Source organism: Luteococcus sediminum, assembly GCF_054783495.1.
In genome coordinates, this window is sequence record NZ_BAAGQL010000011.1 from 1 (window position 1) to 43,757 (window position 43,757).

Sequence of the window (43,757 nt, forward strand, 5' to 3'; positions counted from 1 at the left end):
GATCAGTTTGTCGGTAGCCCAGCAGGGCACCAGTCAGAGGCAGGGTCACGACTCCCCAAGGCTCTTACCATCATGTATGTCGGAGTCCGCCTCGAAATCGAGCTGGTCGGCCTCGGCGGTGGCGATGTACTCCCGGAACCCGATGGTCTGGTCCCGCAGGGCGGTGCCGGTGGCGCTGAGCGCCGGTCCCTTGCTCCGGTGGATGCCGATGGCGAGCCCGATCCCCAACCCGATGAGCCCGAAGAACCAGACGGTTATCGGCTATTCGCACTTGGCCGTGGTGCCTTGGCTGGTCAAGCGGTGTTGCCGCGCCCGGTGGGCGCTGCGGAGCAGGATACGGGTTTGGTAGTGATCACTGTTGCGGTAGCCGCGCCCGGTCCGCTTGATGTGCTTGATGGCGGTATTCGCTGCTTCGGTGCGGGCGTTCGTCACGCCGGTGGCGATGGTCACCTCGATGGCGGGCCACCAGGCGGTGATGGTCGCTCCGAACCGGTCGGTCTCGTCGGTGTCGGCTGCGACCACCCAGGCGTCGAAGCGGGTCTTCGCGGCGCGGGCTTCCTCGATGGTGTGGCTGGCCAGGATCAGCCTGAGGGCTTCCTTGACGCCCCAGGCGGCGCCCAGTTCGCCGGTCGGGTCGTCGGCGGCGAGCACCTGTTCCAGGCGTGCCCGTCCGCGTGGGCTGAGCGTGTCGTAGCCACGTAGCAGCAGCATCCGGTGCGCCCAGGCCGGGTCGACCTTCCGGCCACGCCGCTGGTGCACCTCGTGGGCGAGGCGTTGCCGTACCCGGGTCACGCACTGGTTTCCCAGCTGGACCAGGTGGAAAGGGTCGACCGCGATCTTCGCGTTCGGCAGGCAGCCGGTGATGGCCTTCTTGAACGCGGCCGAGGGGTCGATCGCCACCACTGTGACGCGGTCCCGCCAGACCTGGCTACGGGCGGTCAACCAGCCTTCGACAGCGGCGCTGTCACGGCCATCGACGACGCCGAGGACCTGACCGAAGCGGGTGTTCACGCTCGTGGTCATCCACGGCTCGACCCGGGACCAGCCGCCAGTGTCGGGGTCCCGGTACCAGCGCACTGTTCGGTAGCGATGCTCATCGACCCCGAGCTGGGTGACATGCAGAGCATCGGTATCGGGCAGCGTGTCGATCGCGCTGTTCACCGTCTTCTGAGCAGTCCACCAGGCGACCCCGAAGCTGGCGGCCACAGCGGCGACGGGCCGGCCGTGATCGATCACGGCCTCCAGCAGGCCCCGCCGTAGCCGACTCGTGCACCGAGCCCGCACCGGCAACTCTGCTGTGGCTTGGGTGCACGTCCGCCGCGAGCACGCCCCCTCCGCACACACCAGCCGCGGCTTCACGACGATGACCTCGATGCTGCCAGCGTGCGGGATGTCCTTCACGCGTTGCCGACACCAGGCATGGACCCGGGCCGACATCACCCCGCAGTCAGGGCAGCCATCGGCCACAGTGTCGGCATGCACGATCACGCGCCGACCGCCCGAGGGCAGGTCGACCGCGTCGATCACGTGGTAGTCGGGCAGGTTGAAGATCACGCTCGCAGCGTTACGCCGCGAGCACGTAGGCTCGATCACAGCTCGTGGTCCTTGTCCGGGAGAATGCTTCGCAACACCCATCCCAGCGCAAGGCCACGAGCCCTTGCATCAACGACCCACCACGCTCAACTACGAGTAGCCGAAAAAGCGGCACTTGATCAATCCTGGTTGATCTTCCCGCTGATAGTCTCGCTGTGTTCGTCGTCGTCGGTGCGGGATCACGTGCCTCGGGCGAGACCCGCAGCCTCCACACCGTCGTCTGTACCGCCAGAGCGTCATAGGAGATCTCATGACCATCACGACCGAGCAGGCCCGAAATCTCATTCTCGAGCACTGCCGAGAGAACGACCTGCCCATGACGGAGGTTGACCTGGACCGGCCCCTGGTCGACTTGGACCTCGACTCCTTGGACCGGCTGGAGATAATCCAAATGCTCGAGCGAGAGTTTCAGGTCAAGGCCGACAAGCAGGAGGTCATGGCCCTAGAGACTTTGAATGGGTTCGTCTCCTACTTCGCGGCTCTGACCCGCTAGACCATGCCTGCCGGAATCGTCGCGATTGCAGCGGATCTCACCGGGGCCCCAGTCAGCAGCGCCGACTTTGGCGCCATCGATCTCACCCGCGAGTGGATCGAGAGACGGTCCGGGATCTCGTCTCGCCACTGGTGGCCAGAAGACGTCGAACTGCATGTTCCGGCAGGCAGGGTGTGCAATCAGGTAATGGCGGGCGCCAGCCCTGGTCGCTGCACTCTCATCGTCGTCAGTACCAGCAGTTCCCAGCGGGTACCCCCGCTGGCTGCTCTCGTCGCCTCGGCAGCCGGGCTGCCCACCGACACCTTGGTCTTCGATATGAATAGCGCGTGCTCAGGTTTCGTTGCCGCACTCGTGACCGCGGCTTCCCTGGTGGACGCAGGCCAGTCCGACTCATGCATCGTCTGCACGGTCGAGGCGATGTCGCGGGTCACCAATCGCGCCGACCGGAAGTCAGCTTTCCTGTTCGGCGATGGCGCAGCAGCAGTGCTCATCGAGTCCCGCGAACACTTCTCGCCTGTCATCTCGCGCAGCGGCACCGATGGCTCATGCGCTGACCTGATGAGAGATCGTGGCAGCGGGATCGAACTCGACGGCATGGAGGTCTTCGATCACGCCGTCACTCGCATGCAGGAGCTCGCCCAAGCGGCCGCTCAGGACACTCCGCGGCCCACAGCGATCATCCCGCATCAGGCGAATGGTCGCATTCTCACGGCTACTCAACGGGGCGCTGGGGTCAACATCCCTTTCATCGACCGGATCGCGATGATGGGAAACACGTCCTCGGCGTCCATTCCGCTCGCCATGTACCTAGCGCTCTGCGATGGGGAGATTCCCCCGCAGGGCAGACTCGCCGCGTTGTCTTACGGCGCCGGTGAGACGTGGGGATCGGCGAGTACAAACTACGAGGTCCACCTCGCGGAGGCCGCGACGGTGGATCAGAGTGGTGCTGCGGCCGACAGGGCAGTGCCGCGATGACCCCCACTGACGCCTGGGTCCTGAGGTCAGGTTTCCTCACTGGCCCTCTGGCTCATCCCGCCGATGCTCTAGTGAGAACCCAGTACGAGCTTCCGCCGCTCAGGAGCGGCGAGGTCGTGGCCACGCCGCTCCTGGGGGCGTGGGAAGCGAATATCGACCACGCGGTCACGCGATCACCGATCGATGTCTGTTCCACCCGTGAGGAGGACGAGATCGTGCTGGGAAATCTGGGAGTGGTGCGCGTCGACGAACTTGGCCCGGGCTGTGAACGCAGCAACCTGGCTCCCGGGGATGTCTGCATGCTGATGCCATTCGGGGTCACCGACCGGCATGGTTTCGCAGAACTGGTGCACGCCTACGACTGTCCGGGAACGCTGGGTCTCCTGGCCCGAGAAACACACCTCCCCGCCGAACTGCTGCTGCCCATCCCGCCCGGAACACGGCACACCCTGGAGCAGTGGGCCACCTACGGCAGGTTGTTCACCGCCCTGGACCTGTGGCGGAGGGCCCAGACCATCTTGCAGCTGCAGGCCCCAGACCACGACCCGTCCCAGGAACTGATCTTTGCGTGGGGCGGCGGCGTTGCCCTGATCTTCCTGCAGATCGCCCAGCAGCACGGCTATCGCACAGCCATGACTGCCAGCTCCGACGTACGGCTTGAGCTGATCACATCACTGGGGATAACCCCGGTAGACCGTCGTGCCTTCCCCCATCTGAACGTGCCCCGTCGCACCTCGTCTCAACCGGGCGCGCACGCGCGCCACCAGGAGTCCCGCCGCGCCTTCCTCGCTGCTGTCGCCGAACTGAGCGATGGCAGCGGCGCGGCGATCGTCCTGGACAATATTGGAGAGGCGCTCTATCCCGTGACCCTCGGGGCTCTGGCCCGCGAAGGTGTGCTGGCCACGTGCGGGTGGAAAGCGGGGATGCGAGTGTCCCACCTGCGTGGGAGTGAGTGCATCCAACGCCATGTGCACCTGCACACGCATGTGTGGCACCGGCATTCCTCCGCAGCGATGCGAGACTGGTTTGAGGCTGGCAACTTGGTGCCCCCTAGCCATGCCATCTCCGTCGTCAATTTTGACGAAATCGGCAGAATGGCCCGGACATCCGTGGAGCAGGGGCTTCCCGACTACTTCACCCTCTATCGCAACGAGCTAGCGTGAGCGGGGCGCTGCTCGCGGCCGTCCTGCCTGCCTCGGTCGCCTCGTCAGAGATCCGGGGCACGTTCGTCGGCGAAACGGCACTCTTCCCCAGTGAGGCCCGTCTGGTCCATCGCGCAGTCTCCCGCCGGCGGCGCGAGTTCGCGGCCGTACGTGCCTGTGCCCGCACCTGTTTGGCTCGGCTCGGGGAGCCCGCTGTCCCAGTCCTCCACGACAGCCACGGCGCTCCTGTCTGGCCAGCCGGCGTCGTCGGCAGCATGACTCACTGCGTGGGCTTCGCTGGGGCTGCTCTCGCTTCTACCAGTACGACGCGATGCCTCGGTATCGATGCTGAACCCAACGAACCGCTCGCCAGTGGCCTGCTGGAGATGATCGCCTCAGCTCCAGAGATCCAGCAGCTGCCACCGCTTACCCAAGTGTGCGCGGACAAGCTCCTTTTCAGCGCGAAAGAGGCTGCATACAAGGCCCTCTACTTCTTGTCCCCCGCCCCCATCGACTTTCTCGCTCTCCAGGTCACGGTCCGACCCGACGGCGTCCTGGACGCCCGTCACATAGAGGGATCGTCGATGACGGCACCGCGATTGATGCAGCTGAGTGGTCGGTGGTACGCCGACGATGCCCTGATCGTGACGGCCTTCCATGCTGCGGCTCCTCGCTATGGGTCACCCGGTTCCAGGAAGGGAAAGACGTGTCTGTGATGATGTCCACACCTGTTGAGAGACTCACCGATGGGGATCGTCAGGCGCTCCTGCGCTCGATGCTGCTCAGCCGCGCACTCGACGACGAGGCAATAGCCCTGGCAGCGATGTCGAGGCTGGATCTGTGGCTGTCGTGCCGCGGGCAAGAGCCGATCCAGGTAGCTGCTGCACTCGCATTCGAAAAGGCCACGATCGTTCCCAGCTTTCGTGAGCACGCTCTCGCGTTCACCCGCGGGATCTGTCCAACGGACGTGTGCGGCGTGTGGGCCGGGCGGAACTTCAGCGGCTGGGACGCGGTCAAGCACCGCTTCTTTCCCTACACACTGGTCCTGGCTGCGCAGTGTCACCACGGCGTCGGATACGCACTGGGCCGACGGCTCCTCGGCGATCCGACGACCGTGGTGATCTGTCTGGGCGATGGTGCCACGAGCGAGGGGGAGGCTTCCGAGGCGCTGAACCTTGCCGCGGTTGAGCATGCGCCCGTGATCTTCCTGGTGATGAACAACGGGTGGGCTCTGTCCAAACCCACACACGAGCAGATGGCAGCCTCTATGGAGGACCGCGCGCGAGGCTTCGGAATCGCGTCCGCAAGCGTCGACGGTCTGGACCCCGAAGCAAGTCTGCTAGCTGCGCGCCGCGCATTCGCCCACGTTCAGTCGGGCCGAGGACCCTACTTGTTAGAAGCCCACGTCGTCCGCGTCCACGGGCACGCCTCCAGCGACGACCAGCACCGATACCGCAGCATCGAGCAGATAGCGGCGGCGGCAGACAAAGATCCCGTCCCGGCTTACCGGGACCGGCTCCTGGGCGAGTGTGTGGTCGACGCCGCCTGGCTCGACGAGGTGGCCGGGGAAGCGGCGCTGCTGCGTGCCCAGATGGTTGAGGAGTTCTCGCGATGACAGCGATCACACCCACCAATGGGGCGACGCTCGCGTCCGGAATCAACGCCGCCCTGGCATCGCTGATGGATGCGGATCCGCAGGTGGTCCTGCTCGGACAGGACATCGGCGAGCTGGGAGGGGTGTTTCGTGTCACCTCTGGGTTGACGCAGCGCTTCGGGGCCGCCCGGGTGCGCAACTCCATCTTGTCGGAGGCCGCCATTGTGGGACAGGCCATCGGCATGTCCCTGGCCGGGATGCGACCTATCTGTGAGATCCAGTTCGACGGATTCACCTATCCGGCGGCGAGCCAAATCATCACACAGGCCACTCGGATGGCGCAGCGGTGGGAGGGTCGAGCCGACGCCAATGTCGTCATCCGCATTCCGAGCGGCGCGGGGACCAGGGCCGTCGAACATCATTCCGAGTGCAATGAGGCGCTTTTCGCGCGAGTCGCCGGCCTGGCTGTGGCTTGCCCCTCGACCGGCCAGGATTATGAGGAGGTTCTGCGCCACGCGGTAGCCACGGGTGGCCCCACCGTCATCTACGAGCCAATCCGGCTTTACCACAGGACGCGCGTGGAGGCGCGCGAGGATAACCCCCGCTCCTCGGCCACTGCTGCCCGCGTCGTCCGGACGGGCTCTGACCTCACCGTTGCCTGCTACGGAGCCATCACCAATGACGTGTTGCGTGCCGCCTGCGAGGTTGCTGACAGGGTTTCTGTCGAAGTGGTGGACCTGCGGTGGCTCTCGCCACTGGACATGGCGACGGTTGCGGAATCGATCCGCAAGACCGGAGCGCTGCTCGTGGTCCATGAGAGCAGCATGGAATACGGCATCGGTGCCGAGGTCGCGGCCAGTGCCGCCGAGATGTGCTTCCCCGACCTTCGCGGGGCACCGCATCGGCTGGCCCCGCCCTCCGTCGCATACCCACCAGCGGACAAGGCCGACGACTACCTGCTGTCGGTTCGAAGCATCATTGACGCAATTGAGGAGATGACACGATGAGCAACGCTGTCGACGTCCTGATTCCACACTTTGGGCAAGGCCTGGACGAGGCCCTGCTGACCGCCGTCTTCGTTGACGCGGGCGCACATGTGGAGCGAGGAGATGCACTCGCCGAGGCGGAGACCGCAAAGTCCACGGTGGAGATCGTGGCGGAGCAGGCGGGCGTGGTGACCGAGTTTCTCCTTCAGAAGGGGGCCATCGTCGAGGCTGGCGAGGTGCTTTGCCACCTCCGGCCTGACGCGGCCTGACGGCGGCGGGGCCTGACGAGGGCTAGATGGTGTGAAAATTCCCCGTCACCCGAACCATCTAGGGCCGGTAGTCCGCCAGCTTCCAGGGACCTACGACATTTGCGTCGATGGCTTCCAGCCCAGCGCCCTCGCGAAGGACAATTGCTGCGTTCGTTCCGACGGCGCCGAAACTGGTGACCAGTGCTGTCAGCCCTTTGACTGAGGGCAGATGCTCAACCCTGGCGGGGAACCTCACTCCGCAGCGGTCCACATCGATCATGTCGTTGGGATGGGTAAATCCCGCCAAGGGTGCCACCTCGCGATGACGCATGCTGAGCAGCGCCTTGACCACCCCTACCAATCCGGCGGCACTTTCAGCATGGCCAAGATTGGACTTTGCCGAGCCGAGCCACACGGGCTGGTCACGGTCGGCCAGGGCCATCGTGTAAGTCTCGACCTCCACCGCGTCGCCGATCTGGGTGCCTGTCCCATGTCCTTCGATCAGAGACAGTTCTTTCGATGAGACGGCAGCGTCGGCGAGGGCTGCGCGGATCAGGTTCGCTTCGACAAGGATGTTGGGAGCTCCCAGTCCAGTGGCACGGCCGTTGTTGTTCACGGCTGCCCCCAGGATCGTGCCCATCACACCTTCTGTCGACTCCCCCTCCCGTCGCAGAACCAGGGCGACGCATGCATCGCCCCGCACGAATCCGTCTGCGCTGGCCGAGTAGGAGGCCGTGTTCCCCTGTTCTGACAGAGTGCCAGCGATCCGGTGCTCAATGTGAGCCCTGGGTGACAGCACGATGTTAACCGCGGCCACCACCGCCACGTCGATCTCATGGCGTGTCAGGGCCAACCTCGCCGTATGGAGGGCCACGAGCGACGAGGCGCAGGCCGCATCCACGCAGTAGGCCGGTCCGCTGATCCCGAGCGAGTATGCGAGTCGTGCCATGGCGATGGAGCTGCCGTTGCCGCTGGCCCAGGCGAAGTCGATGTCTCCAGGGCACCACTGTTGGTAGTCGTCCTCAAGACCCGCCACGAAGAGGCCAGCTGCTTCACTGTTCTGCCCGTCCTGAGGCAACCCGGCACGAGCCATCGCCTCCCGGCAGACCATGAGGAGCTGCCGATGGCGTGGGTCCATCCCGACCGCCTGCTCCGGCGTGCACTCGAAGGCGGTCGGGTCGAAGGCGAACACGTCGTGCAGATAGGCGCCCCGATCGGGAAGTTCGTTCCACACGCTGGCGAAGGGCCCCATCCGCTCCTCGGGAAGTGGCCCGAACGCATCCCGGCCCGCTGCGAAGAACTCCCACAGAGCTCTCCCCGAGGTCAGCGGAAGACCGCTGTCGTCGTGGCCAGGCAGGCGCCACGAGAGGCCGACGATGTCAGCAGTAGCTGGCGCCTCGAGCACACGGATCCGCTCCTTGAGCGCCTGGATCACCTTCAGCGTCCGCTGCATGGCGACCGCTGCCGGATCAGCCGCGGTTTCCGCCCCGCTCATGCGTTGACCGCCTCGACGGTCTCAGCCTCATGGGCTGCGGTCACTCGCGCGACCAACTCCTCGGCCAGCTTCTTGGTGGTCGAGTAGGTCCAGAGCAGGGTGGCAGGCAAGGGCATGCCGAAGGCGCTCTCGAGCCGGTTGCGCAATTCGATGCCCATCAGCGAGTCCAGTCCGAGAGATTTGAAGGGAATGTCATCGCCAGCCTGAGCGGGGTCAAGTTGTAGAACCTGCCCCACCAGACGCCTGACCTCTTCAGCTGCCGCAGCCACGCGCTCGTCCTCGCCGAGGGCAAGCAGTTTCTCCGCGACGCGCCCACCGGAGCCTCCGCTATGGCCGCCGAAGTCCGCGAGAGAGGACATCGTGTGCAGCTGTGCGCGCTGCGGGTAGGAGATGAAGAATTGCTCCCGGTCCAGCGGGGCAAAGGCGACCTCTGACTCCCCCTTTTCGAGGAAGGAGAACAGCGCCTCCCATCCTTCCGTTGGCTCGAAGCTCAGCATGCCGAAGGATGACAGACGCGCACCACGAATGGCATCGGCTGCGGCCAGACCGATCTTGTCAAAGGCGCCCCAGGCGACGCTCAGGGCCGCAAAACCTCTGCTGCGGCGACGTCGTGCGAGGGCGTCCAGATAGGTGTTGGCCGCCGCATAGGCACCCTGCCCAGGGTTGCCCAGCATGCCGGCTGCGGAGGAGAAGAGGACGAACATCTCCAGCGGCTCATCCTGGCTGACTCGGTCCAGTACCTCCGCGCCGAGAACCTTCGGATCGAGCACACGCGCGATCTGCTGAGGGGTGACGTTCTGAATGGTTGCGTCCTCTAGGATGCCGGCCGTGTGCACAATGCCACGCACAGGCGGAAGCCCCTGCCATGCGCGGCGCACCGCTGCCTCGTCGGTGATGTCCGCCTGCCGAAGGTAGACAGTTGCCCCCGCGGCGGTGATCTCATCGATGCGCGACTGCTCGTCCGGAGTCGGCCCTCTCCTTGCCAGAAGGGCGATGTGTCCTGCCCCCCGCTGGGCCATCTCGCGGCCGAGCGAGAGCGCCAGGGCTCCCAGTCCGCCGGAGATGACGTAGCAGCCATCAGCCCGCAGTCGGCCCTCGTGCAGGGGGTTGGGCTCCAGGACGTTCACCGTTGCCGGATCAGAGATGACGAACTTGCCCACGTGAGATCCGGCAGACATTTCGCGGAGAGCCCGGGGCGTCTCGGCGTAGGAGCGCAGAACCAGCGCGGGAGGACGGATCCGGCCCGCCTGAACCTGCTCCCAGGACTCGGCCAAAACCTTGGCGAAGGTCACGGGGCGCTCGTACATGAGGCGGGCTACATCGACGGAGGCTAGGCCAACACCGCGGCGCAGGAGGCCCATGCTGATGGAACGGTCGGAGTAGATGTCCTTCTTGCCGACCTCCACAAAGCGTCCGCCGTCAGCCAGAAGTGCCATGCCCTCATCGATGGCGCGACCAGTCAGCGAATTGAGGATCACGTCAACTCCGCGACCGCCGGTCAGCTCGCGAACCGGCTCGACCCACTCCAGGTTGCGGGACTGGAAGACGTACCCCACCCCTCGACTGCGCAGGTACTCTCGCTTCTCGGGGGTGCTCGCTGTGGCGATGACGGTGGCGCCACGGGAAAAGGCGATCTCAATCGCCGCCAGCCCAAGTCCTCCTGCGGCGGAGTGGATCAACACTGTCTCTCCCTCTGACAGCTGCCCCACGCGTACCAGTGACTCCCAGGCCGTGACCATGACCATGGGTAGCGACGCCGCCTCCTCGAAGCTCATTCCCTCCGGGATCTGGTGCACATGCTCAACCGGCACGATGAGATGGGAAGAGAACGCTCCTTCACCCGCGCAGGTGATCACTCGCCTGCCCACGAGGGACGGCGTAACCTCCGCTCCGACGCGGGCCACGACACCGGCTGCATCCAGCCCCAGAGCCAGAACCTTCCTGTCCTCGCCGGGGTAGCGGCCCATGGCCTTGAGAACGTCAGCGAAGTTGAGCGCGGAAGCCTGCATCTCCACCTCCACCTCGTGGGGTGCCAGCGCCCGACGGCGCATGGTGCGGAACTTCAGTCCGTCCCACCTACCGACGCGGTCGGTCACGAGTTGGAACGGCTCACGCCGGGTCGCCCAGTCCTGCCAGCCGGGGTGCTCGGCCTGGTCCACCAGGTGGGCGTCGCAGATCACCGCGGCCTGACGCTCGTCGTCGACCCAGCGGACCTCGTCCTCTGGACCACCGTGCATGATCTCTGCCACGACCTGACTGATTCCGTCTGCACCGGCCGCGACGTCAACGATCCGAACGGAGAGCTCCGAGTACTCGTTGCGGATCACTCGGGAGAATCCCCAGAACAGCGCGGCGCCAGCGTCAGGCTCCGCATCCGCCTGCGCGTCTGCCGTGATGACCACCAGGTGCGGAGCAGGCGCCTGTGTGGAAGCGGCGCGGACAACCTCGGCAAGTCGAGTCAGAGCGTCGCGCTGACTCTCGACTCCGGCCTCGCGATCTGGCGCGATGAACACGACGATCGACGCTGCCGACGCATCGACGACGCTGGTTCCCTGCGCTGACAAAGCATCGCGAAGCGCGGCTGCGCGAGCCGCCGAAGCGGGGGTGTCCACGACGGCGACCTCGTCCTCCACCGTGGTCTCGGGCAGGGGCGTTGCTTCCCACGATATGCGGAAAGCCTTGTCGAGCGTCGTGGAACTGCCGCCGTCGAGCACCTGCATCCGCAGCCCGCGGACCTGGCTGATTACCTGGCGGTTCTCGTCGTAGATGTCGATGTCGATGAGATCACCCTCGACGCGGGCGTAGGAGAACACCGTTGTGATGGGGTGGAGCCCGATCTCAGGCGAGAGGTACAGGGCATCGATGGCTACAGGAACCACAGGTCCGTCGTGAGTGACAGCCGGGAGTGCCGCCTGCAGCGTCGAGTCCATGAGGGCAGGGTGGAGCCGGTGAGCGAAGGCTTGCAGCGGAGTATCTGGCGGTACGGTGCAAAGTGCCAGCGACTCCGAGCCCACGTGCCACAGCTTCTGGATGGCACGGAAGGTCGGCCCGTACTCGATGCCGCGATCTGCGGCGCGCTGGTACACCTCGGCTGGCTCCATCGGAGCGAGCTCGGTCATCCACTCCGGGAAGTCAATGAGCTCCTCCGGTCCCTCGTTGGAGAGACGGCAGCGGCTCACGGTTCCCCAGGCTCCGCTCAGTGCGTCGTATTCGGAGAGCTCAAATGCGGCGCAACCGGCATCCTCCTCGCGCCACGCCACCTCGGCGACGATCGGTTCCTCACCGAAGGTGAGGTCAGACAGGAACTCGATCTGTCGAAGCATGGTGTGGCGCTGCTCCATGCGCTCGATGCTGCCCCGCAACGCGATGTCGATGATTCCTGTGCCTGGCATGACGACCGTGCCCGTCACCTGGTGATCTCGGACCCAAGGCATGGCGGCCTCAGTCAGCTGGGGTCGGCCCACCCAGGTCCCTTGCTCTGTGCGCGATGGCAGCATGGGAGCGTCAGTCGTGTTAACCCGGCCGGAACCGTGCAACCAGCGATGCTCTCGGCGCCACGGATAGACGGGGAGTGACGTGGCACCGAGGTCCTGCACGAGTCCCAGCGCCGGCAGACCACGCGTCCACGCCTGGCAGTGGGCGGCGAGCACGTCGCGCAGCTGGCCCGCCTCGCGCTCCATGCTGGTCAGGATGACGGCGCTCTGCTCCTGAGTCTCCGTTACCTCCTCGAGCGGCTGGCGTAGCAGCGGATGAGACGAGACCTCGATCACATGGGTCACGCCGTTGCGCATCTGCGCTGCCATGGTTTCGCCGAAACGGACCGGGCTGCGCAGGTTCGCGGTCCAGTAGGCACCGTCGAGTTCCGGGCCAGAGACCGGCGTAGCCGTCACGGTCGAAACCATCGGGATCTGAGCCGGTCGCGGCGAGATGTCGGCCAGCGCTGCAGTGATGTCGTCGACGACCGCATCCACCTGTGGGCTGTGGGAGGCGTAGTTCACCTTGACCAGCTTGCAGTAAATCCCGTCGATATCGAGCAGCTCCTTGAGCACTAGGACCGAGTCCTTCTCGCCAGAGACGACGCAGCTCGTGGGACTATTGATGACTGCAACGGAGATGCTCGACTCGAAGCCGACTAGCTGCTTCTGGGTCTCTTCGGCGCTAGCACCCACGAACAGCATGTGGCCCTTGCCGGTCAGACACTTGAGAATCTTGGCGCGGCGTGCGACCACCTTTGCACCGTCCTCGACGGTGAGGATGCCGGCAGCGGTCGCCGCTGCGATCTCACCCTGGCTGTGGCCGACGACAACGTCTGGGCAGATGCCCGCCTGTCGCCACAGCCGGAAGATGCCCAGCGCCATCGCCCACAAGATCGGCTGCACGACCTCTGGCGCCTCCCAGTCCAGCTCGATCTGGCCTCTTAGCGCCTCCCGCAGGTCCCAGTCAACTTCGGGCAGGAGGGCAGCAGCACACTCGTCCATCGTCTGGGCAAAGACGGCGCTTTCGCTCATGAGGTCGACGCCCATTCCACGCCACTGGGAGCCCTGCCCAGGGAATACGAAGCAGGTGCGACCTACCTCGGCTGCGCGACCCGTCATGACGTCAGCGATGTCATCCTGGGCCTCGGCGAATGCTGTCAGCTTGTCCGCTGCGTCGGATGCCGACGTGGCGATCACCGTCGTTCTGTCGAGTAAGGCGTCACGGTGCCAGGCCAGGGTCGAGGCGATCCTGGCGAGATCGTCAGGACGGCTCGCGACAGTCTCAGCCAGGTCCCTCGCGCGGGTCCGCAGCGCCTCGTCGCAGTGGGCGGAGATAGGAAGAACTATTGGGCCAGTCGAGGTCGGCGCAGCACTGATGACGCGCGCCCTGTCCGCAGAACGCACCACGACGTGGGCGTTGGTACCACCCCAGCCAAAACTGTTGATTCCCAGGTAGGCCGGTTCGTTCGTGGGCAGCTCGAAGGGCTCCTGCAGGACGCGCACGTTCAGGGCGGCGAAGTCGATTGCAGGATTGAGCTCCGCTGTCGTGAGTGTCGGTGGCACCTGACCGCGCTCCAGGGAAGCTAGGCACTTCACCAACCCCGCAATACCGGAACCAGCCTCAAGATGACCGATGTTGCCCTTGAGCGAACCCACCGGGAGCGGGGAGCTTTCAGAGCGCCGGGTCGCCACTTCAGCACCCAGAGCCTTCAGCTCCGCCGGATCGCCCACCTTTGTACCGGTTCCGTGGCCCTCGACGTAGCAGAGGCGATCAAGGAGCTCCGGGTGCGCGGAGTAGATGGTGCGGTACAGGGCAGCCTGGCCCTCTGGGCTGGGGGCGGCGATGGAGTCGCCGCCACCGTCATTGTTCACTCCTGTTGCGACGATGAGGCCGTGGCAGGGCTCGCCGGGTGCGACCTCATCGGCCCGCTTGAGCAGCACCACCCCACCGCCCTCACCGCGTACGAAGCCGTTGGCCAGGGCGCTGTACGGGCGGCAGACACCGTCTGCGGACAAGGCGCCGAAGTGGCCAAGGTTGCGGAACCCCCAGGGATCGAGGATCAGATTGATGCCGCCCACGATCGCCGCCTCGATCTCCCTTGCGGCGAGCGCCTGGCAGGCGAGGTGCAGCGCGACCAGGCCCGAGGAGCACCCCGTCTGCACCGTGAGGCTGGGGCCCCGTAGACCCATGAAGTAGGAGATTCGCTCGGCCATCATGTCCAGGGCGAGGCCTGGAGCCGTGTGCTGGTTGACGGGGGCCCCAACATCCCACCCGATGTGCTCGTAGTCGATCCCACCCGCGCCGAAGTACACCCCGACGCGGCTGTCCCGCAGGGACTTCGCCACGATGCCAGCATCCTCGAGCGCCTGCCACGCCAGTTCCAGAGCGAGCCGCTGCTGGGGGTCGACGTTGTCAGCTTCACGCGGAGACATCCGGAAGAAGGTCGCGTCGAAGCCTGTCACGTCGGGCAGGAAACTCCCCACACCAAGAACATCGAGGTCAGGGTCCAGAGGCTGGGTGGTATCCCAACGATCTCCCGGCACTGGCGTGGTGGTGCATTCGCGGCGCATCAAGAGCTCCCACAGTTCCTGCGGGCTTTGGACGCCGGCGTAGCGGCATGACATGCCGACGACAGCGATCGACGGGTCGGGGCGTGAATTCATGACGATCTCCAAGGCTTGTGACAATCGGGTGACGATGGAAGGTGGCTACCCAGCGACGAGGCTGCGGCGTCGGAAGATCAGCAGTGCTGCCGCGGCCATCAGCAGACTGAGAACGGCCATGACGGCGGCAGCACGGGTATCCCACGCTGCGAGCGGGACGTGGCCCATCCACTCCAGCGGTGAGAAGTGGCGCGCGGCCGAGCCCAGTCGCAGCATGTCGGCACGCAGGGTGACGATCGCGGCCCAGGCGACCAGCAGCCAGGTGGGCAGGACCAGACGGGGGCGCAGCGCACCAAGCAGCATCGCGAGACACGTGAGGAAGACGACTGGGGCGACATATGCCCCCGCGTCGCTCAGAGACTGAGCAAGGCGAGACCAGTCACGGTAGGACAGCGACAAGCCAGCGCCGGTGAGGGCGGCACACACCAGCAACACAGCCAGGGACCAGGCGAGCGACACACCCAAACCGGTGAGGCTCCAGCTGGTACGGCCGACTGGCTCGGCCAAGACTCGACCGACACGCCCCGATCGTTCCTCCTCTGCCATGGTCGAGGCAGCGAGGACGCCGGCGGCCGAGGCGAACAGGACATCGAGCTGAATGATGAGCACAAGTCGGGCGTCAAGTTGTCCCTGGCCGGACATCTGCTTTGCGAACAGGCCGAAGACGAATGCCACGACGCCGCCTCCCACGGCTACGGCTAGGGCGGTGCGGTAGGTGAGCCGGACCAGCAGCGCCACGGGGTTACTCAGCAGCGGCGAGGCGGCCGCTGGACCCTCGAGTGGCGCGATGATGCCACCACCGAGGTCTCGCCGGGTAGCGAGGAAGAGAGTCACGCCCGTGAGCACCAGCAGCAGGGCGAGGTAGGAGAGGAGAGGCCACCAGACCGGGCTGGAAGAGAAGGGACGGGCCTCCGCGAGCCACGAGGCCGGGTTGCTCCATACCTGGGAGTAGTTCTTCAGGTCGATCCAGGCGCGCAGCAGGAAGAAGGCCAGCACGATGGCGAAACCAGTCAACAGAGCCTCGCGGCTGTGGCGGAAGATCTGACTGCTTGTGGTGCCGGCCGCGGCCGCGGCCATCATCGCGCAGGCGAGAAGGATCGCGTAGCGAGCCGATCCAACCTTGTCATAGTCCAGCACGGCCAAGGCGATGAAGCACGCCAGCGCTGTTGTCACTGCCACGGAGAGGGAGGCCAGCAAGCCAGCCGCAACGGGGGCCACTCGCCCGACAGTGCCGGAGGTGATGACGTCGAAGTAGTTCTTGTCTTCCATGCCGCGGGTGAACCGGACACCGGTCCAGACCATGACCATAGGAAAGAGCGTGAGCGTCAGGATCGCCATCTGCTGGGCGAGGATCCCGCCGCCGGTGCCGATATCGTAGCCACGTCCCTGGAAGATGACGGTGGCGGGTGAGCTATTGACGATCACCTCGTAGCTCTTGCGGGTGCGATCATCGGGGTAGAGCCGGTTGACCGACAGTGCCGTCGCAGTGAGCAGCGTGGTAAGTGTGACGACGGCTCCCAGGATGCTCACCAGCGAGGTGCGCCAGATCAGGCGCAGGATGCGCCAGGTGCCCTTCATGCCCGACCCTTTCCGCTGGACATGCTCGTGGGCATCTCACCGTCGTCCTCGTAGGCGGAGAGGAAGATGTCGTTCAGGCTGGGAGGCTCGACGGTCAGCGTCCGTACCCCAGCTGGGGTGAGCGTGGCCATGGCGCCTCCCAGGTCATCCTGGCCGATGTGGAAACGCACGTGGTGCCCGTCGTCCTGCTGACTCTCGTCCAGCCCCGAGAGGCTGCGGAGCTCCTTCAAGCCCTCCGGCTGGCGCTCCGTAATGGCGGCGACCATGGTGCTCGTCGAGGAGCGCAGGTCTGCGAGCGAGCCGGTGGCGACGCAGACCCCGCGGCGGATGATGGTGACGCGGTCGCACAGCCTCTCGACCTCAGAGAGGATGTGGCTGGACAAAAGCACCGTGCTTCCTTGATTCCTGGCCTCCAGGATGCACTGCTGGAAAACGTCCTCCATAAGCGGGTCCAGACCGGAGGTGGGCTCGTCCAGCAGCAGCAGGTCGGCATTCTTGCTCAGCGCCGCGACCAGGGCCACCTTCTGGCGGTTGCCCTTGGAGTAGGTCCGGGTCCGCTTCGTGGGGTCCAGGTCGAACTTCTCGATGAGCTCGTTACGGCGCTTCTGATCAGCTCCCCCCTGCAGGCGGATCAGTATGTCAATGCACTCTCCGCCCGAGAGGCTGTCCCAAAGCGCTACATCTCCTGGGACGTAAGCGAGCCTGCGATGGATCTCCACCGCCTGCCGCCAGCAGTCCTGACCGAAGATGGAGGCCCGTCCGTCGCTCAGACGCAGTTGACCAAGAAGCGCCCGGATGGTAGTGGACTTGCCCGCTCCATTCGGTCCCAGGAAGCCGTGCACCTCGCCTTGGCGCACCGACAGGTCAAACCCGTCGAGGGCTCTCGTCTTACCAAAGGTCTTGACCAGGCCCTTGGCGTCGATCACCAAGTCCTCTGTCTTGCTGGCCGGCACGCGGCTGGTTGGTGAAGTCATGATTCTCCTTCTTGGTGGGCCTCAAGGACTCTTAAGAGCGTCCGCGGACGAGGCAATTGCGCCTGGTGTCTCCGGGTGTACCGAGGGCGGTTTCCATCCGGAGCGGATGAGCAGAAGTGAAGAGATGATGCCGACCACCAGCAGTCCGGCTGCCCAGTACTGGGCGTGGACATAACCTGCTAGAACCGCCTCGTGGCTGGTGGCGGGGACACCAGGGTGGCGCGCCAGGTAGGCGCGGGTAGCGGTGACGCTGACGCCGTTGAGCACCACAGAACCCAGGGCAGCGCCGATCATCTGCACGACGCCGAGCATTGCCGAGGCGACTCCGGCGTAGGCCGGGTCCACCCCACCCGTTGCCTGCGCTGTGCAAGTCGTGAAGGCCATGCCGAGCCCGAGGCCTAGCAGTGCCGCAGCGCTCAGGAGCAGAAGGTTGTCCGCGGACGTGCCCTGGAGACGAGTCATGACGAGGACGGCGACAGTCGCCAACCCGTAGCCGCCAGCAATGGTTGGACCTGCGGGGGCCTTCTCGAAGCGACCGGCGATCTGTGTGGCTCCGATGGCTAGGAAAAAGACGAGCGGGAGGAAGCCCACGCCCGCGCGAATGGGCCCGAGATGCCTCAGCTCCTGCAGATAATAGGTGAGCAGGAGCATCAGGCCGAACATCCCCATCACCCCGCTCAGATTGGCGATATAGGCGCCCACCCGGTGGCGGGCCGCAAACAGCTCCGGCGGCAGAAGAGGAACAGCAGCTCGCCTCTCCACCCAGACCAGGGCGGCCAGTACCAGGAGACCGGCAGCGAGCGCGAGCACGACGGTATCAGTGAGTCCGCGGGTCTGCACCTGTGAAGCCAGCACGACGATCGCCGTGAGCAGGCCCGCAGACAGGACTGCGCCAGGCAGGTCGAAGTGCTTCTCTCCGTGGCGCGGGATCTGCGGGACGACGTTCAGCGCCCCGGTGAGCGCGATGGCAACGGCGGCCACCGTCAGGTAAAAGACCCAGCGCCAGCCAAGGTACTGGGTGATGGTTCCGCCGAGCACGAAGCCGAGCAGCATGCCGCTGGACCCGACCGCGCTGTAGATGCCGAGCGCTCGTGCACGCGCCCGAGGCTCGACAAACAGGATGTTGACGATTGAGAGCGCAGCCGGAGAGAGAATGGCTCCCGAGACGCCCTGCGCCACGCGAGCGGCGATCAGAGCATCCGAGGACCTCGCGGTGGCCGCTAGCAAGGACGCGAGCCCAAAAGCGACAAGTCCGAGAATGAACGCGCGGCGCTGCCCCATCAAGTCGCACAGCCGTCCACCGACCAGCACGAGCGCCCCATAGGTCATGGAGTACCCGGCCATCACCCACTGGCGTTGATTGTCGGCCATGCCCAGCTCAACCTGAACCGTGGGGAGAGCGATGCTCACCAACATGATGTCGAGGGATATGACAAGCTGAGCGATAGCGATGAAGGCGAGAACGTTCCTTGTGGGTAGACCGTCAGGAGCGGGGGCTACTGGGGACACGCTGGTGTGGGAGGAATCGGTCATCGTCGGCTCACTGCATCCCGCCGTCGACGGTGAGCACTTCGCCCGTCATGAATGACGCCTGGTCCGAGAGCAGGAAAGCGATGACGTCGGCAATCTCGCCGGGGGTGCCGAGGCGCCGGAGCGCGGTTCGCTCTCGCACCTGGTCGAGCAGGTGCTGAGGCAGACCCTCCACGAGGTCTGTCGCGATGAAACCCGGTGCGACGACGTTCGCACGGATCCCGTAGCGGCCCGTTTCCTGAGCCAGGCTCTTCGTGTACCCGATGATGCCGGCCTTCGCAGCGGCGTAGTTGGCCTGGCCGGCGTTCCCGCGCAGACCAGCAAGCGACGACATCGTGACGATGCTGCCGCGACGTCGTCGCATCATCGTGTCCAGCGCTGCTTGGCAGACATGGTGGACACCTCCTAGGTCCACGCGCAGCACACGGTCCCAGTCCTCGGCCTTCATCAGCGCGACCGGCTTGTCTCGCAGCGTGGCTGCCGACGCCACGACGGCAGTCACGGGACCTAGCGCGTCCTCCACGGTCTCGACCAGTTCCCGCACCGCGTCACGATCGGCCACATCGGCGGTGAACCCGCAGGACTTCCGACCTAAAGCATGAATCTCCCTGTCCAGGCCAGCGGCCGCCTCATCGTCTCGGGCGTAGCAGTAGCCGATGTCATACCCATCGCGCGCCAGGCGAATCGCGACGGCACGGCCGATGCCGCGCGTCGCTCCCGTGATCAGCGCAGTGTCCGGTTTCATGGTCAGTTTCTCGTTTCAACGATCCGACGACGCTGGCCCAGCTCGATGGCGGCGGTGCGCACCATCACGGTGAATATCTCGCTCATGTGCTGACTCAGGTAGAAGTGGTCGCCCGCCCTCACGTCGGTCCGGAGGGGGCGTGTGGTGAAGCGCGCCCACCCCTGCAGGGTCTCCACAGGAACGAGGGGGTCCGCATCTCCACCGAAGGCAACCAGGGGTAGGTCGAGAGGGCTTTCATCCGTCGGCGCGTAGTTCTCCAGCGCCCTGCCGTCAGCCCTCATCGTCGTGATGATGTGCTCTCGCATCTCGGGGTTGCTGAGGAGTTCCAGCGGCGTGGCGCCCAGTCGGGCCAGACGTTCCAGAATGCCCCGGTCCGTGAGCTGGAAGCCGCCGTCGCCTCCGTTGTTCCTGGGGGGCTGAGACCCCGAGACGAACAGGGCCAGCGGTGAGCGAACGCCCCGGCTCTGCAGGGCATGAGCGAGCTCAAAGGCGACGATCGCGCCCATGCTGTGACCGAAGAGTGCGTAGTCTCCCTCGATCTCGTCGACCATCCGGTCAGCCAGGCCCGTCACCAGCGTCCCCATGTCGTCCGTGACAGGCTCCGCCATACGAATGCCGTGGCCCGGGTACTCGACGCAGGATGTCTGCACTCCCGGCATCTGCAGCCAGGCGCGATATGCGCTGGCCGTCCCGCCCGCGTACGGGAGGGCGAAGATGCGAATCCGATCACCAGCGCGCGGTCGCGACGAGAACATCCAGCTCTTACTCACGCTTCTCCTCGATTCTGACGGGGGTCAGGATCAGACGGCCGCGGGAGGCGGTCTGCCAGCAGCGTTGGCACCTCTGACAAGGGTAGATCCGGTCTGGCCAGCACGGCGTGAAGCAGCACTGGCCAAGCCGCCACCATGTCGGCGAAGGCATGCTCGTTGAACCGGTTCGGCGCGTGCATCCACAGTCCTCGCAGCTCGCCGTCCCGTTCGTGCAGCACCAGGTACAGGTCGAGATTGGCCGGACTGATCGAGCCGTGCATCTCGGGAATGAGCTGCTCGGCGGCTCCAACTGGCCGCCACGGCGTTCCGACCCAGCCGCCCAGGTTCAGACGCACAGATCCGAAATCCACCACGTTGAACATGGTGCGCATCGGGTCCCACCGGCCGTCACTCGTAGCCGCGAGCTGGCGCAGGGGGGCCTGCTGATGCTCTCGGGCGTCCAGCAGGCTGAGCCGAACCTGAGCCATCACGTCGCCGAAGGTGGCCCGCTCGGCTATTCGGGTGCGGATCGAGACCTCGTTGACCAGATATCCGACCATGGTGTGCGTCTCCGGCTCGTCTCGCCCAGCTAGTGGCACAGTGACCAGCACGTCGTCGGTTGCGGTCGCCACCGCTTGGAGCACCTGGAAAACGGTGAGGAGATAGACGAATGTGCTCACCGACGCGGCCGCGGCCGCTGCCTTGAGCTGCTCATTCTCCTCCGGGCACAAGGAGAAGCCGGTGATCGTGGCCACAGCGGGACGCGGTTCACGTCCTAGCGGCCGCAACGTGGGCGCCGGCGGCAGGTCACTGAAGAGCGAACGCCAGTAATCGGCGTGGACCCGGCCAGGGCCGAGCTCGTTCTCACGCTGCTGCCATGCGGCCAGGTCGGCCAGCTGAAGACTCGCGAAGTCGCGCCGGGCAGGAGTGCCGTCGCGCTCCGCCACGTAATAGTCGGCGAGGTCTTCCACATACTGCGCAAATCCCCAGGGATCAACGCTGGCGTGGTGGAAGGCCTGCGACAGGACCCACCGCCGATCCCCCGTGCGCAGTAGGACGGTGTACATGGGGCTGCCCTTAGCGACCGGCATGGGCGTGCTCTCCAACCGGGCGACAACCTCCTCCACTGCGGCCTCAACGAGCTCTTCGGTCCCCCCACGCAGGTCGTGGACCTCTAGGGGCCAGGGGCTGGCTGGCTCCACCCGCTGAAACCATTCGTCGCCTTCGTGGATCAAGCAGGTCCGGAACACCTCGTGCTTCTCGCGCACATTGTCGAGCGCCCGCTGGAGCGCGTCGACGTCGAGTTCTCGGTCCGCCGAGGCTCCCTCCGGTTCGAGGACGACGGTGGCGACCACGTTGTGGTGGACCGCGTCCGCCCCAACGGGTTCAGTGATTTTGTTCAGCTGCTGGTGGGTGACTGGCATGCGGTCGCTGCGGACGCTCGGGCGGATTGTGGCGACCTGCCGGGAAGGCAGGGGCTCCTGAGCCACGTCAACGCCAGCACGGGCTATTGTCTCAAGGCACCGGACCAGTTCGTGCTCGAAGGCCTCAACCTCCGGCGTCGTCCACGAGCTGTGGTCCCACATGACCTGCACCTGGAGCCGAGAACCCGCGTCGGTCTGCAACGAGACCACGTTCACCTGCAGTGGACGGGTGAGGAGCAGCGATCGAGCGGCCGTCCCCTCACCCATGAGCTCCCTCTGGAGTCGGGTGACGGGCTGCCACGCAAGATCCTCAAGCCCCGCGGTCTGCTGCCCAAGGTAGTTGAATACCAGGTATGCCTCAGGCAGGTCCCCCAGCGGCGAGCCCTCGGCAAGATAGCGGAGTGCGCCGTAGCCCAGCCCGTCGTGGGGATAACGGCGCTGCGAGATGACGGCTCGCCGCAGCAGAGTGCGCATCTCGTCGTCGGTGGCCGGGCTGGCTCCCAGATCGACGCTAACCGGATACACGCTGGTCAACCAACCGACCGTCCGGCTGGCGTCCACGTGCCCCAAGTGACGGCCATGCGACTCGACCTCAACTAGCAGCGGCCCGGTGCTCTGGATCCCGAGGTTGTCCCGGGCGGCTAGGGCGACGGCGCTGAGCAGGACCTCATGAGCGCTGGCGCCAAGCCCTGGGCAGATCTCCTCCAGCAGCCGTCGCGACGTTTCCACGTCAAGAAGCAAGGTGCTTTCGCCGACCGATGTGCCCGTTGCGAACACACTTGGCGCGCGCAGGGGAGTCGCGCCGCGGGTGAGCGTCTGCCAGTCCTCGATCTCGGCCTTGCGCTGGGGGCTGCCCGCGTCTTCACTGACTGTCTCCGACCACGAGCGGGCCGAAGTCGGCACGGGCGGAAGTGAGATCGGCTGCCCGGTAGCCACCTGCTCGAGTGAGGTGCGCAGGTCTTCGAGGATCACTTGCCACGACATGCCGTCCACCACGACGTGATGGATCACGAGCAGCAGCATGGGCAGCGCGCCGTCGCGCTCAAACAGTCGTGTTTCCAGGTTGTGCCCGCGCCAGGGATCCAGCCTCTCTACGGAAGCGGTGACGGCGTGGAGCAGGTCTTCGGACAGATCGGCCACGCTGGTGCTGGCGACTTCGACGGGTGGCGGGAGGATCTTTCCTTCTGGGACGTGAAGGGTCCATGTCTGCGGATCAAGGGTGGCAGCCAGGATCCTGTGATGATTCACCAGACCATCGAGTGCAGCAGCGACCTGCGTCGCTGTCGTTCCCTGCGGCAGTGTCACCAGGACGCGGTGGCTGTATCCGGAGATCTCTCCTCCGCGGCGCCGCAGACGTCGCAGCATGGGGCTCGGTGCACAGTCGCCCGCTCCGTCATCGTGAACGGACGTCACGGCGGCGGCACGGCTCCCGACAGAGGCTGCGATTGCCGAAACGGACTCGTGCACGAAAATGTCGCGGGTGGTGAGAGTGATGCCTGACTTGCGCGCAGCAGAAACCACCTGGATGGCTCGCAGCGAGTCCCCACCGAGCTCGAAGAAGCTGTCAGTGGCGTTCACCACCGGGCGATCCAGTACGTCGGTGAAGGCGGCGGCGATCGTCGTCTCCAGTCCGGGGGCCGGGGGGCGTCCGAGGCCTGCCATCGTGTCCGGGGAGCTTGGCGAGGGTAGCGCCCGCCTGTCCACCTTGCCGTTGGCGGTCATGGGCAGAGCGCCCAGCACCGTGACGGTGCTCGGGACGCAGTGCCTGGGGAGCCGCTGTCCCACCCAACGCCGGACCTCATCACCGTCGACCGTTCCAGCACTCGTGACGATGTACGCGTCCAGCTGCGTCACCCCGGCCCCGTCGCTGCCAGCCACGACAACAGCGTTCGTGACTGCGGGATGCGACAGGAGGGCGGCCTCTACCTCGACCAGTTCCACCCGGTAACCGTGGATCTTGACCTGGCCGTCTTCACGTCCCAGGAAACGCAGCTCGCCCGACTCCGTCCAGCAGACCTTGTCTCCGGTGCGGTAGACGCGCGAAGCGTCCGACACAAAAGGATCATCGAGGAAACGGCTGAGGGTGAGCTCAGGCTCGTTCACGTAGCCGACTGACACCTGCCCCCCGGCCACCCACAGCTCACCTGCTACGCCGGGTGGGGCCAACTCACCTTGTCTCACGACATAGCAGCGCGAACCAGGCACAGGGCGACCCAAGGGGAGGAATGCACCGTCTCGGTAGTCGCGGAGGTCGCAGGTGACCACGCCAATCGTTGTCTCCGTAGGACCGTAATGGTTGTGCACCGCCGTGTCGCCGGCAGCAGCCAGCAACTCGGCCACCTGTGACCGCGGTGCCGCCTCTCCTCCGAGCACCAGCGAGCGACGCGGCATCAGTGCGTCGGCACCGACCACACGCATCAGCGCGCCCAGGTGAGTGGGGACAATCTTGACGTAGTCGATCTCCCTTAAGCGGATCAGCTCCGAGACGGCGTCCGCGTCGACGGCTGTGTCCTTGTCCACCAGGTGCAGCTCGCCCCCTGTCCCCAAGCTCGAAAAGAGGATGGTGCCCACAAAGTCGGTCACTGGTGGCTGCAGAACAAGGTACCGAGCCTGCGGAGAACCCATACCGAGGGTCGAAGGGACGGACGACACGTAGGTCTTAATGTTGGCATGCGTCACCTCCACGCCCTTGGGTTTGCCGGTCGAGCCAGAGGTGTAGAGCACATATCCCACGCCGTCAGGTGCCGCACCTGGCAGCTCGGTGCCCGTGTTTGCAGCGTCGGCAAGCGTCGAAAGAGTGATCCACTGACAGTCTCCACCGACATCAGGGCGGGCCTGCTCGTCCGAGACCACCATGGCGGCGCGGCAGTCCTCCAGGAGCATGTTGACGCGTACTGAGGGCCATGACGGGTCCATGAACAGATAGGCAGCGCCCGCTTTCCAGGTGGCCAGCATGCTCACCAGCAGCTCAGCGCTCAGCGGCAGTGACAGCGCCACGACGTCGCCCGGTCGGACTCCAGCTGTGACTAGTTGCCGTGCCGTCTTCGTGGCGCGGCTGTCCAGCTCGCCGTAGGTTGTCTGCCGGTCCTTCTCGACGATGGCCACCCAGGACGGGTGCTCGACCGCCACGCGGGCGATGTCCTCCGAGAGCGTGGCCTCACCCACCAGCTCGAGCCGCTCTCCTGTGGCGAGTCCGAGAACCTCCTCTCGCTCGTGCACGTCGCAGAGTGGCACGTCGGAGAGCCGCAGCGACGGGTCAGCGACGAACGCACGCAGGATGCGGATGTAGTGGTACGCCAGTCGCCGCGCTGACGCGTCATTGAAGAGATCGCGTGCATGCAGAAGTTGACCTGTAACCTGCCCCTGGTCCTCGCGAAGATCCAGCTGCAGGTCGTACTTGATCAACGTCTCGGCCGATACCACGGGCTCGATGCGTACCTCGTGGGACTCCCAACGGGGCAGCGGCACGTTCTGGTAGGTGATCATGGCTCGGAACAGAGCCGGTGCGCCTGAGTGCTGAGCGGGAGCCACCCGCGTGATTACGTCTTCGATGGGGACGTCCTGGTGGGCAAAGGCGTCGAAGCACACGCGGCGGAAGGTGGCAAGGTGATCTGTAAACGTGGCGTCCCGGTCCACCCGGCACCGAAGTGCGACTGAGTTCATCAGACAGCCGATCAGCTGCTCCAGTTCGGAGTTGCCACGTCCCATCACGGGAGTGCCCACGCACACATCGCACTCACCAGAGACCCTGGCGAGGAGCGCGTGGAAGGCTGCCCCATAGACCATGAATGGGGTCATGTGCCGAGCCCGGGCCAGCTTGCGCACCCCGTCCACCAGCGATGCGTCGAGGCTCAGCGTGTTGGATCCGGCTCGGTGGCTCGGTCGGGCTGGACGAGGTGCGTCTGTGATGAGAGGCAGTTCGGATGGCACTCCCGCCAGGTTCTGCTCCCACCATGCTAGGTCGGCTTCCCGGTGGGGGTCAGGGACGGAAAGGTGGGCGGCGAGATCGGGGAACTGCAGGGTCAGGTCAGGGAGCGTGCAGACATGGCCTTGTCGCAGGCTGTCGTAGGCGGTGAGGATCTCCCGCATCAGCACGCTGACGGACCACAGATCGCCCACCACATGGTGCAGAGCGAGGAGGATGGCCCGCTCATCGTGGGCGAAGGTCAAAATCTCGATGCGAAGGAGCGAGCCGGACTGCAGGTTGAAGGGCTCAGCGGCCAAAGCGGCGAGCCGTTCGCTGGCAGTTCGCTCACGCTCCATGACAGGCAGTCCCGGCACCGACATGCGACGAAGTGAAGGGGGCAGGTCGGGCTTCACGATCTGGACAGGTTCGCCGTCCACGAGCGAGAAGACCGTGCGCAAGGACTCGTGCCGCCGCACGACGTGCTCACAGGCCATCTCGAACGCCTGAGGGTCGAAGGCGCCCCGGACGCGGAGGCCGCCGGTGATTACAAATGGGTTGGTGCCCTCGGAGAGCTGGTCGGCCAACCACATCTGTCGCTGTGCCGAGGTCAAGGGGACGGGGACTGCCGGATTCTCCCGACGGCGGATACCGACAGAGGTCGGGCCCTGGAGCCCTTCGGCTGCTAGGCGCTTGCTGAGCAGCGCCCGCCGCTGAGCGGAGAGATTGACCGACGTCGGGGCTCCCATCAGTCCTCCGCACCACCCAGCTGGGCCGCGATCTCCTCGTCGGACATCGCGCTGAGCTCGACAACCAGCTCTGCGGTGCGCTCTACCAGAGATGGGTCGGGCGCGGTATCCAAGACAGCCGCCGCGAGACCTTCGACGGTGGGCTCGGTAAACAGCCGGTGCAGGGGCACGTCAATGTCGAAGGTCTCACGCATCCTCACCATGACTCTCGTACTGAGCAGCGAGTGGCCGCCCAGATCGAAGAAGTTGTCGGTCACTCCGACGCGCTCGATACCGAGCACGTCGCACCAGATCCCCGCGATCACAGCCTCGAGGGGCGTCCGGGGTGGGACGAACTCGGTCTGGGCGATGTGGCCGGGCGGTGGCAGGGCGCCCCGGTCGATCTTGCCATTGGGCGTCATCGGGAATGGGTCCTGTATCACGAATGCGCTGGGCACCATGTACGCCGGCAGTGTCTCCCACAGGCCGCCGCGGATGTCCGGGAGAGCCATCGCGAGTCGACGACGCGCCACGGCGTTCACCAGCCTGGCGGGGCGCGGGCCGTCGGGCAGAGTCGGGAAGCCGCACAGCGGTTCGCCATCGACTCCGCGGCGACGGGCGACGAGCGAGAAGTTGCCGTCTGCACCGTGTGCTCGCATCTCCAGATGAGCAGCGAACCCCGCATCCTCCACGGCCCGGACAATCTCGCTCGGATCCGGGACCGACATCTCACTTACCTCGCGCAGCACCTCAGCGAGGGTGGCACCTCCGGCCTTCTCAGCTGCCGCCAGCGTGGCGCTCACCTGAGCTACACGACGGTTCGGGATATCGAGGACCACCACGCAGTCATCGGTGCCTGCGAGCCACTCCCGAACGCTGTTGAGCCCGCCAGCGGCTGCCTCCCAGGCGTACGTCTTGGCAGCTACAGGCGTCACCTCGCCACAGTGAATTGTCACGTCGTACCGGTATCGAGTCATATCCGTCTGGTCGGCCGAGCGCTTCGCCAGGACATGCACGGCAGCCACGTCGTCCCGCTCGTCCGCCAATTGCGTGAATAGGTGCGGGTCGATGACGAGCTCGGAGTCTTCGGTCACGGCCCGGTCCGTGATCTGGACCAGGGCACTGGCCGCGACGGAGGGCTCGGTTCGCCGCAGCGCGGCGTCGGCGTGGAAGGTGGATAGCAAGGGCAGACTTCTGACGTCTCCCATGAACAGGACCCCGCCGGGAAGCAGGCGTGCCAGAGCAGCGTCGATGACGGCCCGCAGGTAGCGCTCGTCCGGGAAGTACTGGGCAACAGAGTTGATGACGACCAGGTCAAACTGCTGCGGCGGGAGTTGGTCAACTTGGTGCGCCGCCAGTCGCTCTACCCGGACCGAATCGACGACCCCCAGCGCCTCCGCTCGAGCCTGCAGGCTCGCCACGGCCGTGGCCGATGTGTCGATCGCCCAGTAACGCTCGACCTGCGGTGCGACCCGGCTCAGGATCAGGCCCGTGCCACCGCCAATCTCGAGGACCCGGGACGGATGCAGTTCCATGATCGTTGATGCGGTCTCGTCCGCCCAGCGAGCCATGACCTGTCGCTCGATGGCCTCCCCAGTGAGAGCGCTGCGCCAGCCGGTTAGGTTGTCATCAACAACGCTGTCGGACTCCGAGGCCTGCAGGTAGGTGGTGTCCCAAACCTCACGCCAGCGCTCGACCTCGTGGGTCCACTCCTGCGTGCCGTTGGAGCTCGTCTCGTCAGTAGGTGAGAGGTAGGCCACCAGACGATCGCCGGAAGAATCGTCGTCGCGCACGATCACGACCGCGCGTCCCACCTCCCGGTGAGACTCCAACACCCTCTCGATCTCGCCCAGCTCGATGCGATGGCCGTGGATCTTGACCTGGTGGTCCGTGCGACCAAGGAACTCCAGGCGACCGTCGTGACGACGGCGGACCAGGTCGCCGGTGCGGTAGAGGCGGCCACCGTCGAGGAACGGGTCGGCCACGAATCGCTCAGCGGTGAGTTCGGGACGGTCGACATAACCGTTCGCGACCCCGTCTCCGCCGATCCACAGCTCCCCTGGTACTCCGACAGGGAGGCGACGCAACTCCTGGTCCAGCACACGCAGCGAGGTGTTGGCTATGGGCTCGCCAAGGTGGATGAGGTCGCGACCAACATGCGCCACGGACGACCAGATCGTCGTCTCGGTAGGGCCATACATGTTCCACAGGTCCACACCCAAGTCGAGCAGGCTCGTGGCGAGTGTGACCGAGAGCGCCTCGCCGCCTACCAGGGCCTTGAACGGCCGCTCAGGCGCCCAGCCGGCCTCGAGCAGCATCTGCCAGCTCAGTGGCGTGGCCTGCATGGCCGTCACCTGGTGCTCGTTAATGAGCTGACGCAGGCTGGTGCCGTCGATGGCCTCGTTGCGGGTGGCGAGAATGATGCGGGCGCCCGAGACCAGCGGCAAGAAGACTTCCAGGCCCGCGATGTCGAAGGAGATGGTGGTGACGGCCAATAGCACGTCGTCATCGCTCAGGCCAGGACGCTCCTGCATCGAGCGTAGGAAGTTGTCCAGCGCACGATGTGGGATCTCTACCCCCTTGGGCTGGCCGGTCGAGCCTGAGGTGTAGATGACGTACACGGCGTCGGAAGGGGCCACGGTCACGACCGGGGCCGGCGCCGTAGTCACCTCCTGGGCGAGGTCCTCCCACAGCAGCAGGCCCTTGAACGCGTGCAGGCCGAGCTGCTCGGTGACAACTCTCTCCGAGATGACGACCGCCGGTGCCGCATCCTGCAGCATGAAGGTGATGCGCGCGGCCGGGAACTCCGGGTCCATCGGAACATACGCGGCTCCTACCTGCATCACCGCGAGCAGCGCGGCGATGAGAGCCGGACCCCGCTGCATGCACACGGCGACGCGATCGCCCCGGCGAACTCCTCGCGCAGCAAGCACAGTGGCCGCTCGCGCGGACTGCTCGGCGAGCTCCCCGTAGGTGAGCTTCTCAGCGCCGCACACGATGGCGGGCCGGTCGGGATTCTGGGCGGCCACCGAGGCGATGCGCTCATGCGTCAGCAGGCCATCTGGCCACGAACGCTCCGGCCCGATCTCCCATGCGCGCAGGGCAGTCTCAGCCGTGTGGTCGGCCAGCGGAACCGCATCGACTAGTGCGGTGGGGTCGGCCACTGCGTGGGCGACGAATGTGGCGAGATGGTCGCCTAGAAGGGCGATCGTCTCATGGTCGAACAGATCCGCGTTGTACTCGAAGCGGCCGGAGAGAGCCTCCTCGTCGAAGACCTGGAGTTCGATGTCGAAGCGCGCGGCACGGCTAGCCACTTCCACATCGTGGAAGGCGGCTCCGGCGGCCTCGAGCTTTGGCATGGGAATGTTCTGGTAGATGAAGGACACCTGGAAGACGGGAGTGCGGGAGGCGTCTCGAACCGGGGCCAGGTCTTCGACCAGCCGCTCGAACGGTAGGTCCTGGTGACCGAACGCGCCCAGGGCGGACTGACGGGCCTGAACCAGGGCATCGGCGTAGGTCGTCGTCTCGTCGAACTGGAACCGCATGGCCAGCATGTTGACAAAGTAGCCGATCGTCCCGGCAATCTCAGGACGGTCCCGGTTGGCGGCCGGCACACCCACCACAACATCATCAGCGCCGCTGTAGCGGTGCATGAGAGTGGCGAAGGCTGCCAACAGAGCCATAAAAGGCGTGACTCCGTAGGTCTTGGCCATCGCGCGCAAGGCAGACATCTGGGCCTCGTCCAGAGCGAACGGGACCGAGCCACCGCGATTGGTCTGGACCGCGGTGCGAGGACGATCGGTGGGGAGCTCTAGCGCGGCTGGGATGCCCGCAAGCGCAGTGCTCCAGTACTCCAGGTCGCCCTCGAATGCACCCTCGGCCATCTTCGTGGCCTGCCACTGGGAGTAATCGACGTACTGAAGCCTTGGCGGGGTCAGAACCGGATTGTCGCCCAGTCGCAGGCAACGGTATGTCTCCAGCAACTCCTGCACCATCAAGGCCGTCGACCACAGGTCGGCAACGATGTGATGCACCGTGATGAGCAGAACGTGCTCCTGTGCGGTCAGACGCAAGCAGCGCATGCGCAGGAGAGGACCGCGGGACAGGTCAAAGGGACGCGCGAACTCCTGCGAGGCCACCGCGATGAGCGCATCGTCGTCGAGTAGCTCCGGAGCGTCAACCAGTTCGACCTCAGGTGTCAGACCCTCGTGGACGACCTGCAGGGGCACCCCGTCGCTGGCCTCGAAAGTGGTGCGCAAGGCCTCGTGACGCGTGACGATGCCTTCCACCGCCATGCGCCAGCACTCCGGGTCGAAGTCGCCGGTCACGCGGAGAGCTCGAGACAGGTTGTAGGAGGTATCTCCTCCCTTGAGCTGATCGAGGAACCAGATCCGCTGCTGCTGGATCGAGGTGGGGAAGAGTCGCCTCGGCCGCTGCCGTAGTCGCTGCGCCAGCAGGGCTCGCTTCTCCTCGACCGTCAGGCTGGAGGGATCGCTGCTCATGTTCTGATCTCCTTAGACGTTGCCGTCAGCGGCCAGAAGCGAGAGGTAGGCGTCTAGCTCTCCCTCGTCCATCTGCTCGATCGCCTCAAGATCGACCTCCTCCGTGCGGGAGACGGCCTTGATCTCCTCGCGCTGGGGCGCCGCACCGTCGCCGGAGGGATGGAGCAGCTCGGCCATGCGCGCAACAGTCGGGGACTCGTAAAAATTAGCGATGTCCATCTCCATTGCGAGGCGCTGCTTGATGCGCGTGACGATCTGCACGGCAGCCAGCGAGTGCCCCCCTAGTTCAAAGAAGTCGTCATTCACGCCCACATCCTCAATGCCAAGCAGATCCGCCCAGATGGCCGCCACTGACGCCTCCAAGGGGGTGCGAGGCGCGGCGAACTCCGTCGCCAGTGGTGGGCGCGGATGCTTCGTTGTGGGGCCGGAGATCTGCTCCTGCAGCATCGATGGTGTCAGTCGGGAGGCCAACTCTCGACGGTCCTCGAAGTCGTCGTCTACGACCAGGACGTGGGGCGGGAGTACTCGCAGCGAGAGCAGCCTCTCAAAGGCTTCCAGCATGTCCTGCTCGGTGTGGCCAACCATGAGCATGTCGAGCTGAGAGTCGGTGGGGCGCACGTCTTCGGCGGAGACCACTCGCTCCAGCTCACCGGCAATGTGCTCCTGCAGCGCCGCGATGTCCCTGACGACCCGGACGGTGTAACCCTCGATCTCCACCAGGACACGACCATGAGGATCGAGAATCTCCAGGTCCGTTGACAGGGTTTCGGCTCCGTCCTGGGTCACGGCCCCCTTTGGACGGGTGTGGACAACGACCTCGCTGGTGAGCGGATGGCGGTAGCGCAGTGTGCGGTAGCTCAACGGCAGGTAGTTGGGGTCCTTGGCATCCATCCGGAACACGCCCACGGCGATGTCCAGGAGCGCTGGGTGCAGGGGGAAGAGTGTGACGTCGTCACGAAACTCGTCGTCGAGGGCGAGCGTGGCGAAGGTGTGCCCCTCGGCGAGTTCAAGCCGACGGAGCACGTGCCAGCGCGGCCCGATCGCAAACTTCAAGGGCCCTTCTGTCCACTGCTCGGCCTGGGCGCGATCGAAGACCGACTGCTCGTCATGGAAGTCCTCGCGAACGGGATGGGCCCGTCGAAGTGCGTCGAGGTCCTGCGGAGCGACCTCGGAAGGGGCCTCCCAGGTCACCCTTCCAGTCGCATTGTCCTGCCAGGTGTGGTCGGCTGGGTTCTGGCTGCGAACGGTAAAGAACTCACCTTCGGGCGCAGTCTCGATGACAACACTCAGGGTGCGCTCCTGCCCGTCGGGCACGAACGCCGGGGATAGGAAGAGGATGTCCGACAAGACCATGGTGCGTCCTTGGGCACGGCCTGCCAGAGCGCCGCGGACCAGCTCGATATACGCGGTGCCCGGCACAAGACCGCTGCCCAGGAGCCTGTGATCGTCCACGAACCAGCTCTGGGCTGTCGAGATGGTGCAGGTAAAGGTTTCCCGCTCGGGGGCGGCGGAGACGCGCCTGAGCATGGGGTGCCCGATATCTCCGCCGACGGAGTGGTCAGTGTGGGCTGCCATGCCCACTCCCTCCCACCTGCTCCAGCCGATTGAGGTGGCGCTGAGGCCCTCGCTGCGCAGCGAGGAAGCACGCGCATCGAGGTAGGCATTGGCAGCGGCATAGTCGCTCTGGCCAAATCCGCCGAGGATTGAGTTGACCGACGAGCAGAGCAGGAATGGGCCGACGTCGTGGCCGTGAAGAGCCTGCGCCAGAGCCTCCGTCCCCTCGACCTTCGGGCCGAGGATGGCGGTGACGTCGTCGAGATTCTTCGAAGCCAGCAGCCCGGCGCCAGGCAGTCCTGCGGCGTGCACCACCATGTCGAGACGGTGACCGCGGCTCGCGAGTTCCGCCACGACCTTTCGCACGGTGTCGGCATCGGTGATGTCGACGGTACGAACCTCGATGCGCGCTCCTAGTTCCTCGAGCTCCCTCACCAGTTCGATCTTGCGGCGCACCAGGTCCTCGCTTGCGCGCGTGGCCAGGGTCGCGTCGTGGTCATCGCGAGGTGGCATCTCCGAGCGCTGTAGCAGCACGATTGTGCTTCCTTGGGTGCGTTCGGCGATCCTGCGTGCGATCGCACTGCCGACCCCGCCCAGGCCGCCGGTGACGACATAGAGGCCACCGTCTACCAGACGGGACTCCCCCGCAACGTCGGGAAGGGTCTCGAAGCTCCGGATCCACGCATGGGCGCCTCGGATCGCTACGTCCTGGTCCACGCCCATTGCGAGAGTCTCATGCAGCACGTCCGCCACGGCCTCCGGCAGGTCCGCGAGGGTGCTGTCCAGATCGACCACCCGCGTGGAGAGACCTTCGATCTCCTGGCTCAAGACCGCGCACAGTGCCGCCGGCAGGGCTGCGTCGGCATGGACCTCCTCAGTGCCCAGAACCTCGTGAGCGCCGCGCACGATGACGGTGAGCGCGGTGCCCTCGCTTGGGGGCACCAGCGCGAGGTGCTGGCCGAGGGCCAGCAGGTGCTGGTAGGCCTCCCGGCCGTCGCGGGTGCCGGTTGCGGCAACGATGTGCAGCGCTGCTGAGGATGGCTCGCTCGGCTCGACCGTGGCGAGCACCTCGGCCCACGCAGTGTCCTGAGTGGGGATCACTGTCGAGATCGGGTCCTCTGCAGGAAGCAGGGACCGCAGCGTATCGGCCTGGCGCTCGTCCGAGACGAGAAGGAGCCATGTTCGGTGTGCCGCCTCTGACCCGGATGATGCCAGCCGGTGCCAGGTCGGAACGAGCAGCGACGGGCCTGTGGGGCGTCGCCTCTCAGGTTGCTTGGCGGCGGCGACGGGATCAATCCAGTGACGTTCCCGCTGGAAGGGATACGCCGGGAGAGCGACGTGCTCTGTCGCGTTGGGAACAAGAAGGTTCTCGTCGTCGACGACGCCAGCCGCCCACAGCGTCCCCAGGGCGGTCGCCATCTGGACACGGTCCGTGCCGACGCGCCGTGGCTGCGGGAGGGTGGACACGGCCACACGGGACGGGGTCCAAGACGCGTGGTAGCTGATCAGCGTCGAGAGTGAACGACCAGGTCCGACCTCCACGAACACCGTAGCTGGGTCTGCGAGGAGCGCATCCACAGCATCCGAGAAGCGCACCGTCCGTCGGAGGTGCTGACCCCAGTAGACAGGATCCGTTGCCTGCTCTGAGGTGAGAACCTGTCCCGTCACGTTTGAGTAAAGAGTTATCGACGGCGCGTGCAGATCCACGCCAGTAGCCACCTGTGCCAAACGCTCGATGGCGGGGTCCATGCTGGCGGAATGGAACCCATGAGACGTCTTGAGTGGGGAGCACACGATGCCATCTGCACGCATTCGCTCAGCCAGTGCCGCGATCGAGTCGTGCGAGCCCGACAGACTGCAGAAACCGGTCGAGTTCACCGCCGCGATCTCGATGCCCTCACCGAGGTACGGCGCAACGTCGGCCTCGCCGAGTTGGACAGAGAGCATCGCACCGGCCCTCATCTCCGAGACGATCCGGCCGCGGGCTGCGACCAGCAGCACAGCGTCATCGAGACTGAGTACCCCGCCCACGCAGGCGGCGACATACTCTCCGATGCTGTGGCCGATCATGGCCTTGGGGACGACGCCGTGATCGATCAACCACGTCGCGAGGCAGTACTCGATCATGAACAGGGCTGGCTGTGTGTACTGCGTCTGTCCCAGCAGTTCGGCGCGCTCCTCGCCATCATGCAGGACCAGTTCCAGCAGATCGACTCCCAGCTGTACTCGGAAAAGTTCGCCGCAGCGATCCAGTCGAGCGGCGAAGTCTGCGTCGTGCGCGTAGAGATCGGCCGCCATCCCCGGATATTGGGCCCCTTGACCGGGGAAGACGAAGGCGACCTTGGCGCGCTTGTCTGCAGTGATGACGTCGTCGACGCTCAACCGACGAAGCGCGAGTAGTGCACCGTCCCTGCCCGTGGCCGAGACAGCGACGCGGCGCTCCAACCATGTGCGCCCGCGCAGGAGCGAGCTGGCCACGGTTGCCAACGCCAGTTCAGTGTGGGCCTCTAAGTGATCGGCCAGGCTGTTCGCCGCCTCCAAAACCGCCACAGGAGTGCGCCCCGACAGTGCCAGACAGAACGGCGCATCATCGTCGGCGGTGGCCTTGTCGGCTGGCCGCTGAGGGGCCTCCTCGAGCACCAGATGAACATTTGTTCCTCCGATGCCGAAGGACGAGACGCCAGCCCGACGCGGGCCGCCCGAGGTGTCCCACGGGCGAGTGGAGTCGATGATCGTGAACGGACTGCCGACCAGGGACAGCTCGGGATTCGGCTCGGAGAAGTCCAGTGTGGGAACCATTTCCCCGTGCTCGAGCATCAGGACGGTCTTGATGAGGCCCGGAATGCCCGCGGCAGCGTCGAGGTGCCCCACGCTCGACTTCGCAGAGCCGAGTCCGCAGAAGCCCTCGTCGTCGGTGCCCGCTCTGAACGCCTGGGTAAGGGCAGCGACCTCGATGGGGTCGCCCAGACGGGTACCCGTGCCGTGCGCTTCCACGTAGCCGATGCTGCGCGCGTCTACCTCGGCGATATCGAGCGCCTCCATGATCACCGCCTGCTGCCCGGACACGCTGGGGGCGGTGTACCCGACCTTGTCGTCGCCGTCGTTGTTGAGGGCGCTCCCGCGGATCACGGCCCGCACGTGGGTCTGCGCGTCGACCTCTTCCATGCGCCGCAGCACGACGAGACCCACGCCGTTGCCGGGCACCGTACCCGCCGCATCTTTGTCGAACGCGCGGCAGTGCCCGTCGGGGGAAGTGATCGACCCCTCCTGGTAGGGGTATCCGTCTCGAAGTGGGGCGGTGACCGCCGCCGCACCGGCAAGGGCGACGTCGCACTCGCCGTCGAGCAGGCTCTGGCACGCAAAGTGCACTGCGGTGAGCGCGCTGGAGCAGGCGGTTTGCACGGTGACGGCGGGACCGGTCAGGCCCAGCTTGTAGGCGGTGCGGGTGGCGAGAAAGTCCTTGTCGCTGGCCTGGAGTACCTGATACCGACCAAAGGAGTCCAAGAGGTCGTGGTTAGTGAGCAGGTTGTTCAAGAGGTAGGTGTTGGTGCCTGCGGCTCCGAAGACGCCGATGCGACCCTCGAAGCGGCTCGGAACAATCCCCGCGTCCTCAAGCGCCTCCCACGCGCACTCAAGAAAGACTCGCTGCTGAGGGTCGATGACATCGGCCTCACGCGGAGAATACCCGAAGAAGTGCGCGTCGAAGGCGTCGGCACCTGCGAGGTAGCCCTTCACCGGCACAAAGCCCTCGGCGGCGAGGTCCTCGGGGTTCCCTCCGTCGGCAAGCAGCTCGTCCGTGGTGAACCGGGTGAGCCCTGAGCGCCCGTCCCGCAGATTCGTCCAGTACTCGTCGACGGAAGCAGCTCCAGGCAGGTGCGCTGCCATGCCAATGATGGCGATGTGGTGGGACGGGTCAGTGTTCACGGTGGTCCCTCTCAGGAGTGGACTGGCGGCGCTGGGATGCACCACGACGACGATGGGCAAGCTCGCGACGCTTCTCAGCTCGATCGTGAGTCTGCGTCGCGACGGAAGTGGTGGCGGCGGCCCCGCCGGCGAGGTACTGGGCAAGGGAGGAGACGGTGGGGCGCTGGAACAGGTCCACCAGCGAGACCGCGTGACCTTGATCCGCGAGCCTGCGCTGGACCTCTGCCAGCAGGAGGGAGTGACCGCCCCGATCGAAAAAGTTGTCGTCCCGGCCCACGCTGTCCACCCCGAGGACGTCAGCCCAGATCGTGGCGATTGTCACCTCGAACTCGGAGGCAGGGGCGACATAGGCCGTTGCGGTGATCTCGGTCTCCGAGGGCGCTGGCAGACGTCGGCGGTCCACCTTGCCGTTCGCGGTTAGCGGCAAGGCGTCCAAGATCTCGACATAGCGCGGAACCATGTACTCGGGCAGGGCACTCTTCAGCGCCGCGATCACGAGCGCGGCGTCGATCTGAGCATCTCGATGGGGTACCACGTAGGCAACCAGCCGCACGTCATTGGCGGCCCTCCTCCATGGAATGACGACTGCCTCAGCGATTTCGGCCTGCTGGCATAGGTGGTGCTCGATCTCACCGAGTTCCAACCGCTGGCCGCGCAGCTTGATCTGCTGGTCGATTCTGCCGAGGAAGTAGAGCACCCCGTCGTCGTCGAATCGCGCGAGATCGCCGGTACGGTACATCCGAGCGGCAGGGTCCTCACTGAAGGGATCGGGCACGAAGCGTTCTGCAGTGAGCGCGGGGCGGCCGAGATAGCCCTGGGCCACGTTGCGGCCACCAATCCACAGCTCGCCGGTGACGCCAACTGGGACGGGCTGGAGCTGGTCGTCAAGGACGTAGATCGACGTGTTCGAGATTGGCCGGCCGATGGGTGTAGGCCCCACGTCTTCGGCGCTGCACCTCCAGTGCGTGACGTCGATGGATGCTTCCGTCGGTCCATAGAGGTTGTGTAGATCGGCAGAGGATCGTCGGCACCACTCCTGCCGTAGGTCTGCGGGGAGGGCCTCTCCGCTGCATACCACATGCTTCAGAGAGCTGAGCTCCTCCACCCGCTGACTCATCATGGCGCGCAGCATCGAGGGAACGAAGTGGATTGTAGTGACCCCCCATCGCTGGATGGTAGCGGCCAAGGCTGCGGGATCGCGATGGGCATCCGGCTCGGCGACGACCAGATGCGCCCCGGTCATGAAAGGCCAGAACAGTTCCCAGACCGACACGTCGAATGTGATGGGAGTCTTGTGCAGCACGACCTCGCCAGCACCGATGCGGAACTGCTGCTGCATCCACTCCAGGCGATTTCGAAGTCCGGCATGAACATTGACAACACCCTTGGGACGGCCCGTCGAGCCAGAGGTGTAGATCACGTAGACCGGGTCCTCACCCGAGACGGGAGTGCGGACCCGGGTGGGTCCAGGCAGCTGCGCCAGGAGCTGGCCAGCGTCCACCGTCCAAAACTCCACCGGGTGGCCACAAAAGGACTCGAGGAGGGCATCGTGGGTGATGACGAGGTCCATCCCAGCGTCCTCGAGTATCTCGGAGACGCGCGTCCGTGGATAGTCCGGATCGATCGGGACGTAGGCTCCGCCAGCTCGGACAACCGCCAGAACGGCGACCAGCAGCTCCACCGAGCGCGGTAGCGCGACGCCCACCAGGGAGCCGGGACCCACGCCGCGGCCGACCAGTCGTTGCGCCAGCACCTCGGTGGCCCTGTCGAGCTCGGCATAAGTGAGGGTGGTAGCCCCGAAGGTGAGCGCCGGTGCGTCCGGGGTGGCCCGGGCCTGTGCGTGGAACTGCTCGTGGACCCAACCATGACTTACCGGCCAGGTTTCTTTGGTGTTATTGAAACCGGTCAGGATCCTGTTGCGCTCCGACTCGCTCAGTAGCGGCACCGCTCCCACGGCCTGCTGGTCGTCGGCCGCGACGCTCGCGATGGTCTGGGACAGGGCACTGGCGAGACGCGCGATGGCCTCAGGGGAGTACGCGCCGCAGTCATACTCCAGGTATCCGGTCAGCGCGCCGCCGTCGTGGAAGGCCTGCAGCTCCACGTCGAAGCGAGCGCCTTCGTTGACGAGCTCGATCCGATGGGCAGGGGCTCCGAACAGCTCGGGCATCACGGGCTCAGGACCGTAGGTCAGACTGACCTGACACAGCGCCTGGCGGCTCAGATCGCGCTCCAGTCCGAGCATGCCCACGACCAGGTCGAAGGGCACGTCAGCGTGGGCGTGCGCACCCACGCAGGCATCCCGAACCTGGCCGACGAGCTCGGCAAACGTGGCCTCGGGATATAGATGAACAGGGATAGGAACGACGTTGATAAAGTAGCCGAGCACGTTCTGAAGCTCTGGCCGGCTGCGGACTGAGCTCGGGGCGGCGATGGCGAAGTCACGCTGCCGCGAAAGCCGTCCCAGGACCAAGGCGTAGGCAGCCAGCAGAGTCATGTAGGTGGTCCCGCCGTGTGCTCGGCCCGCAGCAGAAAGGGCGTCCATGACGTCCGCGGGGATAGTGATGGGGTGTTGAGCGCCGCGAAGCCTGGCGACCTGAGGACGGACTCGATCGGTCGGCAGTTCAAGGACGGGGTCGACCCCCTTCAGGGCCTCACGCCACCAGTCCAGCTGGTCCTGCCAGGCTCCACCCTCTCGCTGCTTCTGCTGCCACACAGCGAAGTCGCCGTAGTGCACGCTGGAATGGCTCTGCACGTCGAGGCCGTCCCGCAACGCGAGGTAAGTGTCCGATAACCGCGAGACCAGAAGCCTGGCCGAGATGCGGTCGACGAGGAGGTGGTGCCCGGCGAACACCAGGACGGTGCGGCGTTCCGAGCGGGCCAGACCGACGCGAAAGGGGACGGCCGAATCGATGTCAGGCGGGGGTTGGCCGAGCAGGCTGTCCGCGAGCCGAGCAACCTTGGCTGTCGTCGCCTCACCGTCGAGCTCGAGAATCTGCAGGGTCGTCTTGGCGTCACGGTGGATGATCTGGACTGGGCGCGCCGGATCTTGCCCGAAGGTTGTGCGGAGCACTTCTTCGTCTGCAGTCACGCGATCCAGCGCCTCCTGTATAAGGCGCTCGTCGACGACCGCGTCGAGGACGATCGCGGTCACCCCCCAGTAGGCACGGCTGCGGGGATGTAGTTGCTCCATGAACCACATGCCTTCTTGCGAGACCGCCAGAGGCAGCCGCTTGGTGGCAGGAGTTTGCTCCTGGAGCAGCTGCTCGAGACGGCGCCGTTGCTCAGGGCTCAGCCTCGCGAGCCGCTCGTTCAGATCGGTCATGCGTTGGCTTCCGGTGTCGGAGACTGTCCCTCGTTCTCCACCTGAGCGAGCAGTTCAGTCAGCAGGTCCTCGTCGACGGACGTCAGCGGGCTGATCTCTGGCTCGTCAGGGACGGGTCCCGCTGCGCGCTCCGTGTCAACCTGCACAACCAGCGAGCTTGCGATGTCCTCTAGCGTCGTCCCGCGGAGGAACTCGGTCATGTCGATCTCCACACCGAGGTTGGAGGAGATCTCATTGCGCAGCTCGATCGCCATGAGCGAGTCGAGGCCTAGGAAGGTCAGCGGGACATCGACGGGTATCGCAGAGGAGAAGCCCAAGGAATGCCGCAGACGCATCTTTAAGCTGTCCAGCAGCTTGTCCCTCCTGAGGTCCTCGGGGCTGTCGAGTAGTTCCTGCCGCATGATGATCTGCTGTCCAGCCGTGCCCTGGAGCGGCCCCTGCATGAGGGGGTCTGCGGCGGACCGATCTGCGACCGCCGGTTCCGGCGAGGAACGCGGCTGATCTGGCTGCGCAGTCAGCCGGCGACGGCCCAGTTCGATGCGGTCGAAAGGATATGTCGGGGCTGGCACCTTGCGGGCACCGCTGCCGTCGAAGACTCCTTCCCAGCGAGGATCGTGGCCGTGCACGAACAGGCGAGCGACGGCGGCGAGTATGGCCTCGTCTTCGGGGCGACGCCGTCGCAACGACGGGACCATGAGTGGCTTAGCCTCGGCATCCAGCGAGTCGAGCGCCATGCCGAGGGCGTCGGCCCCGGGCCCGATCTCGACGAAGGTGCCGCAACCGATGGTTGCCAGGGTCTTCACCCCGTCCGCGAAGCGCACTGCCTCGCGAGTCTGGGTCGCCAGGTAGCCAGAAGGAAGGGCAGTCCCCGACGCGAGGATGCTGCCGGTCGCGCCCAGGACGAGTGGCAGCCGCGTGGGCTGCAGATCGTGTGACGCCTGGAGGGCGGCGAGCGCGGGTAGAACTGGCTCCACCAGCGGGCTGTGTCCAGCGCGGTCGGAATCGATCTGCATCACATGCATCCCCTGGGCCTCGCAACGCTGACGGGCTTCCTCAACGGCTTGTGCGGTGCCGGACAGCGTGATGTTGGCTGGACCGTTGACACCAGCCACCGAGATCTCTCCAGTCGGCAGGTCGGCGATGATCTCTTGCAGTGTCTCCAGGGCAGCGTTCACACCGATCATCGCTCCACCTGGTGGCAGCTCGGCCATCAGGGCTGCTCGGCGCACGACCAGCTCGAAGCCAGAATCTGGAGAAATGACGCCAGCGGTTGCCATCGCGGCGTACTCGCCCACACTGTGCCCCAGAACCGCGTCGGGGATGATCCCCCACGACTGCCAGGTCGCTGCGAGTGACATCTGGAGCGCATAGAGGGCGGGGGACGCGAACTGAGGCTCGCCCAGACGGGAGTGATCGTTCTGGGGCCACATGATCTGCGTGAGCGAGACCCCGGCCAGATCGCGCATCATCGCATCGAAGGTATTCATGTGCTCGGCGAAGACCGGGCTCGCAGCGGCCAGTGCACTTCCCATGCCTGCGTAGTGAGCGCCGGTTCCAGGAAAGAGGAAGGCCACGGCTCGGGGACGCGCCACCGAAGTCGCCTGCCACACTGCGGGCGAACTGGCCCTGCCGCGAATCACGTCGTCGAGGAGCTGGGCCGCCTCGTCGTTAGTCCTGGCAAGGACCACGGTACGCTGTTCCCAGGGCGTGCGCGATGAAGCAGTGAATGCAAAATCGGTGTAGGAAGCCGATCCCTCTCTCAGCTGGTCCTGGAAGCGGCGCGCGAGTTTGCGGAGCGCCTTCGGCGTCCGGGCGGTTACAGCAAACAGGCGTGGACGCGCCAGGTCCTCCTGGCCAGCGCTCGCTCGAGGAGCAGGTGCTTCCAGGATCAGGTGAGCGTTCGTTCCGTTCAGCCCGAATGAGCTGACTGCGGCGATCCGACGGCTGGCTGCTGCGGGCCACGGGATGAGCTCGTTCGGGATCTGCATGGAGGTACCCTCGAGCGGCAGCAGCGGACTCGCCTTGCGCTGGCCACGGTTGGGCGGGATCGCGCCGCGCTGAAGACAGAGCACCGCCTTGATGAGGCCGGCCATACCAGCGGCAGCCTCCGCGTGCCCCAAATTCGTCTTGACTGCACCGAGGTACAGGGGCAGGCCCGAGGTCCGGCCATACACCTGTCGCAGCGCCTCGACCTCGATCGGGTCACCCACCACGGTGCCGGTGCCATGTGTCTCAATCAGCGCGACGTCGTTCGGATCGACACCGCTGCAGCGGAGTGCCTCGTGCATCACGGCTGCCTGCATCGCCCCATTGGGTGCGGTGAGACCGGCGCTGCGGCCGTCGTGGTTGACGCCGGAACCCCGCACGACGGCCAGGATGTTGTCTCCGGCCTGCTCCGCGTCTTCGAGCCGCTTCAGGACAAGGACACCGACGCCCTCGCTGCGCACGAATCCGTCCGCGTCCGCGGCGAAACTCTTGGTCTCTCCGTCGGAGGCGAAGGACTGGCTCAACTGCGAGAGGGTAATATCGCCCACGGGAGTGAGCATGGTGCTGGCTGCGCCACAGATGACCATGTCAGCCTCTCGCCTTCGAAGCCAACCGCAGGCTTCGTGCACGCTGACCAGCGAAGAAGCGCAGGCTGCATCGAGAACCATGCAGGGTCCGTGCAGGTCAAGAAGGTAGGACAGGCGTCCAGCGCCGATGCTGTGCGCGGATCCGATGCCGGTGTAGGCATTGATCGACATGATGTCGCCCACCGCCAGGCCTGCATGATCAGCACCTGACAGCGTTGCGCAGACGCCGGTTTGGGACCCCGCCAGGGACTGCATCGTGCAGCCAGCCAGTTCCAGCGCCTCCCAGGACGTCTCAAGGAAGAGCCGGTGCTGGGGATCCATGGCTTCGGCCTCTCGGCGAGAGATCCCGAAGAACTCGTGGTCGAAGATGTCGACGTCATCGAGGAAACCGCCGAATCGACTCGCGGTCTTGCCGGGGAGCTGGGGTGTCGACGAGTAGAACTGCTCCAGGTCCCAGCGGTCTTCAGGCACTTCGTCGATGACCGTCTGGCCGGCCACCATCAGATCCCAGAGGTCTTGAGGGGTCCGCACTCCGCCAGGGAAGCGGCATGCCATCCCGACGACTGCGACTGGACCGCTTTGGAGGTTCTGCAGACGAGCCTTCAGCTCGGTGTGGCTCTGCATGACCGCCTCGAGGGTTCGTTGGAGACGATCCACATGAACGTCAGTCACCGTGTGTGCCCCCCTGCGAGAGCGAGTTGAGGAAGGCCTCGAACTCGGAGTCCGACATGGTCAGGAGGTCATCGACCGCGACGTCTTCTGGCACCGGAATCGGCTCGGTCAGACTCAGGTGGTGAGACTCGTTTGGCTCCTGCGCAGAAAGCAGGTAGCCCGTCAGTGCCTCGAGGGTCGGGTACTGCCAGCAGATCGTGGCCGGCAGCTGTCTTCCCGTGATCTCCTCGACCCTTGAGCGCACGCGCAACATCTGCTGCGAGGTCATCCCCAGCTGCATGAGGGAGATATCGACCGCGATCTGTTCAGCTGGGGTCCCGATGATCTCAGCCACGGCGCCGGTCAGTGCCGACAGGAGTTCGTTCTTCGCCAGCAGGTCGTTGGCGTCCCGAGCTGGCGGAGCGAGAGGCAACGTACCAGGGTCATTCGCTTCTACCGCGCACATGTGACGGGCCCCCCGCAACGGAGATGCGGCAACGATTCGGACACGACAGCAAGAGACATTGAACGGCCTCCTCCCGACTGGGTTTGGATGGGGTGTGCTCGTGCACCAACGCGACGCACCAACTGCCACCCGCAACGCGAGTGTATGATGTCACGAAGGGAAATCCCATAGCGTCTTGGCAATTCCTGTGGTCCCGGGCCGGGGTGTTCAAGGCTCTGAGGTGGGCCATCGTGGGACCGGATCGCCAAGAACCCTGGCCCTGAGCGTCGAGAGCGAGCCGGGCTGGGCACTCCCCCCGGTTCAGGACGTTCTTCTGCAACAGCGCGAAGAACGACTCCATCGCCGCGTTGTCACCGGCATTATCCGGCTAATCAGGGCTGGTCGGGGGAGCGTCCGATTAACGGTGTAAGTGGCGGTTTCGTTACTGGTGGGTGCTGGCCGCGGGCATGCGGTCAGCGAAGGTGGTG

At 65.6% G+C, this 43,757-nt stretch carries 22 protein-coding genes; 7 read left to right on the plus strand and 15 right to left on the minus strand.

The window, feature by feature from the left end:
* Positions 1-45: 45 nt before the first annotated feature.
* Positions 46-228, minus strand: coding sequence for a hypothetical protein (locus ACYVKA_RS06285; protein ID WP_460703929.1), 183 nt, complete (start codon positions 226-228; stop codon positions 46-48).
* A gap of 33 nt (positions 229-261) precedes the next feature.
* The gene (locus ACYVKA_RS06290; RefSeq protein ID WP_460703931.1) at positions 262-1,554 is read right to left on the minus strand and encodes an ISL3 family transposase; all 1,293 of its coding nucleotides are present in this window, start codon (positions 1,552-1,554) and stop codon (positions 262-264) included.
* 289 nt (positions 1,555-1,843) lie between these two features.
* Here ACYVKA_RS06290 and ACYVKA_RS06295 point away from each other — a divergent pair, with 289 nt between their 5' ends.
* From ACYVKA_RS06295 to ACYVKA_RS06325, 7 genes are all read left to right on the plus strand, one after another.
* The gene (locus ACYVKA_RS06295) at positions 1,844-2,086 is read left to right on the plus strand and encodes a phosphopantetheine-binding protein (RefSeq protein ID WP_460703933.1); all 243 of its coding nucleotides are present in this window, start codon (positions 1,844-1,846) and stop codon (positions 2,084-2,086) included.
* Between the two features lie 3 nt (positions 2,087-2,089).
* Complete coding sequence (locus ACYVKA_RS06300; RefSeq protein ID WP_394275175.1) at positions 2,090-3,061, plus strand: 3-oxoacyl-ACP synthase III family protein; 972 nt, start codon at positions 2,090-2,092, stop codon at positions 3,059-3,061.
* 116 nt (positions 3,062-3,177) lie between these two features.
* Complete coding sequence (locus tag ACYVKA_RS06305) at positions 3,178-4,224, plus strand: hypothetical protein (RefSeq protein WP_394275176.1); 1,047 nt, start codon at positions 3,178-3,180, stop codon at positions 4,222-4,224.
* Positions 4,221-4,919: a 4'-phosphopantetheinyl transferase family protein gene (locus ACYVKA_RS06310; RefSeq protein WP_394275177.1), complete on the plus strand. Its 699-nt coding sequence runs from the start codon at positions 4,221-4,223 to the stop codon at positions 4,917-4,919. Before ACYVKA_RS06305 ends, ACYVKA_RS06310 begins: the two co-directional genes overlap by 4 nt.
* Positions 4,919-5,818, plus strand: coding sequence for a thiamine pyrophosphate-dependent dehydrogenase E1 component subunit alpha (locus ACYVKA_RS06315; protein ID WP_394275219.1), 900 nt, complete (start codon positions 4,919-4,921; stop codon positions 5,816-5,818). The genes ACYVKA_RS06310 and ACYVKA_RS06315 overlap by 1 nt, the downstream gene beginning before the upstream one ends.
* Positions 5,815-6,804 carry an alpha-ketoacid dehydrogenase subunit beta gene (locus tag ACYVKA_RS06320; RefSeq protein ID WP_394275178.1) on the plus strand — a complete coding sequence of 330 codons (990 nt, stop codon included), beginning with the start codon at positions 5,815-5,817 and terminating at the stop codon, positions 6,802-6,804. Before ACYVKA_RS06315 ends, ACYVKA_RS06320 begins: the two co-directional genes overlap by 4 nt.
* Positions 6,801-7,052 carry a lipoyl domain-containing protein gene (locus ACYVKA_RS06325; protein WP_394275179.1) on the plus strand — a complete coding sequence of 84 codons (252 nt, stop codon included), beginning with the start codon at positions 6,801-6,803 and terminating at the stop codon, positions 7,050-7,052. The genes ACYVKA_RS06320 and ACYVKA_RS06325 overlap by 4 nt, the downstream gene beginning before the upstream one ends.
* A 58-nt stretch (positions 7,053-7,110) precedes the next feature.
* Here the strand turns inward: ACYVKA_RS06325 and ACYVKA_RS06330 are convergent, their stop codons facing one another.
* From ACYVKA_RS06330 to ACYVKA_RS06390, 13 genes are all read right to left on the minus strand, one after another.
* Positions 7,111-8,526, minus strand: a complete 1,416-nt coding sequence (locus ACYVKA_RS06330) for a beta-ketoacyl [acyl carrier protein] synthase domain-containing protein (protein ID WP_394275180.1) — start codon at positions 8,524-8,526, stop codon at positions 7,111-7,113.
* Positions 8,523-14,666 carry an SDR family NAD(P)-dependent oxidoreductase gene (locus ACYVKA_RS06335; RefSeq protein WP_460703935.1) on the minus strand — a complete coding sequence of 2,048 codons (6,144 nt, stop codon included), beginning with the start codon at positions 14,664-14,666 and terminating at the stop codon, positions 8,523-8,525. Before ACYVKA_RS06335 ends, ACYVKA_RS06330 begins: the two co-directional genes overlap by 4 nt.
* 45 nt (positions 14,667-14,711) lie before the next feature.
* Complete coding sequence (locus ACYVKA_RS06340; protein ID WP_460703937.1) at positions 14,712-16,244, minus strand: hypothetical protein; 1,533 nt, start codon at positions 16,242-16,244, stop codon at positions 14,712-14,714.
* Positions 16,241-17,170 (minus strand): ABC transporter ATP-binding protein, encoded by a 930-nt coding sequence (locus ACYVKA_RS06345; protein WP_460703947.1) that lies wholly within the window; start codon positions 17,168-17,170, stop codon positions 16,241-16,243. Before ACYVKA_RS06345 ends, ACYVKA_RS06340 begins: the two co-directional genes overlap by 4 nt.
* A 69-nt stretch (positions 17,171-17,239) precedes the next feature.
* On the minus strand, positions 17,240-18,751 hold the full coding sequence (locus ACYVKA_RS06350; protein ID WP_394275184.1) for an MFS transporter: 1,512 nt from the start codon (positions 18,749-18,751) through the stop codon (positions 17,240-17,242).
* 7 nt (positions 18,752-18,758) lie between these two features.
* Positions 18,759-19,493 carry a 3-oxoacyl-ACP reductase FabG gene (gene fabG, locus ACYVKA_RS06355; protein WP_394275185.1) on the minus strand — a complete coding sequence of 245 codons (735 nt, stop codon included), beginning with the start codon at positions 19,491-19,493 and terminating at the stop codon, positions 18,759-18,761.
* 2 nt (positions 19,494-19,495) lie between these two features.
* Entirely contained in the window at positions 19,496-20,263 is a 768-nt protein-coding gene (locus ACYVKA_RS06360; protein WP_394275186.1) for a thioesterase II family protein, read from the minus strand.
* Positions 20,260-26,319 carry an amino acid adenylation domain-containing protein gene (locus ACYVKA_RS06365; RefSeq protein ID WP_460703939.1) on the minus strand — a complete coding sequence of 2,020 codons (6,060 nt, stop codon included), beginning with the start codon at positions 26,317-26,319 and terminating at the stop codon, positions 20,260-20,262. Before ACYVKA_RS06365 ends, ACYVKA_RS06360 begins: the two co-directional genes overlap by 4 nt.
* Positions 26,319-30,800: a non-ribosomal peptide synthetase gene (locus ACYVKA_RS06370; protein ID WP_460703941.1), complete on the minus strand. Its 4,482-nt coding sequence runs from the start codon at positions 30,798-30,800 to the stop codon at positions 26,319-26,321. The genes ACYVKA_RS06365 and ACYVKA_RS06370 overlap by 1 nt, the downstream gene beginning before the upstream one ends.
* Positions 30,801-30,812: 12 nt before the next feature.
* Positions 30,813-36,278, minus strand: a complete 5,466-nt coding sequence (locus tag ACYVKA_RS06375) for a type I polyketide synthase (protein ID WP_460703943.1) — start codon at positions 36,276-36,278, stop codon at positions 30,813-30,815.
* A complete protein-coding gene (locus ACYVKA_RS06380; protein ID WP_460703945.1) occupies positions 36,268-39,600 on the minus strand; it encodes a non-ribosomal peptide synthetase in 3,333 nt (1,110 codons plus the stop codon). Before ACYVKA_RS06380 ends, ACYVKA_RS06375 begins: the two co-directional genes overlap by 11 nt.
* Entirely contained in the window at positions 39,597-42,797 is a 3,201-nt protein-coding gene (locus ACYVKA_RS06385) for a type I polyketide synthase (protein WP_394275191.1), read from the minus strand. Before ACYVKA_RS06385 ends, ACYVKA_RS06380 begins: the two co-directional genes overlap by 4 nt.
* A gap of 40 nt (positions 42,798-42,837) precedes the next feature.
* Positions 42,838-43,290, minus strand: coding sequence for an acyl carrier protein (locus tag ACYVKA_RS06390; protein ID WP_394275192.1), 453 nt, complete (start codon positions 43,288-43,290; stop codon positions 42,838-42,840).
* Positions 43,291-43,757: the final 467 nt, after the last annotated feature.

Coding starts and splice junctions, on each gene's coding strand:
- ACYVKA_RS06325 (WP_394275179.1), top strand. CDS start 6,801: ATGAGCAACGCTGTCGACGTCCTGATTCCACACTTTGGGCAAGGCCTG.
- ACYVKA_RS06330 (WP_394275180.1), bottom strand. CDS start 8,526: ATGAGCGGGGCGGAAACCGCGGCTGATCCGGCAGCGGTCGCCATGCAG.
- ACYVKA_RS06340 (WP_460703937.1), bottom strand. CDS start 16,244: ATGAAGGGCACCTGGCGCATCCTGCGCCTGATCTGGCGCACCTCGCTG.
- ACYVKA_RS06350 (WP_394275184.1), bottom strand. CDS start 18,751: ATGACCGATTCCTCCCACACCAGCGTGTCCCCAGTAGCCCCCGCTCCT.
- ACYVKA_RS06315 (WP_394275219.1), top strand. CDS start 4,919: ATGATGTCCACACCTGTTGAGAGACTCACCGATGGGGATCGTCAGGCG.
- ACYVKA_RS06300 (WP_394275175.1), top strand. CDS start 2,090: ATGCCTGCCGGAATCGTCGCGATTGCAGCGGATCTCACCGGGGCCCCA.
- fabG (WP_394275185.1), bottom strand. CDS start 19,493: ATGAAACCGGACACTGCGCTGATCACGGGAGCGACGCGCGGCATCGGC.
- ACYVKA_RS06365 (WP_460703939.1), bottom strand. CDS start 26,319: ATGGGAGCCCCGACGTCGGTCAATCTCTCCGCTCAGCGGCGGGCGCTG.
- ACYVKA_RS06390 (WP_394275192.1), bottom strand. CDS start 43,290: ATGTGCGCGGTAGAAGCGAATGACCCTGGTACGTTGCCTCTCGCTCCG.
- ACYVKA_RS06320 (WP_394275178.1), top strand. CDS start 5,815: ATGACAGCGATCACACCCACCAATGGGGCGACGCTCGCGTCCGGAATC.
- ACYVKA_RS06380 (WP_460703945.1), bottom strand. CDS start 39,600: ATGACCGATCTGAACGAGCGGCTCGCGAGGCTGAGCCCTGAGCAACGG.
- ACYVKA_RS06370 (WP_460703941.1), bottom strand. CDS start 30,800: ATGAGCAGCGATCCCTCCAGCCTGACGGTCGAGGAGAAGCGAGCCCTG.
- ACYVKA_RS06335 (WP_460703935.1), bottom strand. CDS start 14,666: ATGAATTCACGCCCCGACCCGTCGATCGCTGTCGTCGGCATGTCATGC.
- ACYVKA_RS06385 (WP_394275191.1), bottom strand. CDS start 42,797: ATGCAGAGCCACACCGAGCTGAAGGCTCGTCTGCAGAACCTCCAAAGC.
- ACYVKA_RS06295 (WP_460703933.1), top strand. CDS start 1,844: ATGACCATCACGACCGAGCAGGCCCGAAATCTCATTCTCGAGCACTGC.